Origin of the sequence: Amycolatopsis sp. NPDC059027 (genome assembly GCF_042739735.1) — a bacterium.
Taxonomy (GTDB): Bacteria; Actinomycetota; Actinomycetes; order Mycobacteriales; family Pseudonocardiaceae; genus Amycolatopsis.
In genome coordinates, this window is sequence record NZ_JBHYIK010000036.1 from 1 (window position 1) to 54,304 (window position 54,304).

Annotated in this window: 59 protein-coding genes (1 of these 59 cut by a window edge); 42 read left to right on the forward strand and 17 right to left on the reverse strand. The window is 69.4% G+C overall.

Features of this window, described 5'->3' with window-relative positions; all coding sequences use genetic code 11:
• Window positions 1–167 precede the first annotated feature (167 nt).
• Window positions 168–2,384, reverse strand: coding sequence for a (Fe-S)-binding protein (locus ACFWY9_RS24400; RefSeq protein ID WP_378340009.1), 2,217 nt, complete (start codon window positions 2,382–2,384; stop codon window positions 168–170).
• A 185-nt stretch (window positions 2,385–2,569) separates the two neighbouring features.
• Here ACFWY9_RS24400 and ACFWY9_RS24405 point away from each other — a divergent pair, with 185 nt between their 5' ends.
• From ACFWY9_RS24405 to ACFWY9_RS24415, 3 genes are read left to right on the forward strand one after another with little or no spacing between them, the layout of a single operon-like run.
• Window positions 2,570–2,896, forward strand: a complete 327-nt coding sequence (locus ACFWY9_RS24405) for a DMT family transporter (RefSeq protein ID WP_378326321.1) — start codon at window positions 2,570–2,572, stop codon at window positions 2,894–2,896.
• Window positions 2,893–3,453 (forward strand): TetR/AcrR family transcriptional regulator, encoded by a 561-nt coding sequence (locus ACFWY9_RS24410; RefSeq protein WP_378326320.1) that lies wholly within the window; start codon window positions 2,893–2,895, stop codon window positions 3,451–3,453. Before ACFWY9_RS24405 ends, ACFWY9_RS24410 begins: the two co-directional genes overlap by 4 nt.
• 40 nt (window positions 3,454–3,493) lie before the next feature.
• Complete coding sequence (locus ACFWY9_RS24415; protein WP_378326318.1) at window positions 3,494–3,919, forward strand: GNAT family N-acetyltransferase; 426 nt, start codon at window positions 3,494–3,496, stop codon at window positions 3,917–3,919.
• Between the two features lies 1 nt (window position 3,920).
• On the opposite strand, the gene ACFWY9_RS24420 is transcribed toward ACFWY9_RS24415, so the two are convergent.
• Window positions 3,921–4,166 (reverse strand): hypothetical protein, encoded by a 246-nt coding sequence (locus ACFWY9_RS24420; RefSeq protein WP_378326316.1) that lies wholly within the window; start codon window positions 4,164–4,166, stop codon window positions 3,921–3,923.
• A gap of 146 nt (window positions 4,167–4,312) precedes the next feature.
• Here ACFWY9_RS24420 and ACFWY9_RS24425 point away from each other — a divergent pair, with 146 nt between their 5' ends.
• The 5 genes from ACFWY9_RS24425 to ACFWY9_RS24445 all read left to right on the forward strand — a co-directional run bounded on the left by ACFWY9_RS24425 (window position 4,313) and on the right by ACFWY9_RS24445 (window position 8,606).
• Entirely contained in the window at window positions 4,313–4,705 is a 393-nt protein-coding gene (locus ACFWY9_RS24425; RefSeq protein WP_378326315.1) for a GntR family transcriptional regulator, read from the forward strand.
• Entirely contained in the window at window positions 4,702–5,589 is an 888-nt protein-coding gene (locus tag ACFWY9_RS24430; protein ID WP_378340010.1) for an ABC transporter ATP-binding protein, read from the forward strand. The genes ACFWY9_RS24425 and ACFWY9_RS24430 overlap by 4 nt, the downstream gene beginning before the upstream one ends.
• Window positions 5,586–6,575: a transporter gene (locus tag ACFWY9_RS24435; RefSeq protein WP_378340011.1), complete on the forward strand. Its 990-nt coding sequence runs from the start codon at window positions 5,586–5,588 to the stop codon at window positions 6,573–6,575. Before ACFWY9_RS24430 ends, ACFWY9_RS24435 begins: the two co-directional genes overlap by 4 nt.
• A gap of 16 nt (window positions 6,576–6,591) precedes the next feature.
• Entirely contained in the window at window positions 6,592–7,755 is a 1,164-nt protein-coding gene (locus ACFWY9_RS24440) for an alpha/beta hydrolase family protein (protein ID WP_378340012.1), read from the forward strand.
• Window positions 7,756–7,835: 80 nt separating this feature from the next.
• Window positions 7,836–8,606, forward strand: coding sequence for an SDR family oxidoreductase (locus ACFWY9_RS24445; protein ID WP_378340013.1), 771 nt, complete (start codon window positions 7,836–7,838; stop codon window positions 8,604–8,606).
• Between the two features lie 89 nt (window positions 8,607–8,695).
• Here ACFWY9_RS24445 and ACFWY9_RS24450 read toward each other — a convergent pair whose 3' ends face one another.
• Window positions 8,696–10,072, reverse strand: a complete 1,377-nt coding sequence (locus ACFWY9_RS24450; protein WP_378326308.1) for a purine-cytosine permease family protein — start codon at window positions 10,070–10,072, stop codon at window positions 8,696–8,698.
• A 396-nt stretch (window positions 10,073–10,468) separates the two neighbouring features.
• Here ACFWY9_RS24450 and ACFWY9_RS24455 point away from each other — a divergent pair, with 396 nt between their 5' ends.
• Window positions 10,469–11,668 (forward strand): nitrous oxide reductase family maturation protein NosD, encoded by a 1,200-nt coding sequence (locus ACFWY9_RS24455; protein WP_378326307.1) that lies wholly within the window; start codon window positions 10,469–10,471, stop codon window positions 11,666–11,668.
• A gap of 1 nt (window position 11,669) precedes the next feature.
• Here ACFWY9_RS24455 and ACFWY9_RS24460 read toward each other — a convergent pair whose 3' ends face one another.
• A complete protein-coding gene (locus ACFWY9_RS24460; protein ID WP_378326306.1) occupies window positions 11,670–12,209 on the reverse strand; it encodes a YbhB/YbcL family Raf kinase inhibitor-like protein in 540 nt (179 codons plus the stop codon).
• Between the two features lie 182 nt (window positions 12,210–12,391).
• Between ACFWY9_RS24460 and ACFWY9_RS24465 the strand changes: the two genes are divergently transcribed.
• The 7 genes from ACFWY9_RS24465 to ACFWY9_RS24495 all read left to right on the forward strand — a co-directional run bounded on the left by ACFWY9_RS24465 (window position 12,392) and on the right by ACFWY9_RS24495 (window position 19,631).
• The gene (locus tag ACFWY9_RS24465; protein WP_378326304.1) at window positions 12,392–13,159 is read left to right on the forward strand and encodes a DUF4097 family beta strand repeat-containing protein; all 768 of its coding nucleotides are present in this window, start codon (window positions 12,392–12,394) and stop codon (window positions 13,157–13,159) included.
• Window positions 13,156–13,383 carry a hypothetical protein gene (locus tag ACFWY9_RS24470; protein ID WP_378326303.1) on the forward strand — a complete coding sequence of 76 codons (228 nt, stop codon included), beginning with the start codon at window positions 13,156–13,158 and terminating at the stop codon, window positions 13,381–13,383. Before ACFWY9_RS24465 ends, ACFWY9_RS24470 begins: the two co-directional genes overlap by 4 nt.
• Window positions 13,384–13,695: 312 nt before the next feature.
• Window positions 13,696–15,579, forward strand: a complete 1,884-nt coding sequence (dnaK, locus tag ACFWY9_RS24475) for a molecular chaperone DnaK (RefSeq protein ID WP_378326302.1) — start codon at window positions 13,696–13,698, stop codon at window positions 15,577–15,579.
• Window positions 15,576–16,283: a nucleotide exchange factor GrpE gene (gene grpE, locus ACFWY9_RS24480; protein WP_378326301.1), complete on the forward strand. Its 708-nt coding sequence runs from the start codon at window positions 15,576–15,578 to the stop codon at window positions 16,281–16,283. The genes dnaK and grpE overlap by 4 nt, the downstream gene beginning before the upstream one ends.
• Window positions 16,284–16,313: 30 nt before the next feature.
• Window positions 16,314–17,480 carry a molecular chaperone DnaJ gene (dnaJ, locus tag ACFWY9_RS24485; protein ID WP_378326300.1) on the forward strand — a complete coding sequence of 389 codons (1,167 nt, stop codon included), beginning with the start codon at window positions 16,314–16,316 and terminating at the stop codon, window positions 17,478–17,480.
• Window positions 17,481–17,485: 5 nt separating this feature from the next.
• Entirely contained in the window at window positions 17,486–17,914 is a 429-nt protein-coding gene (locus tag ACFWY9_RS24490) for a heat shock protein transcriptional repressor HspR (RefSeq protein ID WP_378326299.1), read from the forward strand.
• Between the two features lie 229 nt (window positions 17,915–18,143).
• Entirely contained in the window at window positions 18,144–19,631 is a 1,488-nt protein-coding gene (locus ACFWY9_RS24495) for an MFS transporter (protein ID WP_378340014.1), read from the forward strand.
• 313 nt (window positions 19,632–19,944) lie between these two features.
• Here ACFWY9_RS24495 and ACFWY9_RS24500 read toward each other — a convergent pair whose 3' ends face one another.
• From ACFWY9_RS24500 to ACFWY9_RS24520, 5 genes are all read right to left on the reverse strand, one after another.
• Window positions 19,945–20,520 (reverse strand): DUF305 domain-containing protein, encoded by a 576-nt coding sequence (locus ACFWY9_RS24500; protein WP_378326297.1) that lies wholly within the window; start codon window positions 20,518–20,520, stop codon window positions 19,945–19,947.
• A complete protein-coding gene (locus ACFWY9_RS24505; RefSeq protein ID WP_378340015.1) occupies window positions 20,505–21,254 on the reverse strand; it encodes a lytic polysaccharide monooxygenase in 750 nt (249 codons plus the stop codon). The genes ACFWY9_RS24500 and ACFWY9_RS24505 overlap by 16 nt, the downstream gene beginning before the upstream one ends.
• A gap of 141 nt (window positions 21,255–21,395) precedes the next feature.
• Entirely contained in the window at window positions 21,396–22,097 is a 702-nt protein-coding gene (locus tag ACFWY9_RS24510; RefSeq protein ID WP_378340016.1) for a dienelactone hydrolase family protein, read from the reverse strand.
• 65 nt (window positions 22,098–22,162) lie between these two features.
• Window positions 22,163–23,266 (reverse strand): globin domain-containing protein, encoded by a 1,104-nt coding sequence (locus ACFWY9_RS24515; protein WP_378326294.1) that lies wholly within the window; start codon window positions 23,264–23,266, stop codon window positions 22,163–22,165.
• Between the two features lie 328 nt (window positions 23,267–23,594).
• Complete coding sequence (locus ACFWY9_RS24520; RefSeq protein ID WP_378326292.1) at window positions 23,595–24,770, reverse strand: globin domain-containing protein; 1,176 nt, start codon at window positions 24,768–24,770, stop codon at window positions 23,595–23,597.
• A 342-nt stretch (window positions 24,771–25,112) separates the two neighbouring features.
• On the opposite strand from ACFWY9_RS24520, the gene ACFWY9_RS24525 reads away from it, so the two are divergent.
• The 5 genes from ACFWY9_RS24525 (at window position 25,113) to ACFWY9_RS24545 (ending at window position 32,978) form a co-directional block, all read left to right on the forward strand.
• Window positions 25,113–25,619 (forward strand): MarR family winged helix-turn-helix transcriptional regulator, encoded by a 507-nt coding sequence (locus ACFWY9_RS24525; protein WP_378326291.1) that lies wholly within the window; start codon window positions 25,113–25,115, stop codon window positions 25,617–25,619.
• Between the two features lie 32 nt (window positions 25,620–25,651).
• Window positions 25,652–27,739 (forward strand): MFS transporter, encoded by a 2,088-nt coding sequence (locus ACFWY9_RS24530; protein WP_378326381.1) that lies wholly within the window; start codon window positions 25,652–25,654, stop codon window positions 27,737–27,739.
• A 115-nt stretch (window positions 27,740–27,854) separates the two neighbouring features.
• Complete coding sequence (locus ACFWY9_RS24535) at window positions 27,855–29,042, forward strand: MFS transporter (protein ID WP_378326290.1); 1,188 nt, start codon at window positions 27,855–27,857, stop codon at window positions 29,040–29,042.
• 115 nt (window positions 29,043–29,157) lie between these two features.
• Window positions 29,158–31,752, forward strand: coding sequence for an ATP-dependent chaperone ClpB (gene clpB, locus ACFWY9_RS24540; RefSeq protein WP_378326289.1), 2,595 nt, complete (start codon window positions 29,158–29,160; stop codon window positions 31,750–31,752).
• Window positions 31,753–32,171: 419 nt separating this feature from the next.
• The gene (locus tag ACFWY9_RS24545; RefSeq protein WP_378326288.1) at window positions 32,172–32,978 is read left to right on the forward strand and encodes a hypothetical protein; all 807 of its coding nucleotides are present in this window, start codon (window positions 32,172–32,174) and stop codon (window positions 32,976–32,978) included.
• Between the two features lie 40 nt (window positions 32,979–33,018).
• On the opposite strand, the gene ACFWY9_RS24550 is transcribed toward ACFWY9_RS24545, so the two are convergent.
• On the reverse strand, window positions 33,019–34,200 hold the full coding sequence (locus tag ACFWY9_RS24550; protein ID WP_378340017.1) for a hypothetical protein: 1,182 nt from the start codon (window positions 34,198–34,200) through the stop codon (window positions 33,019–33,021).
• Window positions 34,201–34,268: 68 nt separating this feature from the next.
• Here ACFWY9_RS24550 and ACFWY9_RS24555 point away from each other — a divergent pair, with 68 nt between their 5' ends.
• From ACFWY9_RS24555 to pyrE, 4 genes are all read left to right on the forward strand, one after another.
• A complete protein-coding gene (locus tag ACFWY9_RS24555) occupies window positions 34,269–35,033 on the forward strand; it encodes an SDR family NAD(P)-dependent oxidoreductase (RefSeq protein WP_378340018.1) in 765 nt (254 codons plus the stop codon).
• Window positions 35,034–35,109: 76 nt separating this feature from the next.
• On the forward strand, window positions 35,110–35,865 hold the full coding sequence (locus ACFWY9_RS24560; protein WP_378326285.1) for an ABC transporter ATP-binding protein: 756 nt from the start codon (window positions 35,110–35,112) through the stop codon (window positions 35,863–35,865).
• Window positions 35,865–38,522: an ABC transporter permease gene (locus ACFWY9_RS24565; protein ID WP_378340019.1), complete on the forward strand. Its 2,658-nt coding sequence runs from the start codon at window positions 35,865–35,867 to the stop codon at window positions 38,520–38,522. The genes ACFWY9_RS24560 and ACFWY9_RS24565 overlap by 1 nt, the downstream gene beginning before the upstream one ends.
• Window positions 38,523–38,561: 39 nt before the next feature.
• Window positions 38,562–39,125 (forward strand): orotate phosphoribosyltransferase, encoded by a 564-nt coding sequence (pyrE, locus tag ACFWY9_RS24570; RefSeq protein ID WP_378326283.1) that lies wholly within the window; start codon window positions 38,562–38,564, stop codon window positions 39,123–39,125.
• Window positions 39,126–39,221: 96 nt separating this feature from the next.
• Here the strand turns inward: pyrE and ACFWY9_RS24575 are convergent, their stop codons facing one another.
• Window positions 39,222–39,428 (reverse strand): CsbD family protein, encoded by a 207-nt coding sequence (locus ACFWY9_RS24575; protein WP_378326282.1) that lies wholly within the window; start codon window positions 39,426–39,428, stop codon window positions 39,222–39,224.
• Window positions 39,429–39,592: 164 nt separating this feature from the next.
• On the opposite strand from ACFWY9_RS24575, the gene ACFWY9_RS24580 reads away from it, so the two are divergent.
• From ACFWY9_RS24580 to ACFWY9_RS24635, 12 genes are all read left to right on the forward strand, one after another.
• Complete coding sequence (locus ACFWY9_RS24580; protein ID WP_378326281.1) at window positions 39,593–40,159, forward strand: RNA polymerase sigma factor; 567 nt, start codon at window positions 39,593–39,595, stop codon at window positions 40,157–40,159.
• Window positions 40,150–40,743 carry an Asp23/Gls24 family envelope stress response protein gene (locus ACFWY9_RS24585; protein WP_378326280.1) on the forward strand — a complete coding sequence of 198 codons (594 nt, stop codon included), beginning with the start codon at window positions 40,150–40,152 and terminating at the stop codon, window positions 40,741–40,743. The genes ACFWY9_RS24580 and ACFWY9_RS24585 overlap by 10 nt, the downstream gene beginning before the upstream one ends.
• Window positions 40,740–41,138 (forward strand): Asp23/Gls24 family envelope stress response protein, encoded by a 399-nt coding sequence (locus ACFWY9_RS24590; RefSeq protein ID WP_378326279.1) that lies wholly within the window; start codon window positions 40,740–40,742, stop codon window positions 41,136–41,138. The genes ACFWY9_RS24585 and ACFWY9_RS24590 overlap by 4 nt, the downstream gene beginning before the upstream one ends.
• Complete coding sequence (locus ACFWY9_RS24595; protein WP_378340020.1) at window positions 41,138–41,473, forward strand: hypothetical protein; 336 nt, start codon at window positions 41,138–41,140, stop codon at window positions 41,471–41,473. The genes ACFWY9_RS24590 and ACFWY9_RS24595 overlap by 1 nt, the downstream gene beginning before the upstream one ends.
• A gap of 78 nt (window positions 41,474–41,551) precedes the next feature.
• Window positions 41,552–42,031 carry an Asp23/Gls24 family envelope stress response protein gene (locus ACFWY9_RS24600; protein ID WP_378326277.1) on the forward strand — a complete coding sequence of 160 codons (480 nt, stop codon included), beginning with the start codon at window positions 41,552–41,554 and terminating at the stop codon, window positions 42,029–42,031.
• An 81-nt stretch (window positions 42,032–42,112) separates the two neighbouring features.
• On the forward strand, window positions 42,113–42,295 hold the full coding sequence (locus ACFWY9_RS24605; protein WP_378326276.1) for a hypothetical protein: 183 nt from the start codon (window positions 42,113–42,115) through the stop codon (window positions 42,293–42,295).
• 3 nt (window positions 42,296–42,298) lie between these two features.
• A complete protein-coding gene (locus ACFWY9_RS24610; protein ID WP_378326275.1) occupies window positions 42,299–42,637 on the forward strand; it encodes an Asp23/Gls24 family envelope stress response protein in 339 nt (112 codons plus the stop codon).
• Window positions 42,634–43,173, forward strand: a complete 540-nt coding sequence (locus tag ACFWY9_RS24615) for a DUF6286 domain-containing protein (protein ID WP_378340021.1) — start codon at window positions 42,634–42,636, stop codon at window positions 43,171–43,173. The genes ACFWY9_RS24610 and ACFWY9_RS24615 overlap by 4 nt, the downstream gene beginning before the upstream one ends.
• Window positions 43,170–43,745, forward strand: coding sequence for an alkaline shock response membrane anchor protein AmaP (amaP, locus tag ACFWY9_RS24620; RefSeq protein ID WP_378340022.1), 576 nt, complete (start codon window positions 43,170–43,172; stop codon window positions 43,743–43,745). The genes ACFWY9_RS24615 and amaP overlap by 4 nt, the downstream gene beginning before the upstream one ends.
• Window positions 43,746–44,102: 357 nt before the next feature.
• Window positions 44,103–44,492 carry a DUF2784 domain-containing protein gene (locus ACFWY9_RS24625; protein ID WP_378326272.1) on the forward strand — a complete coding sequence of 130 codons (390 nt, stop codon included), beginning with the start codon at window positions 44,103–44,105 and terminating at the stop codon, window positions 44,490–44,492.
• Window positions 44,493–44,517: 25 nt separating this feature from the next.
• A complete protein-coding gene (locus tag ACFWY9_RS24630; RefSeq protein ID WP_378326271.1) occupies window positions 44,518–45,177 on the forward strand; it encodes a TrmH family RNA methyltransferase in 660 nt (219 codons plus the stop codon).
• A 10-nt stretch (window positions 45,178–45,187) separates the two neighbouring features.
• Window positions 45,188–45,673, forward strand: a complete 486-nt coding sequence (locus ACFWY9_RS24635) for a nuclear transport factor 2 family protein (RefSeq protein ID WP_378326270.1) — start codon at window positions 45,188–45,190, stop codon at window positions 45,671–45,673.
• Window positions 45,674–45,807: 134 nt separating this feature from the next.
• Here the strand turns inward: ACFWY9_RS24635 and ACFWY9_RS24640 are convergent, their stop codons facing one another.
• Window positions 45,808–46,056, reverse strand: coding sequence for a hypothetical protein (locus ACFWY9_RS24640; RefSeq protein ID WP_378326269.1), 249 nt, complete (start codon window positions 46,054–46,056; stop codon window positions 45,808–45,810).
• 420 nt (window positions 46,057–46,476) lie between these two features.
• Between ACFWY9_RS24640 and ACFWY9_RS24645 the strand changes: the two genes are divergently transcribed.
• Window positions 46,477–46,728 carry a hypothetical protein gene (locus tag ACFWY9_RS24645; protein WP_378340023.1) on the forward strand — a complete coding sequence of 84 codons (252 nt, stop codon included), beginning with the start codon at window positions 46,477–46,479 and terminating at the stop codon, window positions 46,726–46,728.
• An 11-nt stretch (window positions 46,729–46,739) separates the two neighbouring features.
• On the opposite strand, the gene ACFWY9_RS24650 is transcribed toward ACFWY9_RS24645, so the two are convergent.
• Window positions 46,740–48,881, reverse strand: coding sequence for a molybdopterin-dependent oxidoreductase (locus tag ACFWY9_RS24650; protein ID WP_378340024.1), 2,142 nt, complete (start codon window positions 48,879–48,881; stop codon window positions 46,740–46,742).
• A gap of 74 nt (window positions 48,882–48,955) precedes the next feature.
• Between ACFWY9_RS24650 and ACFWY9_RS24655 the strand changes: the two genes are divergently transcribed.
• The 4 genes from ACFWY9_RS24655 (at window position 48,956) to ACFWY9_RS24670 (ending at window position 51,608) form a co-directional block, all read left to right on the forward strand.
• Window positions 48,956–49,972 carry a glycoside hydrolase family 76 protein gene (locus tag ACFWY9_RS24655; protein WP_378326266.1) on the forward strand — a complete coding sequence of 339 codons (1,017 nt, stop codon included), beginning with the start codon at window positions 48,956–48,958 and terminating at the stop codon, window positions 49,970–49,972.
• Between the two features lie 72 nt (window positions 49,973–50,044).
• A complete protein-coding gene (locus ACFWY9_RS24660) occupies window positions 50,045–50,674 on the forward strand; it encodes an SMI1/KNR4 family protein (protein ID WP_378326265.1) in 630 nt (209 codons plus the stop codon).
• 59 nt (window positions 50,675–50,733) lie between these two features.
• The gene (locus ACFWY9_RS24665) at window positions 50,734–51,132 is read left to right on the forward strand and encodes a helix-turn-helix domain-containing protein (protein ID WP_378340025.1); all 399 of its coding nucleotides are present in this window, start codon (window positions 50,734–50,736) and stop codon (window positions 51,130–51,132) included.
• 62 nt (window positions 51,133–51,194) lie between these two features.
• A complete protein-coding gene (locus ACFWY9_RS24670) occupies window positions 51,195–51,608 on the forward strand; it encodes a VOC family protein (RefSeq protein WP_378326263.1) in 414 nt (137 codons plus the stop codon).
• A 1-nt stretch (window position 51,609) separates the two neighbouring features.
• Here the strand turns inward: ACFWY9_RS24670 and ACFWY9_RS24675 are convergent, their stop codons facing one another.
• From ACFWY9_RS24675 to ACFWY9_RS24690, 4 genes are all read right to left on the reverse strand, one after another.
• Complete coding sequence (locus tag ACFWY9_RS24675; RefSeq protein ID WP_378340026.1) at window positions 51,610–52,137, reverse strand: GNAT family N-acetyltransferase; 528 nt, start codon at window positions 52,135–52,137, stop codon at window positions 51,610–51,612.
• Entirely contained in the window at window positions 52,134–53,012 is an 879-nt protein-coding gene (locus tag ACFWY9_RS24680; protein WP_378340027.1) for an ADP-ribosylglycohydrolase family protein, read from the reverse strand. Before ACFWY9_RS24680 ends, ACFWY9_RS24675 begins: the two co-directional genes overlap by 4 nt.
• A 38-nt stretch (window positions 53,013–53,050) precedes the next feature.
• On the reverse strand, window positions 53,051–53,917 hold the full coding sequence (locus ACFWY9_RS24685; protein ID WP_378326260.1) for a LacI family DNA-binding transcriptional regulator: 867 nt from the start codon (window positions 53,915–53,917) through the stop codon (window positions 53,051–53,053).
• Between the two features lie 118 nt (window positions 53,918–54,035).
• Window positions 54,036–54,304, reverse strand: the end of a protein-coding gene (locus tag ACFWY9_RS24690; RefSeq protein WP_378340028.1) for a LacI family DNA-binding transcriptional regulator. 766 nt of this gene lie beyond the right edge of the window; 269 of the gene's 1,035 nt are visible here — the last part of the coding sequence; its start codon lies off the right edge, out of view; its stop codon occupies window positions 54,036–54,038.

Genomic DNA, 54,304 nt, shown 5'->3' on the forward strand with positions numbered 1-54,304 from the left:
TGGCCCCCCCAATAATAATTCACGCCTCCCCGGGGCGCTCCACGGGGGGGCCGCGCGGCGTTTTTTCCTTTGTTTTAAAAAAAACTCCCGCCCCGGGGCGCCCCCCCCCCCCCGGCCCCGAAGCTCACGGAAGCGCTATGACATCTGTCGTGGTCCGAAAGAGAGCTTCAGCTCTCGTCGTCGAGCGAGGGCGCGCCAGGGGCCACGGGGGCCGGGGCGGGCTGGCGCTTGACCGCGGTCAGCAGCAGCTGCGCGACGTCGAGGATTTCGACCTTGTCGGAGGCCTGCCCGTCGCTCTGCCGCGCGGTGAGGCCGTCGTTGAGCATCACCTTGCAGAACGGGCAGCCGGTCGCGATCTTCGACGGCGCGGTGCCGAGCGCCTCGTCGACGCGTTCGACGTTGATCCGCTTGCCGATCTTCTCTTCCATCCACATCCGCGCGCCACCGGCACCACAGCACATCGACCGGTCGCCGTGCCGCGGCATCTCGCGCAGCGTCGCGCCCGTCGCGCCGACGAGCTCACGCGGCGCTTCGTAGACCTTGTTGTGGCGCCCCAGATAACACGGGTCGTGGTAGGTGACGTCCTCCGCGACCGGCGCGACCGGCACCAGCTGCTTCTCGCGCACCAGGCGGTTCAGCAACTGCGTGTGGTGCACGACGTCGAACTGGCCGCCCAGTTCCGGGTACTCGTTCGCGAGGGTGTTGAAGCAGTGCGCACAGGTCACGACGACCTTGCGGGCCTTGCGTTCGCGGCCTTCGAACACCGAGTTCAGCACCTCGACGTTCTGCTGCGCGAGCATCTGGAACAGGAACTCGTTGCCCGCGCGGCGGGCCGGGTCACCGGTGCAGGTCTCCTCGGAGCCGAGCACGGTGTACTTGACGCCCGCGATGTGCAGCAGCTCCGCGACCGCCCGCGTGGTCTTCTTCGCGCGGTCCTCGAACGCGCCGGCGCAGCCGACCCAGAACAGATACTCGGCGTCGCCGAGGTCGCCGTCGAACACCGGGACCTCGAAGTCGAGATCCTCCGTCCACTGCAGACGGTCCTTGGCGTTCTGGCCCCACGGATTGCCCTTGTTCTCCAGGTTCTTGAACATGCCGTTCAGCTCGCTGGGGAACGCGGACTCGATCATGACCTGGTAGCGGCGCATGTCGACGATGTGGTCGACGTGCTCGATGTCCACCGGGCACTGCTCGACGCAGGCACCGCAGGAGGTGCAGGACCACAGGACGTCGGGGTCGATGACGCCGCCGTCATCGCCGACGAGCGCCTTCTGCGACTCGGCGATCGCGAGAACGTCGATGCCCGCGTACATGTTGTCGCCACTGAGGCCCACTTCGTCGCCGGCCATGTCGCGCTTGCCGCCCGCGAGCAGGTAGGGCGCCTTCGCGTAGGCGTGGTCACGCAGCTGGGTGATGACGAGCTTCGGCGACAGCGGCTTCCCGGTGTTCCACGCGGGACACTGCGACTGGCAGCGGCCGCACTCGGTACAGGTCGAGAAGTCGAGCCAGCCCTTCCAGCTGAAGTCCTCGATCTTGCCGACGCCGAAGGTGTCCTCGTCCGGGTCGGCCTCCTCGAGGTCGAGCACCTTGCCCTTGCTCATCATCGGCTTGAGGGCGCCCAGCGCGACGCCGCCGTCGGCCTCGCGCTTGAAGTAGATGTTGAAGAACGCGCTGAACCGGTGCCAGGCGATCCCCATGGTCATCGTGCGCGAGATGACGATCAGCCAGATCGTGGCGCTCATCAGCTTGACGAACGCGAACACCGACACCAGGTTCGGGCTCGCGGGCAGCAGCTCGCCGATCGGGTTCGAGACGAACGCGGCCCAGGTCGGCGTCTCGTGCGCGCCGAGCGCGGCCTTCGCGGCGCGGACGCCGATGATGCCGACGCCTTCGATGAGCACGACGGCCTCGATGAAGTAGGCCCATTTGAAGTTCGAGCCCTGGAACCGCGACTGGCGATCGGCACGGCGCGGGTGGTTGCGCTGGCGCACCACGATCAGCATCAGGATGCCGACGATGGTCCCGACGCCGAGCAGTTCCATGAGCAGCTGGAACGGCGGGAAGTCGTCGAGGATCGGCCAGCCCCAGTGCGGGACGAAGACCTCGCCGTACGCCTCGAACAGCGCGAGCGAGCCGATCAGGAAGCCCCACATGACCAGCCAGTGCCACGGGCCGACGCTGCGGACCTTGTTCATCCGCGTGTGCGCGGCGAACTCCGTGATCATGGTCTTCATGCGCGGCAGGAACGGCCCGTTCCGGGTGGAGTCGGGCTGGCCGAGCCGGATCACCCGCACGAAGCGGGCGATGGTCGCGAAGAACATTCCCCAGGCGACGATGCCGAGCAGGACCGAGAGTCCGCCCAGCGTCAGCTGTACAGCGCCCATCGTCGGGTGCCTTTCGTCCGGTGTGGTGGTGCAGCGCCGCGGTGTCCGGTGATCGCCGCGGTGCCGATGGTGCAGCAGACTAGTGGTGCTTACTGATGAGTAACCGGTGAGTGGCGCCTAAGTCCCACCGATGTGGTGTACGCCTCGCTAGCTATTGAGACGATCGTTCAGGTAGTTTTTGTGATGTGCTTGCGTACCTCCTCCTCGCCTTGGCCATCGGTGCCGAGGTCACCGCGACGATCTCGCTGAAGCTCTCCGAGGGCTTTTCCAAGGTCGGGCCGTCGATTCTGGTCGTGGCCGGGTACGTCGTGGCGTTCGTCGCGTTGTCACAGGTGCTCAAGGCAGGATTGCCGATCGGCGTCGCCTACGCGATCTGGGCCGCGGCGGGGGTGGCACTGGTGGCGGTCATCGGCGTGGTGTTCTTGAAGGAGCCGATCAACGCCGCGATGATCGCCGGGCTCGCGCTGGTGATCGGCGGTGTCGTACTGATCGAAGTCGGGAGCGCGCAGTGAAACTCCAGGTCGACGGACGGAAGGCGCGCGGGGACAAGCGGCGGACGGAGATCATCGAGGCGACGTTGCGGGTGATCGAGCGCGACGGCGTCGCCGGGGTCACGCACCGGACGGTCGCGGCCGAAGCCGGCATCCCGACCGCCTCGACGACGTATCACTTCTCGACCCTCGACGATCTCCTCATCGCGACGCTCATCTCGTGCGCGCGGGATATGGCGACCGAGGTCTACTGGATGATCGACCGCGCCCGGTCGCGCGGCAGCCGCGGCGCGGAAGAGGTCGCTGGGCTGCTCGCCGAGGCGCTCGGGCCGCAGCGCGGGCGGACCATGGCGGAGTACGAGCTGTACCTGCTCGCAGCGCGCAAGCCGGAGCTGCGCCCGGCCGCGCGACGCTGGCTCGACGTGCTGACCTCGATGGTCCGCCACGACAACGAGGTCGCGTTCCGCGTATTTCTCGCGGGTATCGACGGCCTGCTCATCCAGGGCCTGATCGACGACGAGCCGCCGTCGGCCGAAGAGCTGAGGCCGGTCGTGGACTACTTGCTCAAGCCCGCCTAAATAACTGGGCGCCGCGCGGGTGCTGGGTTACGTTGCCGCCATGCGGACAGTGGGTGCTTACGAACTGGACGACGACCCCGCACGGGTCGACCTCGACGTCGTGTGGAAGTTCCTGTCCACCGAGGCGTACTGGGCCCGGTGGCGGACCCGCGCCCAGGTCGAGGCGCAGGTGCGGAACGCGTGGCGGATCGTCGGCGCGTACGAGACGTCGGGCGGGCGCCAGGTCGGCTTCGGCCGCGCGTTCTCCGACGGTGTCGCGATGGCTTACCTCGCCGACGTGTTCGTCGTGCCGGACGCGCGGGGCACCGGTCTCGGCAAGGAGCTGGTCCGGGAGATGGTCGACAACGGTCCCGGCGCGAACTTCCGCTGGATGCTGCACACCTCCGACGCGCACGAGCTGTACCGGCAGTACGGCTTCGGCGAGCACACCGTCGGCCGCTACATGGAACGCGAAGCCGTCCACTGAATCAGATCTCCGGCAGGAACGCCCGGAGCAGGATGATCTCGCCGTCGTCCTCGTAGTCTCCGCCGTCGGTGGTGAAGCAGGGAGCGGCGCCGCCGGGGCCGTCGTTGAGGATGACGACGTCGTATTCCTCCCCGCAGTACGGCACTTCGTGCGCGGAATCGGCCTGTGCGGGGGTGGCCAGGATCGCCGGGGCGGCGGCCGCGGCGGTGAGTGCCGCGAGCAAGCCGATCAGACGACGTGTGTGCACGGAAACCTCCATGGCCGTGATCCTCGTGGCCGCCCGCGCCCGTGCCCGGCGACACACTGCACACGATCGGTTACCTGACGCCATGGGTTGATCCTCAGCCTCCCATTTACCTATAGTGCTAGGTAGATAGATAAATGGAGGAACCGATGATCGAGTTCCATCTGGACACCAGGTCCCGGCTCTCGCCGTACCAGCAGCTGGTCCAGCAGGTGCGGCACGCGCTGCGCCTCGGCCTGCTGAGCGAGGGCGATCAGCTGCCGAAGGTGAAGGACGTCGTCGCGCAGCTGGCCATCAACCCGAACACCGTGCTCAAGGCCTACCGGGAGCTGGAGCACGACGGGCTCGTCGCGGCCCGACCCGGTGTCGGGACGTTCGTGACGGCGACGCTCGCCGGGCCGCCTCCTGCCGTGCTCGGCGGGTTGCGGCAGGACCTGCTGAAGTGGCTGGCCGCGGCCCGGCTGTCCGGCCTCGACGACGAAGGTATCGAGGCGTTGTTCGCGACCACGTTTCGCGCCTCCGTCAGGAGGGACATAGCGTGACCGCGGTACTGGGGGCCAGGAACCTGGGCAAGGAGTACGGCCGGAAACGGGCGCTGACCGGCTGCACGCTGGACATCCCGGCCGGGCACGTCGTCGGGCTGGTCGGCCCGAACGGCGCGGGAAAGTCGACGCTGCTGAATCTCGCGGCGGGGATGCTGACGCCGACGACCGGCAGCATCGAGGTGTGTGGTGGGGTGCCGGGCAGCGGGCAGGCACAGCTGGCCAAAGTCGGCTTCGTCGCGCAGGAAACGCCCGTCTACAGTGGACTGACCGTCGACGGTCATCTGCGCCTCGGCGCCCGGCTCAACCCGGGCTGGGACGACGCGCTGGCTCGCGGCCGGATCGCCCGGCTCGGTCTTGATCCGCGGCAGCGCGCCGGGAAGCTGTCCGGTGGGCAGCGCGCCCAGCTCGCGCTCACCCTGGGCATCGCCAAACGTCCCGAACTGCTGCTGCTCGACGAGCCGGTCGCCGCGCTCGATCCGCTCGCCCGCCGCGAATTCCTGGCCGACCTCATGGAGATCGTCGCCGAGTACGGGGTCAGCGTCGTGTTGTCCTCGCATCTGGTGGCCGACCTCGAACGCGTCTGCGATCGCCTCGTCGTCCTGGTCGGCGGCGAGGTGCGGCTGGAGGGCGACGTCGAGGAAATCCTGGCGACCCATCGTCGGCTGACCGGCCCGCGCCGCGACGTCACCACGTTGCCCGCCGATCAGCACGTCGTCTCCGCGAGCCACACCGACCGCCAGACGACGCTGCTCGTCCGCACCGAGGCACCGATCCTCGATCCTCAGTGGACAGTCGGCGAGCCCGGCATGGAGGACCTCGTGCTCGCCTACCTGAGCGGCACCGAGACCGGCCGTCGTCCGGCGCTGGAGGTGCTCCGATGATCTGGCTGACCTGGCGCCAGTTCCGCGTCCAAGCCGTTGCGGTGTACGGAATTCTGCTCGTCCTCGCCGCGGTTCTCGTGCTCGCTGGACGGCCGTTGCCCGGTTCCCGCGCTCCGCTCGATCCCGGTCATGGCCTGCTCTACCACGGCGGAATCGTCGTGATGTACGCCCTGCCCGCGCTCATCGGCGTGTTCTGGGGCGCGCCACTGGTCGCTCGTGAACTGGAGGCGGGTACCCATCGCCTGGCGTGGAACCAGACCGTCACGCGGTCCCGGTGGCTGGGTGTGAAACTCGCGCTCATCGGGCTGGCCGCCGTGCTCGCGGCCGGGTTGCTCAGCCTCGCGGTCACCTGGTGGGCGGACGCGGTCGACAATGCGGTCACCACCGGCGACAGGGGCGGTTCTTTCGCGGTGCGCCTCTCGCCGGTGATCTTCGGCGTTCGCGGAATCGCGCCCATCGGTTACGCGGTCTTCGCCTTCGTCCTCGGCGTCGCGGTCGGAATCCTGGTGCGCCGGACGGTGCTCGCCATGGCCGTCACACTCGTGGTCTTCGCGGCCGTCCAGCTCGCCGTGCCCTTCGTCGTCCGGCCGCACCTCCTGCCCGCGACCGAGGAGACCGTGACGATCACGGCGTCGAACATCGCGCGGATGGGGCTCAACGACGCGGGTGAGTTCGAACTGCTGACCGTCTCCGGCCCGCAGGGCGCGTGGATGCTGTCCAACGAGACCCTCGACGGCGGCGGGCAAGTGGTGCGGCCGCCGTCGTGGCTCGCGGAGTGCATCCCACCACCAGGTCGTACGTCCCGTCCCGTGCCTGCGAAGGAGTGCCTCGCCAAGCTCGCCGACGACGGTTACCGGCAACGGATCACCTATCAGCCCGCGGCCCGATTCTGGCCGCTTCAACTGATCGAGACGGCGCTCTACCTCGTGCTCGCTGCCGCGCTGTCGGCGCTGTGCCTCCGCTGGTCTCGTACTCGCCTTTCCTGACAGCGAAAGGAAAACCATGAAGAAAATACTTCGCGGGCTGACGGTCGCCGCCGCCTTGCTGCCCCTCGCGATGGGCGTCGCGCCCGCCGCCGTCGCGGAAACCATTCCCGCCTTGCCCGCGCCCACCGGTCGCGCCCCGGTCGGTATGACGTCGCTGTATCTGAAGGACACGTCCCGTCCCGACCCCTGGGCTCCGGGGGTGAACGCGCGGGAGCTGATGGTTTCCCTGTGGTACCCGGCGAGATCGGCGGACGGCGCGCGGGCCCGGTACATGACGCCCGCCGAGTCGGAACTGCTGCTGAAGGACGGCAAGATCACCACCCTGCCGCCGGACATCCTGAGCCGGACGCGGACCAACGCCGTTACCGACGCGCCGGCGGTGGGACGACGGCACAGCCTGCCGCTGATCGTGCTCTCGCCAGGGTTCACCAAACCGCGCAGCACGATGACCGCGCTGGCCGAGGACCTGGCCAGCCACGGCTACGTCGTCGCCGCGATCGACCACACCTACGAGAACGTCGGACAGTCCTTTCCGGACGGTCGCGTCACCACGTGCCTGGCCTGCGGGAATCCCCGGAACGACGAGTTCTGGCGGAAGGTGGTGCGTGGCCGGGCCGCGGACGTCTCGTTCGTGCTCGACGAGCTGACCGGGCCCCGGCCGCAGTGGCGGAATGCGGGCCTGATCGATCCGGCCAGGATCGCGATGGCGGGGCATTCCGTCGGCGGCGCGAGCACCATCCCCGCGATGCTGGCCGACTCGCGGATCCGCGCCGGGATCGACATCGACGGGACGACGCAGGATCCGATCCCGGACACCACCGCGTTGTCGCGGCCGTTCCTGTTCCTGGGCAAGCCGGTGACGTACACGCCGGGCAGCGGGCGCCCTGAGGCGCTCAGCTGGGAGAACGACTGGAAGCACATGACCGGGTGGAAACGCTGGCTGCTCGTGACCGGCGTCGTCCACCAGTCGTTCACCGACCTCGTGCTGCTGGGCGATCAGCTCGGCGTCGACTTCGGTGCCGAGCAGCCCGGCGCCCGCACGATGGACATCACCCGCGCGTACGCCCGGGCCTTCTTCGACGAGCACCTGCGCGGCCGCCCGCAGCCGCTGCTGGACCGGCCGTCGCCGCGCTATCCGGAGGTGCGCTTCTGCTCGGTGGAGCCCGCCGCCTGCACCTGAGTGTGTCGTGGGGCACGTCGTGTCACATCGGTTCCCGCCGGTCCGTCAGGGCAGCAGAACCGATCCTCGAGGAGGAAGCCATGACGTCGACCATCCTGATCACCGGCGGTACCGGCACGCTCGGCCGCCTGGTCGTCCCGCTGCTGCGGGAGGCCGGTCAGCGGGTCCGGGTACTGAGCCGGACCGGCCGTGCGGCCGAGGACGGCATCGAGTACGTGACCGGTGACCTGGTGAAGGACGAGGGTATCGAGGCCGCGGTGGCCGGGGCCTCGATCGTGCTGCACCTGGCCGGTGGCCCGAAGGGCGACGACGTGGCGACGCGGAACCTGGCGCGTGCCGCGGCGGCGGCCGGGGTGCGGCACCTGGTCTACATCTCGGTGATCGGCGCGGACCGGGTGCCGCTGGCGTGGATGCGGTCCAAGCTCGCCGCCGAGCGCGCGGTGAGCGAGTCGGGGGTGCCGTGGACGACGGTGCGGGCCGCGCAGTTCCACGACCTGGCGCTCAAGATGGTGGCGGGAATGGCGAAACTGCCGGTGGTCCCGAAGCCGGGCGGGCTGCGGCTCCAGCCGGTCGAGGCACGGGACGTCGCGGAGCGCCTGGTGGAGCTGGCCCTCGGCGAACCGGCCGGTCTGGTGCCCGACCTGGCCGGTCCGCGGGTCTACGGCATGGACGAACTGGTCCGCGGTTATCTGGCGGCGCAGGGGAAGCGTCGGCCGATGCTGCCGGTGCGGATCCCCGGGAAGGTCGGCCGGGCGTACCGGGCGGGCGGCAACCTGACCCTGGAAGGCGCCTCACTGGGGCGGGGTACCTGGGAGGACTTCCTGGCCCGCCGCTCTCCCGCCGCCGCATGACCCTCCACAAAGGACAAAAATGCCGTCAAGGCCACCTTACTGGCACCAGACGCCCGTAAGGTGGCCTTAACGGCATGTGGCCCCGTGCGTTACGGGACGGGCACGGCGACGCGGGTGCGGCGGCGCATGATGGTGAGGTACAGGGCGCCGGGGACGATCAGGCCCAGCAGCCACGAGATGTCGGCGCCACCGAGGACGGGCGCCATCGGGCCGACGAAGATGCCTTCGACGTTCGAGAACGGGATCTGCACGGCGATGCCGATGACGTAGGCGATCAGCGCGGGGGCCGACCAGCGACCGTAACGTCCGTTCGGGTCGTAGACGGCTTCGAGGTCGTAGGTTTCCTTGCGCACCAAGTAGAAGTCGACGAGGTTGATCGAGCTCCACGGCGTCAGGAAGTACAGCAGGAAGTCCAGGAACAGCACGAAGTTCCCGAGGAACTCCCCGCGTCCGAGCACCGCGATGACGGCACCGAGCACACCGACGATCGCGATGTAGGCGATGCGTGCGCCCTGGGAAAGGGCGGCGCGGCGGCTGAACGCGGTGAGGGTGGTCGCGACGGTCATGTAGCCGCCGTAGATGTTGAGCACGTTCACGGTGAACTTGCCGAGCGCGATCGCCAGCAGCAGCGGGATCAGCAGCGCCTCGCCGCCGAGGCCGACGACGTACGCGACTTCGTGGCCCTTGAAGGCTTTGCCCGCCACGGCGTAGGCCAGCGCACCGAACGACATCGCCCAGATCGCGCCGAGCACCGTGCCGCCGTAGGTCCACCAGAACGTCGCACGCACGGATGTCGTCGACGGCAGGTAGCGCGAGGTGTCGGCGACGTACGGGCCGAAGGTCAGCTGCCAGGACGCGGTGAGCGAGAGCGCGAGCAGGAACTTCGGGAAGTCGAGTGTCGGCATGGCGAGGACGGCGCCGAGATCGTGACCACTGACGAGCCGGATGCTCAGATACACGAACACGATCACCGAGAGCGCGGACGCGATCCAGCCGAACCGGTGGATGAGCTTGTAGCCGACGATCGCGATCAGCGCGGACAACGCCGCGTACAGACAGATCGAAACGTCGGTGGGCAGATGGGTGATCTGCGCGACGGCCTGTCCGCCGAGGACGTTGCCGCTCGCGAAGTACCCGAGGTACATCACCACGACGAGCACGAGCGGAAGCACGGCGCCGTACACGCCGAACTGCGCCCGCGACTGGATCATCTGCGGGATGCCCAGCTTCGGCCCCTGCGCGGCGTGCAGCGCCATCGGGATACCGCCGAGCGCGTTCCCCGCGACGACCGCGACGATCGCCCACAGCGGATGCACGCCGACCAGCACGGTGAGCGCGCCGGTGACCGCGGACGTGATCTGCATGTTCGCCGCGAACCACAGCGTGAACAGGCTGCGCGGATGGCCGTGCCGCTCGCTCGCGGGGACGGGATCGATCGAGCGTTGTTCCAGCGCCGCTGCCGCCATGGGACCTCCAGCCGTTCGTGCCTGGAGTCATTAAGGACAGCGAAGGCCGCTGGTCCTAGCCCCTTCCGGCGGATTCTGTCTGGCCGGCCAGACGTTCACGACCGGCGCTCGTGAGCGGCCGCCGGTCGCGGCTTCGGGCCTGTCACACCTCGCAAACGGGCGGCTTCGGGACGTCATGATCGAGGAGCACCGGCGGCGGGCGGGGCCGTCTTGGGGTGTCGTGCGGCGTGGGGGTGTCCATGACGAAAAGCATGGCATCGGGGTACGACAATCTCGGCGGGCCGGTTCGCCAAAAAACGTTTCACTTCCGAAACGCAGGCTTCGTCGTCCCCGATAGGATGATTCCCCGCGTTCCCGCTGTTCATTGTGCGCCTTTTTCCCTAAAGTCTCTCCGCTGTGCGGTCCCTGCTCAGCCTCCTCGTCCTGCTCCTCCTCGGCGTGCTCGCCACGTCCTGCTCGGCTTCGGACGTGCCTGTCGTGCGTCCGGCCACCGCCGCGGTCATCCGCGTCCCGCAGGCCGCGCCCACGATCACCAAAGCCCTTGAGACAGCCCACGAAGGCGACCTCGTGCTCGTCTCGCCGGGCGTGTACCACGAGAGCGTGTACGTGCGCGTACGGGGTGTCGTCCTGCGCGGAGTCGACCGCAACGACGTCGTCATCGACGGCGAAACCAAGCGGGACAACGGAATCGTCATCGCGGCGCCGGGGGTGAGCGTGGAAAACCTGACCGTCCGCGATCACCGGGAGAATGGCGTGCTCGTCACCGGGGTCACCGGGTTCCGCGTCTCGTATGTGACGGCGAGCAATAACGGCAACAACGGAATTGCCGCTTCTCAGGCGCAGCACGGCGTGATCGAGCAGAATTACACGTCCGGAAGTGCTGAATCCGGAATCTTCGTCGGGGCGTGCGAGGCTTGCGAGACCGTCGTCCGCGACAACGTCGCGGAGCACGACGCCACCGGTTTCCAGAGTGCCCGGGCATCGCGGCTTCGGGTCACCGGCAACCGCTTCACCGGAAACCGGGTGGGACTTCAGTCCACATCGGACACCAAGATCATGATCGCGGGCAATGTGGTGGGCAACGACGCCGAGCGGGCGGGCCCTGCCCGCTACGACGGGGTCTTCGGGCGGGGCATCGTCCTTGCGGGCGGGCGGCACAACGTGGTCACGAACAACCGGGTCACCGGCAACCCAGCGGCCGGGATCGTGCTCGACTCCACCGAGGATCTCGGGCCGGTGGGCAACCGGATCGTCGGCAACCTCCTGAGTGGTAACCGGGTCGACCTCGCCTACACCGCGTCCGGCGGACAGCCCGGTGGCGCGAACTGCCTCGCGGACAACCAGCTGGCGACCACTGTCCCGCGTGACCTCGTGATGCCGTGCCCGGCGGGCGGCAAGGAAGCCGTGGGTGAGCGACTCGACGCGGTCGACGCGCCGCGAGGTCAGGCCGCGCCCCGGCCACCTCGGCAGCCGGGCCTGCCGGACGCGGCGACCGCACCGCCCCGGCCTGCCTTCGGCCTGCCGGAAGCGGTGCGTGCCGGTTCGATCCGGGTGCCAGGGCCTGAACTGCTGGTCGACCGCGTCGGAACGGCCTAGCTCAGCCCTTGTTCTCGTAGATCGGGGTGATCGTGGCTCGTGCGATGCCGTGGCCGAAGAGGTTGAAGCCGAGGAACGCCGGCGTCGCGTCCTCGCCGACCTCCAGCTTCTCGACGTCGACCGCGTGCACGGCGAAGATGTAGCGGTGCGGCCCGTGGCCCGGCGGCGGCGCGGCGCCGAGGAACTGCTTGACGCCACCGTCGCCCTTGAGCGTGACCGCTCCCTCGGGCAGCCCGGACCCGCTCGCGTCGCCCGCGCCGGAGGCCAGCTCGGTGACCGACGCCGGGATGTTGAAGACGGCCCAGTGCCAGAAGCCGCTCGCGGTCGGCGCGTCCGGGTCGTAGCAGGTCACCGCGAAGCTCTTGGTCTCGGCGGGGAAGCCCTCCCAGGACAGGTGCGGCGAACGGTCCTCGCCACCCGCGCCGAAGATGCCGGACAGGTGCGGCGTCGCGAGCGTCTCGCCCTCCGCGACGTCGTTGCTGCGCAGGGTGAACGACGGAAGCTGGGGCAGGAAGTCGTACGGGTTGGCTGACTGCGGCATGGAACCTCCCGATCACGGAAAACCGACGCTGCCAGGCTAGGACCAGTGGTGCCGGGGCGCGGGGCCAGGCTGCGGTTCTCCTCAGGGATGATTGGGGGGCTTCCCGGATGTCGGAGGGTGCTCGCCGCTCCTACCCTCATCGGGACGCGAGTCGTACTGAGGGGAACTGAGGGGACAAGAGCATGGCGCGCCCGCTTCTGGCACTAGGTGGCATCGTTTTGATCGGCGTGGGGGTGGCCGCCGGATTCGGGTTCCTGTGGCCGTCGAAGGCACGAGCCGACGCCGAGGTCACGACGCCGATCACCAAGGTGCGGCTGGACAACGGCTCGGGGGAGGTCAAGATCCACACCGGCAGCGGCCCGGTGCGGATCCACCAGGAGTTCTCCTACCGGTGGAGCAAGCCGTCCGACAGCTACAAGGTGGACGGCGACACGCTCGTGCTCCAAGGCTGCGGGAGGAACTGCTCGGTGGACTACGACGTGATCGTCCCGGCCGGAGTGCCCGTCACCGGCAGGAACGATTCCGGCGGCGTTCGCATCTCGGGGGTGGCGAGCGTCGACGTCACCGTCGATTCCGGGCGGGCGGAGGTCACCGATGTCGCGGGTCCGGTCAAGCTGGCCGTCGACTCCGGGGCGACCGAGCTGCGCGACATCGGCCAGGACGTCACCGTGCGGTCGGATTCCGGGTCGGTCACCGGCTCCGGGCTGCGCGGCAAGGTCGACGTCAAGGCCGACAGCGGTCGTGTCGAGTTGAAGATGGCCGCGTCGAACGACGTCAAGGTGCACGCGGACAGTGGGAGCATCGAGGTCGACGTGCCCGGCGGTCCCTACCGCGTTCTCGGGAACACCGACAGCGGGCACCGGGACATCGGGGTGGCGAACGACGCGTCGGCCCCGCACACCCTCGACCTGACCACCGACAGCGGCAGCGTCAAGGTGCGTGCCGCGTGAGGCTCTGGCTCGGGGTGGCCGCGGTGGCGGCCGCTCTGGTGCTGCCGTCCGCCGTGGGGCACGCGCGCGCCGAGTCCGAGCCGATCTGGAGGCCGTGCGCGACAGCGCAGGAGCCGGGCGCCGAATGCGCGTCGCTGCGGGTGCCGATCGACAGCGCGGACCCGGGAGCCGGTATGAAGACCGTCACCGTGAAGCGGGTTCCGACGCCTGGTACGGGCGGTTAGTCCCGTTCGCGTCACTGTGCATACCCGGGTGACCTGATCATGCTTTCGAGTGGCTTTCGGGGCACACTGCTGGCGAAAAGCCTGGTCAGCAGGGTTACGTTCAGTTTTTCGGCGATCTCGGGAACAAGAGCCGCGACCTGCCCGTTAGCCTAGTACGAAGGTTGAGCGCATCCGACTCAAGTCTGCTTGACGGGGCGCGCGGAGGCCGGATAGAACTTGACTCGGGGCCGCTCAATGTGGACAGCGGCGGCGCCGAAGCAGCAGGTCACGAACAACAAGCAGTAGAGCTGCGTTACTCAGGAGGATCACACCATGGCGCGAGCGGTCGGCATCGACCTCGGCACGACCAACTCGGTCGTCGCCGTCCTTGAGGGCGGCGAGCCGACGGTCATCGCCAACTCGGAAGGTTCCCGCACCACCCCGTCCATCGTCGCCTTCGCCAAGAACGGTGAAGTGCTGACCGGCCAGCCGGCGAAGAACCAGGCCGTGACGAACGTCGACCGGACCATCCGGTCGGTCAAGCGGCACATCGGTACCGACTGGAAGACCGAGATCGACGGCAAGAACTACACCTCGCAGGAGATCAGCGCGCGCGTGCTGATGAAGCTCAAGCGCGACGCCGAGGCGTACCTGGGCGAGCCCATCACCGACGCGGTCATCACTGTCCCGGCGTACTTCGAGGACGCGCAGCGCCAGGCCACCAAGGAGGCCGGGCAGATCGCGGGCCTGAACGTGCTCCGCATCGTCAACGAGCCGACCGCGGCCGCGCTGGCGTACGGCCTGGACAAGGGCGAGAAGGAACAGACCATCCTGGTCTTCGACCTCGGTGGCGGCACCTTCGACGTCTCGCTGCTGGAGATCGGCGAGGGCGTCGTCGAGGTCCGCGCGACCTCCGGTGACAACCACCTCGGTGGTGACGACTGGGACGAGCGCATCGTCACCTGGCTGGTCGACAAGTTCAAGGCCGCCAACGGCATCGACCTCACCAAGGACAAGATGGCGCTGCAGCGCATCCGTGAGGCTGCGGAGAAGGCGAAGATCGAGCTGTCCAGCTCGAACTCGGCCAGCATCAACCTGCCCTACATCACCGTGGACGCGGACAAGAACCCGCTGTTCCTCGACGAGCAGCTGTCGCGCGCCGAGTTCCAGAAGATCACCTCGGACCTGCTGGAGCGCACCCGTCAGCCGTTCAACAACGTCATCCGTGACGCCGGTATCGCCGTCGGCGACATCGACCACGTCGTGCTCGTCGGTGGTTCCACCCGGATGCCCGCGGTGTCCGACCTGGTCAAGGAGCTGACCGGCGGCCGCGAGCCGAACAAGGGCGTGAACCCGGACGAGGTCGTCGCGGTCGGCGCGGCGCTGCAGGCCGGTGTGCTCAAGGGCGAGGTCAAGGACGTCCTGCTGCTGGACGTGACCCCGCTGTCGCTGGGCATCGAGACCAAGGGCGGCGTGTTCACCAAGCTCATCGAGCGCAACACCACGATCCCGACCAAGCGTTCGGAGATCTTCTCCACCGCGGACGACAACCAGCCGTCGGTGCAGATCCAGGTGTTCCAGGGTGAGCGCGAGATCGCCGCGCACAACAAGAAGCTCGGCATGTTCGAGCTGACCGGGCTGCCCCCGGCCCCGCGTGGCGTGCCGCAGATCGAGGTCACCTTCGACATCGACGCCAACGGCATCGTGCACGTCCTCGCGAAGGACCTCGGCACGAACAAGGAGCAGTCGATGACGATCACCGGCGGCTCCGCGCTGCCGAAGGACGACATCGAGCGCATGGTCAAGGACGCCGAGGCACACGCCGAGGAGGACAAGAAGCGCCGCGAGGAGGCGGAGACCCGCAACCAGGCGGAGACGCTCGTCTACCAGACCGAGAAGTTCGTCAAGGACAACGAGGACAAGCTGCCCGAGGAGCTCAAGGGCAAGGTCAAGACCGCGATCGACGAGGCCAACGAGGCGCTCAAGGGCACGGACTCGACCAAGATCCGCGAGGCCATCGAGAAGCTGAACGCCGCTTCGCAGGAGCTGGGCACCGCGCTCTACGCCAACGCGAACGCCGACGGCGCGGCCGGTGCCGCGGGCGCTGGTGCCGCCGACGGCGCGGCCGGTGCGTCCGACGCGGGCGCCAAGGCCAAGGCCGATGACGTCGTGGACGCCGAGATCGTCGAGGAAGAGCCGAAGGACACCAAGAAGTGACCCACAGCTACGACGAAACCGAGGGCCGGGGCCCGGACGAACCGGTGGTCGTAAGGGATCGGCGGCGGATCGACCCGCAGTCCGGTCAGGTCCGCCAGCCCGCCCCGGAGAGCGAACAGCCGGTGGAGGAGCCCGTGCGCGAACCCAAGCACGCGGCGGGCCCCTCGCTCGGCGAGTCCACAGTGGACGAAGCCGTCGAGGCCGCGTCCGGCGTCGAGAAGGAGCTGGCCGAGCGCACCGCCGACCTGCAGCGCCTGCAGGCCGAGTACGCGAACTACCGCAAGCGGGTCGACCGCGACCGGGAGGCCGTGGCGCAGTCCGCGAAGGCGTCGGTGGTCGGCGACCTGCTGCCGTTGCTCGACGACCTCGAGCGGGCAGAGCAGCACGGTGATCTCACCGGCGCGTTCAAGGCCGTCGCGGACAAGCTGATCGGCTCGTTGCAGCGGTCCGGCCTCGAATCGTTCGGTGCCGAGGGCGAGCCCTTCGACCCGAGCGTGCACGAGGCGGTGCAGCACAACACCTCGCCCGAGGTGGCGGGCCCGACGGTCACCGTGGTCATGCGCCGCGGGTACCGCTTCGGGGAGCGGGTGCTGCGGGCCGCGCTGGTCGCGGTCACCGACCACGAACCGGGCGCCGCGCCGGTGGACCCGCCGGTCGGCGGCGAGCTGCCGCTGGACGGCCTCGATGAGCAGAACCAGCAGTAAGTCGTCACGTGAGGAAGGAGGAGACGTTCGGTGAGTGCGCGAGAATGGATCGGTAAGGACTTCTACCGCGAGCTGGGCGTCTCCTCCGACGCCACGGCCGACGAGATCAAGAAGTCCTATCGCAAGCTCGCCAAGGAGAACCACCCCGACGCCAACGCGGGCAACGCGGAGGCCGAGCAGAAGTTCAAGGCGGTCTCCGAGGCCTACGGCGTGCTGTCGGATCCGGCCAAGCGCAAGGAGTACGACGAGGCACGGCGTCTCTTCGGCTCCGGCGGCGCGGGCGGGTTCAACTTCCCGGGCGGTGGCTCGGGCGGCTTCGACGTCGGCGACATCTTCGGTCAGGCGGGCGGCCAGCAGGGCGGTTTCGGCGGGCTCGGCGACATCCTCGGCGGGCTGTTCGGCCGTCGCGGTTCGGCAGGCGCCACGGCGAACCGGCCGCAGCGCGGCGCGGACGTCGAGACCGACGTCCGGATCGACTTCGTCGAGGCGGTCAAGGGCGCGACCCTGCCGCTGCGGCTGTCGAGCCCGGCGACGTGTTCGACGTGTGGTGGCCAGGGCGCCAAGCCCGGCACCTCGCCGCGGACCTGCCCGACCTGTCAGGGATCCGGGCTGGTCAGCCGCAGTCAGGGCGCGTTCGCGTTCTCCGAGCCGTGCCGTGACTGCCGTGGCCGCGGGACGATCATCGACGACCCGTGCCCCGAATGCGGCGGCGAAGGCGTCAGCACTCGCACGCGGACGCTGACGGTCCGGATCCCGCCGGGTGTCGACGACAACCAGCGGATCCGGCTGGCCGGTCAGGGCGAGCCCGGCCGTGGCGGGGCGCAGGCGGGCGATCTGTACGTCCGCGTGCACGTCGCGCCGCACGAGCTGTTCGGGCGCAAGGAACTCGACCTGACGCTTTCGGTGCCGGTCGACTTCACCGAGCTCGCGCTCGGCACCACGATCACCGTGCCCACGCTGGAGGGCAAGGTGTCGCTGAAGGTGCCACCGGGCACCGCGAGCGGCCGGGTGCTGCGGGTGCGCGGCAAGGGCATCGCGAAACGGGACGGTTCACAGGGCGACCTTCTGGTCACTCTTCAGGCGGCGGTTCCCGCCAAACTGGACGACGAGGCGCGCGCGGCGCTGGAGACGTACGCCGAGGCGATGGCCGGGCACGATCCCCGGCCGGAGATCACCAAACTGCTCGAAGGCAGGTGAGTGCGATGTTCGGCGGACTGCCCCACGGCGCGGACGAGGACACGCCGGTGTTCGTCATCTCGGTGGCGGCACAGCTTTCCGGCATGCACGCGCAGACCCTGCGGTCGTACGACCGCCAGGGTCTCGTCTCCCCCGGCCGGACCTCAGGTGGTGGTCGGCGCTACTCGATGCGGGACATCGCGCTGCTGCGCGAGGTGCAGCGGCTCTCGCAGGAGGACGGCGTCAACCTCGCGGGCATCAAGCGCATCATCGAACTGGAGAACCAGGTCGACGCGCTCCGCTCCCGGCTCGCCGAACTGACCGAAGAACTCGCGGCCGCCTACGCCGCGGCGGAGCGCAGCGTCGCGGCGGTGCACGCTTCGTACCGGAAGGATCTGGTGCCGTTCCAGCCCCAGACCTCGCTGGTCGTGTGGAAGCCAACGAAACGCCGGTAGATTCCGGCTTTCGGCGCGGATGGGGCGTCCGGTCCTCGTGACCGGGCGCCCCATTCTTTTCGTACCCGGTTCACCTCGGCCGAAGTCCGTGATGTCCGCCGCAAGGTCGTGAACGGTCCGCTGAGGATGTTGTAGTATCCGGCTATCGGGGTAGAAACGTGCTCCCCGGGAGCACGCGCATACGCGGTATCGAGCGATCCGTCACTCCTTCACCTCGAAGGAGTGCGCAATGCGTCCCCCTGTTCATCGACAATCCCGCGCGACGCCGAGTACCCCTCGGTCGCTGGTCGAGGTTTGGCCTGCGCTGGCCGGGCTCTCGGCCGTGTTCCTGTTCGAGATGCTCGACAACTCGGTCCTCAATGTCGCGTTGCCGACCATCGGCCGTCAGCTCTCCGCCTCGACGACCACCCTGCAATGGGTGACCGGGGCGTATTCCGTGGTGTTCGGCGGGCTGATGCTGGCGTTCGGAGCGCTGGCCGACCGCGCCGGCCGCCGCAAGGTCATGCTCGTCGGCCTCGTGCTGCTCGGCGTGGCGAGCCTGGCCACGATGTTCGTCACCGTCGCGTGGCAGCTCATCGCCGTCCGGGTGCTCATGGGTGTCGCGGCCGCGATGACGACGCCGGGGTCACTCGCCCTCGCGTTCCGGCTGTTCACCGATGACAAGCTGCGCGTGCGCGCGACCACGCTGATCTCGACGGTGGGCCTGGTCGGTCTCGCTGTCGGCCCCACCGTCGGCGGTTTCGTGCTCACCTTCGCGCCGTGGCAGGTCCTGCTGCTGGCGAACGCGCCGGTCGCCGCGCTCGCGTTCATCGGCATTCGCGTCGGTATCCCCGCCGATGACCCCGCCGACCTGCACCGTGATCCGATCGACGTCGCGGGCGCTGTCCTGGGTACCGCGACGATCGTCCTCGCGCTTCTCGCCCCCACGTTCTTCGTCGAAGCAGGCGCCGCCTCGGCGCTGCCCTGGGTCGCCACCGCGGCGGCCCTCGTCGTCGGGACCTGCTTCGTCATCCGCGAGAAGACCGCCCGGCACCCCTTGCTCGACCTGAAGCTCGTCGCGCGCCCGCTCGTGTCCAGTGGTCTGGCGCTCAAGGCGGCGGCGGGACTGGCCACGGCCGGGCTCAGTTACCTCGTGACACTGCAGCTTCAGCTCGATCTGGGCTGGACACCCGCCCAAGCGGCCATCGGGATGCTGCCCCAGGTCGTCGTCCTGATCGCCGGGGGTGCGCTCATCAGTCCCCTGATCACCCGCGTCGGGCTCACCAAGGCCGCCTGGCTCAGCGCCGTCGCGGTCGTGTGCGGACTCGCCGTCTACACGGCACTCGGCAGGCTCGGCTACGTCTGGATCGCCGCCGCACTCGTCCTCGTCGCGGCGGGTATGCGCGTGGTCGGTGTCGTGGCGGGCAACAACGTGATGCGTGGCCTGCCGGAGAACCGCACCACCATCGGAGCCGCGCTCATCGATACCGCCAGCGAGGTCACCACCGGGATCGGCATCGCCCTCAGCGGCACCATTCTGGCGGCGATCTTCCCCGGCGCGCTGACGAAGGCCGTTTGGAGCGCCCAGCAGACCGTCGACTTCGGGGACGCGATCACCTACGCGGGTCTCGCGCTCACCCTGTTGTCCGCGACTCTCGTGGGATGGGGCATCGTCCGCGGTCCTCGTGCCGAGAGCGACGTGCCCGCATCGTCCACTCCCGACGCGACAGACGCTTAGAGCGGCCCTTGAGGCGGTCCTGATGCCCTCGATGACGCGTACGACCGCGGCGTCTTCGGGCATCGCCTCCGCACGAACGGACCGTTCGTGCGCCTCGAAGTCCGCGAATGCCACATTGAGGGAATCAGAGTCCCTCAATGTGGCCTCCACGGACACGATTCCCGTGCCGCGCCGTTTCCACGGGAACCGTCCGTTGTGGACAACTAGTGCCCTGCGCTGTCGAAGTCGGGGTTTTGTCGGTTCCGGGCGATAGAATGGTGCAGGGACGTCCCCCAGGGCGGGTGGGGGGTGCCTTGGTGGTGGGGCAGGGGCGTCAGGTGGTGTAGCCGAGGAGCTGCTTGATCTCGGCGGTGCGGGATTCGACGATGCGGTGGGCCAGATCGCGGGCGGCGGGGTTCTTGCCGGTCGAGGTTTCGGTCTGGGCCATTTCGACGGCGTTGTGCTGGTGCCCGGCGAGGATGTCGAGGAATCGGCGCTCGAAGTCCTTGCCGGGAGCGGACTTCAGTGCGCCGACCAGATCGGGGTCGGTCATCCGCATGCCACCGTGCGCCGCGTGCGCGCCCGCGTCGGCCGTGGCGGGCTGGCCCCAGTCACGCAACCAGCCCTTCATGCCCTCGGCCTCGGACCGTTGCGTCGTCTCGATCGCCGCGGCGAGTTCGGCGACCGCCGGGCGCACCGGATGGTCACGCGCCAGCCGGACGATCTCCACGCCCTGCTCGTGATGCGGGATCATCATCTGCAGGAACATCACGTCGGCGGCGTTGAACTCCGGCGCGCTCGACGGCGTGCGTACCGGTGGTGGGGCCGCCGCGCCCCCGGAACATCCGGTGAGCACCAGAAGCGCGACAGCCAAACCCAGGAAGAGCCGGAACCTCACAGTTTCTGCCACAGCGCGGGCGTGCTCGACGGTTCCCAGCCGGGCAGCGCGGTGTGGGCCTGGAGGCATTTGTACGTCGCGCCGTTGTAGGTCACTTCGGCGCCCGGCTGATACGCCGTGCCCGCGGTCCACGTGCCACCGGTGGGTGGCGTCGTGGGCGTCGTGCTCGGAGGGGTGGTCGGGGGTGTCGTCGGCGGAGTGGTGGGCGGAGTCGTCGGGCCGCCACCGCCGATCTGCAGGTCGACGCACGCGTAGAAGGCATTGGCCGTGTCGGCGATGTTCCAGATGGCGAGCAGCTTCTGCCTGCCGGTGAACGAGCCCATGCTCACGGTGTGCTGCACGGTCGCGCCCGGCTGCCTGCCGTGGTCGTCGAACACCGCGAGCCGCGTGCCGCCGATGTAGTACTCCCAGGTGCTGGTCGCGTGCCGCGCGGTCAGGACCCAGTTGAACGACACCGAGTTGCCGACCGACGTCGACGGCCACGGCTTGGATTCGTCGTCGAGTTCGGAGAAACGGCCGACACCGCCGCTGCAACTGCGCAGGCCCTTCGGCCCTTCGACGCTTTGGGGCTCGTAGATGATGTCGCCGCAGTTCGGCACCTTGCCCTGTGCGCACATCGCCTGCCTGCTCGGCGGCGAGGAGACGTAGCCGTGCGCGCTGGCGATGGTCGCCGGCAGGGCCACCACGATGAGCGGGGCGAGTGCGGCACCGGCCGCGGCCGCCCCGAGTTTGTGCTTCCACGTCATATCGGCTCCTCGAACAGCTCTGTTCCAGAGGGCGAAGCGTTTCCGTCTCTTGGCGGAAGACGTGGTCTAGACCATAGAAGTAAACGCATACAGTGGTCAACGAAGAGCCACTGAACGGCCGTTCGCGCAGGTCCGAACGGCTCACTCCGTTCGGACGAGGTGCTCGTCGAAGAACGCGGTCACCCGGCGCCACGCGTCTTCACTGGACGCCTCGTGGTAGCCGAACCCGGCCACCTTGATCAAGGCGTTGAGCGGGCCGAGCCGGAACTGGTTCGCGAAGCTGTGCCCGGCTTCGGGATATTCCTTGACGTCGTGGGGAATCCCGGCTTCGGCCAGTTTTACTTCGAGCTTGGCGGCGGCGCCGCGCAGGCTGACGTCCTTCTTGCCGAAACTCGCGACGACCGGGCAGGCGCCGTCCAGGACGGAGAGGTCCTTCGGCAGCATTCCGTAATAGGGTGCCGACGCGTCGAATTCCCGGGTCGCCGCGATCAACGCGAATCCGCCGCCCATGCAGAACCCCACGACACCGACCTTGCCGGTGCAATCCTCCCGCGCGGCGAGCAGTTGACGCGAGGCTTCGATATCGTCGAAAGCGCGTCCTTGCTGCGCGAAAAGATTTTGGAAAACGCCTTTCACGCAGCGGACGAGCCCGCCGCGCGAGTACATGTTCGGGCTCAGCGCGAGATAGCCCTCCGCGGCGAACCGATCGGTGATGTTCCTGGCGTCCTGCGAAAGGCCCGTCACGTCGTGGATGATCACGACGGCCGGATGCGGGTCGTCGCCTTTCGGCTCGGCGAGGTAACCGTCGATGGGGCCGCCCGGTGCGGGGACGCTGATCTCCATGTCGCGACCTTAGGCCGAAACCGCCGGTTTCGCCATACCCACGGTATCCGGAATGCGCGGACACTTCAGTCCAGCGTGAACGGGTCGTAGGAGATCCGCTCCAGCTCGGTGCCCGTCGCCAGCAACTGGGCGATCGTGGCGCGGATCATCGGCGGCGATCCGGACACCAGGATGTCGTGGGTGTTCCACGCACCGCGCTGAGTCACCGCGGTGGCCAGCGATCCCCGATCGCCACCGGGCACCGCGCCCTCTTCGGTCACCGGGGTGATGGTCAGCCACCTTGCCGTCGCGGCCAGCTTGCGCAGATCACCCAGCGCGTAGAGGTCTCCTGGTCTTCGACCGCCGAAGAACAGGTGGACGCGCGGGTTGTGCTTCCAGCAGGACAGATCGTCGAGAATGGACAGCAGCGGCGTGATCCCGGTGCCGCCGCCGATCATCAGCAGCGGTCGCGGCCGGGCGGACGGCTGGACCGACAGCGAGCCCATCGAGGGTCCGATCCGCCACACCTCGCCGGGCCGGGTGTGGTGCACGATCGCGCGGCTCACCCAGCCGCCGGGGACGGCGCGGACGTGGAACGTCAGGATGCCGTCGTTGCGCGGGGCCGTGGCCGGGGAGAGGTAACGCCACAACCGCGGCCGGTGCGGGGTTTCGACGCTCACATAGCCGCCAGGATGGTACGGCAGCGGCTCGGCGGTCCGCAGCCGTACCAGCGCGACGTCGCGGGTGAGCCTGCGGTGTTCGACCACCGTCGCGGACCACCACGACGGTCCGGCTTCGGCCGCCGCGGCCTCCCGCATGGTCTTCGCGATCAGTCCGTACGCCGTGGTCCATGCGGCCTCGATCTCGGCGGTCCAGCGGTCTTTGAGAAAGCGTTTCAACGCCGCGACGAGCGCGGTCCCGACGGCGTCGTAGTGACGTTCCAGCACGTCGAACTTGCGGTGGTCGCGGCCCAGCTGGCGCAGGAAGGTGACCAGCTCGTCCGGCCGGTCGACCATCTGGACGATGTAGACCAAGGCCCGCAGCAGTCTGTCGCGCTGGACGGTCATGGTGATCGGGAACAGCGCCCGGGTTTCCGGCGCGATCGTGAACAGCACGCCGTAGAAGTACCGCGCGACTTCGTCGGCTTTCGGCTCGACCGCGGCGAAACTGTCGCGGACGAGTCTTGCCATCCGCTGGCTTTCGGCTGCCGGAACCGGTGGCAGAGGTGTTCGGGCATACGTCATCGGCTCAATCATCGGGAATGGGTATCTCCAGTTCTGACAGGCATTCCTGCGATCCAACGCATCGCATCCGCGGTGCCCGCCCCCGAGCTTTCCCGACCCTATGCCCATTCCCCGGAAAAGACGCGGAATTGGCGTACTTCCGCTCGAACGGAGCAATTTCGACACGCCTCGTCAACCCCGAATGTCGCTGAGTGAAAACGATCTTTCGAGGTTTTTTGTTGGCACGACAGGGTTTTCACCGGGTAAGAACCGGCGAATTGCGTGCGGTGCCGGCTCAGTCGATGGTGAACGGGTCGTACTGGATCTGGTCCAGCGCGCTCCCGGCGACGAGCATCCGCGACACGGTCGCGCGGATCATCGCCGGTGACCCCGCGACCAGGATGTCGTGGCCCTCCCACGCGCCGTAGCGGGTGACGGCCTCGGCGAGCGTGCCCTGCTCGCAGCCCGGCGCGTCGTCACCGCGTTCGACCACCGGCGTGATGGTCAGCCACGGATTGGTCGAGGAGAGCGCGCGAAGCTCGTCGAGGTCGTAGAGGGAGTCGCGGGTCGGGCCGCCGTAGAACAGCCGCACCTTCGGGTTCTCGCCCCACAGCGCGAGGTGGTCGAGAATGGACCGCAGCGGCGCGACGCCGGTACCGCCCGCGACCATCACGACGGGGCGCCCGCTTTCCCTGTCGATCGCGAGCCTGCCCAGCGGCGGCCCGAGCCGCCAGACGTCCCCGGGCTGCGTGTGGCTGACGATCGTGCGGGAGACCCAGCCGCCGTCGACGGCGCGGACGTGGAACTCGATGCCGCCGTCCTCACGCGGCGCGTTCGCCGGGGACAGGTAGCGCCACAGCCGCGGCCGCTGCGGCACCTCGACGCTCATGTACTGCCCTGGCAGATACGGCACCGGGTGCTCGGGCATGACCCGCACCAGTGCGAGGTCCCAGGTGAGCCGCCGGTGTTCGAGCACGGTGGCCTGCCACGACGCCGGGTTCGCGTCGGCCGCGGCCGCCTCCTGCATCGCGCGCGCGACGATGGTGAACGCCTCGGCCCAGGCGCGCTCGACCTCCGGGGTCCACTCCGGACCGAGATGGTTCTTGAGCGAAGCGAGCAGCGCGGTGCCGACCGCTTCGTAGTGGCGCGGCACGACGCCGAACTTGCGATGGTCCCGGCCGAGCTGCCGCAGGAACGGCACGAGGTCGTCCGGCCGGTCCACCATCTGCACGATGTGCACCAGCGCGCGCACCAGCCTGCCGCGCTGTACCTCCATGTTGATCGGGAAGAAGTCGCGGGTGGCGGGCGCCAGCGTGAAGAGCATCCCGTAGAAGAACTGCGAGATCTCCGGGATGAACGGTTCGGACTTCTCCCAGGTGACCCGGATGAGCCGCACCATGGCGGTGACGGCGGGCGGGGCCTCCCGGGGGGTGGAGGAGCGTGGGAGCGGGCTGACCGAATCGGCTGTCATGGGCAGGTATTCGCTGGTCGGGAGTGCGGGCGAGCAGGGTGGCGACTATTCACGAACTGCCCGAGGGTGAAGACGGCAATTCTCGCCGTACTGGAACGCCAGGGGGCCTCCGGAGGAATCGACCACTACTCCACCTCTTCGATTGAACCGGGCCACACCGATCGCGGTTCGTGGCTCGTCCGCAGAGTAGCCGCCAAGCGGCTCTTTGCCTGCATCGTTGCTCCGGACGGGTGTATCGCCGGGACACGGACGTGGGGCAGCTCACCGGGTCGATAGTTGTGCTACGCAACCTTCTGGAGATATAGTTGTATGGCGCAACCAAGTGAGGGTAGGGAGACTCCGATGGGCAGCACGACCGAGGGTGAGGACGTCCGGCTGGAGCTGGTGCGCGAGCTCAGGGCCGCCGCCCTGATCCAGCACGCCTGGATCATCCAGGCCTGGAAGACTCAGCCCGACCTGCACCCCGCCGCCGTCATGCTCCTCTCGGACCTCGCGAAGTCCGGCGAGGCGCGGCCGTCCGAACTGGCGAAGCGCCGGTTCGTCGACCTCTCGGTGATCAGCAGGCAGGTCGCGCAGCTGCGCGAGGCCGGGCTGATCGACCGGCGTCCCGCCCCCGACGACGGCCGCGCGACGCTCATCAGCGTCTCCGAACGCGGTCACGCGGAGCTGGGGCGCTGGCGGGCCACCTATCTCGAATTCATGAAGAACGCGCTGGACGAGTGGGACGAGGAGCGGATCACCACCCTCACCACCGGCCTGGCGGAGCTGAACGACGCCCTGCGGACGACGCTCGGTGCTCCCGGAGGCTGTTTCGCCGCGGCGGACAAGGAGAAAGTGAGCAAGGAGTGAGCACGATCGATTCGCAGGCCGGTGGGCAGGAGATGTCCCACCGGCAGATCATGAAGGCTTTTTCCGGACTGCTGCTGGCTTTGCTGGTGGCGATGTTGTCGTCGACGATCGTGTCCAACGCGCTGCCGACGATCCTCGCCGACCTGCACGGCACGCAGGGCGAGTACACGTGGGTCGTCACCGCGATGCTGCTCACCTCGACCGCGACGACGCCGATCTGGGGCAAACTCGCCGACCTCTTCAGCAAGAAGCTGCTCTACCAGCTGGCGATCGCGATCTTCACGATCGGTTCGGTCCTCGGCGGCATCGCGCAGTCGATGCCGGAGCTGATCGCCTACCGGGCACTGCAGGGCATCGGGCTCGGCGGCCTCCAGGCGCTGGTCCAGATCGTCATCGCCGCGATGATCCCGCCGCGGGAACGCGGCCGCTACTCCGGTTACATCGGCGCGGTGATCGCCGTCGCGACCGTCGCCGGCCCGCTGGTCGGCGGCCTGATCGTCGACTCGCCGCTCGGCTGGCGCTGGTGTTTCTGGGTCTGCGTGCCGATCGCGGTGATCGCGTTCGTCGTGCTCGGCAGGACGCTGCGGCTGCCGGTGGTCAAGCGCGAGGTCAAGATCGACTGGTTCGGTGCGACCCTGCTCGTCGGCGGCGTCGCCCTGCTGCTGGTGTGGATCTCCTTGGCGGGCAAGAACTTCGCCTGGGTTTCGTGGTCGACGCTGGCCTATGTCGGCGGCGCGGTGCTCGCGCTGGGGCTGGCGGTGTTCGCCGAGACGCGGGCCGCCGAGCCGGTGGTACCGCTGCGGCTCTTCCGGAACCGGACGTTCACCCTCGCCGTGCTGGGTTCGCTCGCGGTCGGCACCGGGATGTTCGGCGCCTCGGTGTTCCTCGGCCAGTACTACCAGCTCGCGCGCGGTTTCACGCCGACGCACGCCGGCCTGATGACCATGCCGATGCTGCTCGGGCTCGCGGTGTCCTCGACGGTCGCGGGCCAGATCATCTCCCGCACCGGCCGGACGAAGCAGTTCATGGTGCCGGGCGCGGTCCTGCTCGTCGCCGGGCTGTTCCTGCTCTCCACGATCGACCACGCCACGAACCTGACGCTCATGGGCGGCTACCTCGCGCTGGTCGGCGTCGGTGTCGGGCTGCTCATGCAGAACCTGGTGCTGGTCGTGCAGAACGGCGTCGGGATGAAGGACATGGGCTCGGCCTCGTCGGTGGTCACGTTCTTCCGCTCGCTCGGCGGGGCGGCCGGGGTGTCCGCGCTCGGTGCGGTGCTCACCTCGCACGTCTCCACGAGCATCGCGGAGTCGCTGGCGAAACTCGGTGTCCCGGCGGGGGCGGCCAAGGGCGGGGGCACGCTCGACATCAAGTCGCTGTCCGGGCCGATGCAGACGATCGTGCACACCGCGTACGGCGACGCGATCGGCAAGGTCTTCCTCATCGCCGGCTGTATCGCGGTGGTCACGCTCGTCGCCGTGCTGCTGATGAAGGAGGTCCCGCTGCGCCGGTCGCTGGACGTCGAGACGGTGGTCGTCGACGAGGTTGTCGAGCGGACACCGCTGGGGACGTCCGTCTCGATTTCGGTTTCGCACCTGCACGGCAGGGTGTTCGGGACGAACGGACGGCCGGTGGAGGGCGTCGTCCTCACTCTCACCGACGCGTCCGGACGGCAGGTCGACCTCGGGCACACCGGTCCCGGCGGCGAGTACCGGCTGACCGCGCCGGGCCCCGGTGATCACGTGCTGCTCGCGACCTCGGACGCGATCCGGCCGCAGGTTTCGACCGTGCGGCTCGACGAGATCCCGCTGCGGCACGACTTCCTGCTGGAACGCACCGGCGGTCTCGGCGGCAGGGTCCGCACCGCGGGCAGGCACGCGGCGGTCGCGGGCGCGGTGGTGACCGTGACGGATGGTCAGGGCACGGTCGTCGACTCCACGCACGCGGGCGGCGACGGCTGGTACGGGATTTCGGGTCTCACGCCGGGGGCGTACACGCTCACGGTGGCCGCGCCGGGGCACCAGCCGCTCGCCGGGGCGTTCACCGTCGGGGCCGGAAGCCGGACCCGATACGACGTCGAACTGGCACCGGTCCCGCGTGTCGGAGCACGCCGCGCGGGCTGAACACGAAAGGGATTCCCGGTAGCACGCGAAGTGCTACCGGGAGTGTCATTTACGCTGGAAAAAGGCGGCTTTCGGACCTGCCTCCGCACCGTTTTCCGGCAGTAGCGTTTGGCGCGTGACAGGTGTCCGGGCGGCGCTGCTGTGCGCGCTGGGTATCGACAATTTCGGCTCGGGACTATTCCTTCCCCTGGCGCTCGTCTACGTGACGCGGGTGGTCGAACTGCCGCTCGCGGTGGCCGGGACGGCCGTCACGGCGGGCACCCTCGCCGGCCTTCTCGTACCGCCGGTCGCCGGGCGGCTCGTCGATCGGATCGGGCCACGCTCGGTGGTCGTCGGCGCTCAGCTCGTCCAGGCCGCGGGGCTGCTGTGCTACCTGCTGGCCGGCGGCTTCGGCATGGTCGTGCTCGCCGCGGTGCTCCTCACGACAGGTCAGCAGCTGTTCTACAGCTCGCTGTACGCGCTGATCGCGCAGGTCGCCGGGGACGTGCCGAAGGACCGGCCGTTCGCAGAGGCCGGGATGGTGCGGGCGGGCGCGTTCGGCCTTGGCGGGGTGGCCGCCGCCGTCCTGCTCACCGGCATCGAGCAGGACGGCTACCGGATCGTGGTCGCCGCCGACGCCGTCAGTTTCGGTGTCGCGGCGCTGATCCTGGCGGTGTTCGTGCGCACGGTGCCGCCGCGGCGCACCCGGCGGCGGATGTCCGCGCGGGTCTGCCGGAACCGGCCCTACCTGGCGTTGATCGTGTTCAGCGGACTGTTCGGGCTGTCGCTGGACTTCTTCCTCGTGGGCACCCCGGTGTTCGTGCTCGAGCAGCTGCGCGGACCGGTCTGGCTGCCCGGCGCCATCCTGGCCCTGCTGACCGTGTTGACCAGCGTCGGCGGGACGTACGCGCTGCGCCTGACCCGCTGCCTGAGCCGGATCGCCGCGATGCGGCTCGGTTCGGCGTTGTTCGCTGCGTGGTGCGTTGTCAGTCTCGGCGTGCTGCTCCTGCCCTCAGGCTGGGAGGTGCCGTACCTGCTGGCGGCGACGCTGGTGTTCGCGGCGGGCGATCTCGTGTTCGGCCCGCGCTCCGGGGCACTGGCCGAGGCCGCGGCGCCACCCGAGGCCAAGGGCCGCTACCTGGCCGCTTTCCAATACGCGTTCACCGTCGCCCAGGTGCTGGCCCCGGCCATCGTCGCGCTCTTCGCCGTCGCCGTGTGGTTACCCTGGGTGCTGGTCGGGATCTGCGCCTGCCTCGCCGTCGCCGGGCTCGGCAGGCTCGGCCCCCGGTTGCCCGCGCACGCCGTACAACCAATTCAGAGTTGAGCGGAACAGACTCAAGTTTCCTGACGTTATACCTGTCGAGAGGCATCGCGATCTGCGGTGACCAGGACTTTTGACCAGACTACGCACGAAGCAGTACCCGAGCACGAGGTGAGGGATGGACGCTTTCAACCCGACCACGAAGACCCAGCAGGCGATTTCCTCCGCGGCGCAGGCGGCCACGATGGCAGGCAACCCGCACGTTGCGGCGGCACACCTGCTCGGCGCCCTGCTGGCGCAGGGTGAGGGGCTCACCGCGCCGCTGCTGACCGCGGTCGGGGCCGACCCGGAGCAGGTGCACAAGGAGCTCGAACCGATCATCGGCGCGTTGCCCTCGGCGACCGGGGCGACGGTGTCGACCCCGCAGTTCGACGCGCCCGCCGTCAAGTCGCTTTCCCGCGCGCAGCAGCTCGCGACCGAACTCGGCGACGAGTACGTCTCGACCGAGCACCTGCTCGTCGGGCTGGCCACCGAGGGTGCGCAGGTCGCCGACCTGCTGCGCCGCCACGGCGCGACGCCGGACGCGCTGCGCGAGGCGTTCGCCAAGGTCCGCGGTTCCGCGCGGATCACCAGCCCGGACCCGGAAGGCACGTTCAAGGCGCTGGAGAAGTACGGCGTCGACCTGACCGCTCGGGCCCGTGCGGGCGAACTCGACCCGGTGATCGGCCGGGACACCGAGATCCGCCGCGTCGTGCAGGTGCTTTCGCGGCGTACCAAGAACAACCCGGTGCTGATCGGCGAGCCGGGCGTCGGCAAGACGGCCATCGTCGAAGGGCTCGCGCAGCGCATCGTCGCCGGTGACGTGCCGGAGTCGTTGCGTGGCAAGCGGGTCGTGGCGCTGGACCTCGGTTCGATGGTCGCCGGCGCGAAGTACCGCGGGGAGTTCGAGGAGCGGCTCAAGGCCGTGCTCAAGGAGATCACCGACTCCGCGGGCGAGGTCATCACGTTCATCGACGAGCTGCACACCATCGTCGGCGCCGGGGCGACCGGCGAGGGTGCGATGGACGCCGGGAACATGATCAAGCCGATGCTCGCACGCGGCGAGCTGCGGATGGTCGGCGCGACCACACTGGACGAATACCGCGAGCACATCGAGAAGGACCCCGCGCTGGAGCGGCGGTTCCAGCAGGTGCTCGTCGGCGAGCCGTCGGTCGAGGACACCATCGGCATCCTGCGTGGCCTCAAGGAGCGGTACGAGGTGCACCACGGTGTCCGGATCACCGACGCCGCGCTGGTGTCGGCCGCGGCGCTGTCCGACCGCTACATCACCGCGCGGTTCCTGCCGGACAAGGCGATCGACCTCGTGGACGAGGCGGCGTCGAAGCTGCGCATGGAGATCGACTCGCGGCCGGTGGAGATCGACGAGGTCGAGCGCGCCGTGCGGCGGATGGAGATCGAGGAGATGGCACTGTCCAAAGAGGACGATGCCGCCTCCCGTGAGCGGCTCGCCGCATTGCGTGCCGAACTGGCCGAGAAGCGCGAAACGCTGACGGCGCTGACCGCGCGCTGGCAGAACGAGAAGGGCTCGATCGAGAAGGTCCGCGAGCTGAAGGAGCAGCTGGAGCAGCTGCGCGGCGAGTCGGAACGGGCCGAGCGCGACGGTGACCTCGGCAAGGCCGCCGAGCTGCGGTACGGCCGGATTCCCGTGCTGGAGAAGGAGTTCGAGGCCGCGACGGCCGCGAGCGAGGTCAGTCAGCAGAACGTCATGCTTAAAGAGGAGGTCGGCGCGGACGACGTCGCCGATGTCGTCAGCGCGTGGACCGGCATCCCGGCCGGACGGCTGCTGGAGGGCGAGACGGGCAAGCTCCTGCGCATGGAAGAGGAGCTGGGCCACCGCGTGATCGGGCAGGAGGAGGCCGTGAAGGCGGTGTCGGACGCGGTACGCCGCGCCCGCGCCGGGGTCGCCGACCCCGACCGGCCGACCGGTTCGTTCCTGTTCCTCGGCCCGACCGGCGTCGGCAAGACCGAGCTGGCGAAGGCGCTGGCGGAGTTCCTGTTCGACGACGAGCGCGCGATGCTGCGGATCGACATGAGCGAGTACGCCGAGAAGCACTCGGTGGCCCGGCTCGTCGGCGCGCCGCCCGGGTACGTCGGCTACGACCAGGGCGGGCAGCTGACCGAGTCCGTCCGCCGCCGCCCGTACTCGGTGGTGCTGCTCGACGAGGTCGAGAAGGCGCACCCGGACGTGTTCGACGTGCTGCTGCAGGTACTCGACGACGGCAGGCTGACCGACGGCCAGGGCCGCACGGTGGACTTCCGCAACACGATCCTCGTGCTGACCTCGAACCTCGGCTCGCAGGCGATCGCCGACGCGTCGCTCGACGAGCGGCAGCGGCGGGATGCCGTGCTTTCGGTGGTGCAGCGGCAGTTCAAGCCGGAGTTCCTGAACCGGCTGGACGACATCGTCGTGTTCCACGCGCTCGGCACCGAGCAGCTGACGTCCATTGTGGACATCCAGATCGCTCGGCTGGCGTCGCGGCTGGCGCAGCGCCGGTTGCACCTGGAAGTCACCGACGGTGCCCGCGAATGGCTGGCGCTCAACGGTTTCGACCCGATCTACGGTGCCCGTCCGCTGCGGCGGCTGGTGCAGTCGGCGATCGGTGACCAGCTGGCCAGGAAGCTGCTCTCGGGCGAGATCCGGGACGGCGACACCGTGCGTGTCGACCTGCCGGACATGGAAGCCTCCGACGCGCTGACCGTCAGCAAGGTCTGACGCGCTCCGTCCGATTGGGCTGTGAAGGACTCCTTACCGGCGTCCAGCGCCGGTAAGGAGTCCTTCACGGATCCCGGCGCGGGTGCTGCACCGGAGGCATGTCGCGAAGGGGCCATTGTGGACGTTGAACGTCCTGAACGGGCCATTCGCGACCTCGGCACAAGCCGGACCGGGCCCAGCGGCGGCAGCGCATGTCCCCAACGGCGCGTTCGGGACGTTCACCCTCCCCTGCGCGTCGTTCTGGACACCAGGCGCTGACAGCGTTGTCACCGCCTCCCGCGAACGTCGCGTTTTCATCCGGATGGAGCAGTGCGTCTGGCGCTCCGGAACGGCGGCGGCGGGCGATTGGCTCGAAAGGGGCGGCGCGACACGGCGCGGGCGATCATCTCTCGCGGGTCGAGGGCGATACCCTGACCTTCGTGGGTATTCCTACGTGGATCTGGTTCGTCATCGCCGCCGTCGCGCTGGTGGCGGGTCTAGGGCTGCTCGCCGCCGACCGGGCGAAGGAGGGCTCCCGCAACCGGGAGCGGATGCGCTGGGCCCAGCTGCGCGGCTGGCAGTTCGTCGAGGAGGACGAGCGGTTGCCGCGGCAGTGGTCCGGCGGTGCGATCGGCTACTTCGGCGCGGACGCCGCGGTCAACGTCGTGGCAGGCTCGACCTTCACCTCCGACGGCCGCCGCCCGGTGTTCATCTTCGACATCGAGTCGGAGGGGCAGATCCCGGCGGTCGTGGTGGCGGTGCGCTGCAACAAGGTCCACCGGATCCCGATCGAGATGTGGCTGTCCAGCGTGCCGTTCCAGCGCGCCGACATGCCCGAGATGCTCGGCCCGATCGGCCAGCGCTACGCGTTCGCCGACGACGCCGAGGGCGCCCGCCAGGTCATCACCCAGGATCTCGTCGACGCCGCGGACCAGCTCGGCGGCGACGTCGGCGTGGCGTGGCTGGAGAACGAGTGGGTGCTCGCCAGCGTCGTGCCGAACGCGGGCCCGTCGCGGCTGGAGCGGCTGCTGCGTGACCTCGGGGAGATCGCCGACATCGTCGACCCGTTCGACGAGGAGGCCTACGACAGCTCCGGCGGCCGTCACTGGCAGCCCGGCGACACCGGCCAGCAGCCTGCCGTGCCCGCGCAGCCGCAGCAGCAGACCCCGGCGCCGGTCCCCCCGGCGGCGACCCGGCAGTTCCAGACCCCCGAACCGCGCTCGCCGGAGGACCGCCCCGGCTCCTGACGGGGCCCGACGATCGGGGCGCTTGCCTCAGCGGAGCGGGCTACAGCGTCAGTGCGGGTGGCGAGAGGTCGACAGGCGGCTGATCGGCGACGCCGGCGCTCAGCGACTGGACCCGTGTCGCGTGCGGCTGGTCCGGCAGGACGCCGCGCACCGACGTCGTCGTCCCGCCCTGCACCCGCATGACGTGTTCGATGCCGAGGTCGCCGCTGATCGAGTCGGTCAGGTCACCGTCGACGCGAGGCGGGGTCTCGTCGGTCGAGGCCCGGTTGGCGAGATTCGCCGCCTGGGTGGTGCCGACGTTGCCCGACACCGACCCGGCGTGACCGCCGAGCACGTGTGCCTGCTCATAGGTGCCGTTGGTGATCCCGGCGAGGCGCTGCGACAGCGTGCCGGACTTCGCGGCGGTGAGCGTGCCGCTGAACTGGCCGCGTCCATGTTGCGCCGACGTCGTGCCGAACGCCGCGACCTCGCCGAAATCGACGGCCTGCCCGGAGGAACGGGCGCCGTCGAGACTGCCGCCGAGGTCGCCGGCGAACCGGCCTTCACCGGAAGGGCCCGTGTCGAGCGTGGCCGAACGGGCGAGGCCGGAGTCGAGCCGCTCGGCGTTTTCTGTCAGCAGATCGGTTCTTTCCGGGAACCAGACGCCATGGCGGCTGGATTCCCCGGCGCCCAACAGACGCCGTTCCTCTTCGTGCGTGCGCGCGGCACCGGCGGTGGAGTCGACCGAAAGGGCGCGCGTTTCCGTCCGGCGCAGCCATTGGTCGTTTCCCGCCGACGCCACCAGTTTCCCGAGCCGCGCCATGTGGACCTGGCTCTGCCGGGCGCCTTGGCTGTCGTCGGTCGTCCGCGACGTGCCGGGCGCGCCGCGGGGGTCGGTGACGGTCGTGTCGCGGTCTTCGTGACTGCCGCCCGCGGCGTGCCGGAGGTCCGAGACGACGCTCGCGGCGCCGACCTGCTTGCGGTACACGTCATGGCGGACGACGTCGACCGAGCCGTGGGACGCCGAAGTCCCGGCGTCGGAGTTCGACGTCAGGTCGCGGGTGATGCTGCTGTCGTGCTGGTGATCCAGCGGGAGCGGCAGGAGATCGAGGGGAAGGGTGGCGGCTTCGGCGGGGGCGATGAGCGCGGTGGTGGCAGGGGCTGCGAACAGGAGAGCGAGTGGTGCGGCACCGGCAGCGACCTTGGGCAGATAGGGCGCTTTCCGCTTGGTGTGCTTACCCATGCGCGGACCATACGACGCCACGCCGATGACCGCACCTTATGGCCTGACCTGGGGGTATGTTCACCCACATGACCACCACCGCCGTGATCACCGGAGCCACCGCGGGCATCGGCGCGCAGTTCGCGCGCACGCTCGCCGCCGAGAAGTACGACCTGGTGCTCGTCGCCCGCGACGCCGAGCGCCTCGCCGCGTTCGCCGGAGAAATCACCGAGCGCCACGGCGTCAACGTCGAGGTCCTGCCCGCTGATCTGTCCGAAGTGGACGGACGAGCGAAGGTCGAGGAGCGGCTGACGAGGCCGGTCGACCTGCTCGTCAACAATGCGGGATTCGGGCTCAACGGGGATTTCTGGACCATTCCGCCGGACGCGCTGCAACGCCAGCTCGACGTCAACGTCACCGCCGTGCTCAGGCTGACCAGGGCCGTGCTGCCCGGGATGATCGAGCGCGGTCGCGGAGATGTGATCAACGTCAGCAGTGTCGCGGGGTTCTTCAGTGGCCGCGGCTCGACGTACACCGCGAGCAAGAACTGGGTCACGTCCTTCACCGAGGGCATCGCGGCGTCGTTGCCGCCCGGGGTACGGATGATCGCGTTGTGCCCCGGCTTCACGAACACCGAGTTCCACGAGCGTGCCGGGATCGACAAGCCGGGGCCGAAAGCCTTCTGGCTCGACGTCGAGCAGGTCGTCACGGAGGCACTCGCCGATCTGCGCCGTGGCAAGGTGATTTCGGTGCCGAGCCTGCAGTACAAGGCCCTCGTCGCGATCGGCGGGCTGCTCCCGCGCGCGGTGCTGCGCCGGGTCAGCGGCGGCTTCGGCGGCAAGGGACGCACCTGAGGTAGGGCCGTCCCTACCTCGCGAAGGCGCGCTGGCACCAGGGTCAAACCCCACCGCGCTGTCTAGCGTTTCCGCCATGAGAACTGGGTGGAACGGGACGGGCGACGCGGTGCGGCTGGAGGCCGTCCGCAAGGACTACGGAAACGGCGTCGTCGCGCTCGGCGGGGTCAGCCTCGCCTTCCCGCGTGGTGAATTCACCGCGGTCATGGGGCCGTCGGGATCGGGCAAGAGCACGTTCCTGCACTGCGCCGCCGGGCTCGACCGGCCGACCTCCGGCACGGTCACGCTCGACGGCCAGGACCTCGGCGGGCTCGGCGAGACGCGGCTGACGAAGCTGCGCCGCGACCGCGTCGGGTTCATCTTCCAGGCGTTCAACCTGCTCCCGGCGCTCACGGTCGAGCAGAATGTCGTGCTGCCGCAACAACTCGCGGGCCGCCGCCCGGATCGCAGGCTGGTGAGCCACATTCTGGAGCGCGTCGGCCTCGCCGGACGGCGCCGCCATCTGCCCGGCCAGCTTTCCGGTGGTCAGCAGCAGCGGGTCGCGATCGCCCGCGCGCTCGTCACCGATCCGGCGGTGGTGTTCGCCGACGAGCCGACCGGCGCGCTCGACACCCGCACGGCCGCGGAAGTCCTCGCGCTGCTGAGGGAATCCGTTCGGGCCAGCGGCCAGACGGTGATCATGGTGACGCACGACCCGGTCGCCGCGTCCTATGCCGATCGCGTGATTTTCCTTGCGGACGGCCGGATCGCCGGTGAACTGCCGAGGCCGACCGCGGACGCCGTCGCCGAGCGCATGACGCACCTGGGTGCCTGGGCGGCGGTGGGTGCCTGATGCTGCGGCTCGCACTTCGCACGCTCCGCCTGCGCAAGGGTGGTTTCCTCGCGACGTTCGTCGCGGTGTTCTTCGGCGCGGTGCTGGTTTCCGCGTGTGCCGGGCTGATGGAGACCGGGATCCGCTCGGAGGCGCAGCCGCAACGTCTCGCGGGCGCGCCGATCGTCATCGGCGGGCAGCAGAGCATCGACATCGCCCGTGAGGACCCCGCCGAATACGACGCCACCAAAGGCAAGGACCTGAAGACCCGGACGGGCACGCTGCCCGAGCGCGTCCGGCTCGATGCCGGGCTCGTCGACCGCGTCCGATCCGTGCCCGGCGTGACCGACGCGGTCGCCGAGGTTTCCTTTCCTGTCACAGTCGCCAAGGCGGCCGATGTCCTTGGCCACGCTTGGAATTCCGCCACGCTCACGCCGTACGCGCTGACTTCCGGCACCGCGCCCGCACCCGGCGAGGTCGTCCTCGACGCCGGTCTGGCGCGCAACGCGGGACTGTCCATTGGGGACCGTATCGACGTCGCCGCGCACGGCAGTGCGAGCGGATACCGGGTCGCCGGGATAGCCGCGGCGCCGCGTGCGATGACGCAGTCCGCGTTGTTCTTCGCGTCTTCCGACGCCGAACGGCTTTCCGGACATCCCGGCCGTGTCGACGCGATCGGCGTGTTCGCGACCCGGGACGTCGATGCCGTGGCAGCGCGCGTCAACAACGTCGTCCGGAACGCGAACGCGGTGGTGCTGACCGGCGTCGACCGCGGGCAGATCGAGTTCCCCGAGGCGAACGCGAGCGGCGAGAAGCTGATCGTGCTCTCCGCGGTTACCGGCGGATTGTCGGTGACGGTCGCTATCTTCGTCGTCGCGAGCACGTTGGCGCTGTCCACCCAGCAGCGGCAGCGTGAACTCGCCCTGCTGCGTGCCATCGGTACGACACCGCGTCAGCTGCGGCGGATGGTGCTCGGCGAGGCGCTGGTCGTCGGGCTGCTGGCCACCGCGCTCGCCGCGGTGCTCGGCCCGCTCGTCGGCGGGCAGTTGTTCGAGCAGCTCGTGGCAAACGACGTCGTGCCGTCGGTGGTGGCGTTCCACCAGGGCTGGCTGCCCGCCGTCGTCGCGTCGGGCGCGGCGCTGCTGTCCGTGGTGCTCGCGTCGGTCGTCGCCGGGTATCGGGCGGGCCGGATCCGCCCGACCGAGGCGCTCGCCGAGTCCGCCGTGACTGTGCCGATCGTTACTAATCCGACCACAGTCACGGCCGAACGGCTTCGTAAGAACGGTTACGTGCGGCGCGGGGGGCGGCCTACTTTTGGCCGGATTAGTAACGCCCGCTGGGTCACGCCGACGCGCGTCATCCTCGGTGCGTTGTGCTTCGCGGGTGGCACCGCGCTGGCGATCGTCACCGTGGCCGTGATGAGCGGTCCGGTCGCGGCGAGCACGGCCGGTCCGGCGGTGATGTTGTGGGCGATCGGGGTCGCGACGATCAGCCCCGGCGTCACGAAGGTGACGGCCGCGCTGCTGCACGCGCCGGTGAAGCTGCTCAGCGGTATCAACGGCTGGATGGCGCTGCGCAACACCCGCGTCGGCGCGCTGCGCGTGTCCGGCGCGGTCACCCCGATCATGCTCGCGGTCGGCATCGCCACCGGGAACATCTACCTGCAGACCACGCAGGAAGCGGTGTCGAACCAGGCGTTCACCGAGGATCTGCGTGCCGACGCCGTCGTCAGCGGTCCCGGCGGCGTCGCGCCGGAGCTGGTGCGGCGCGTCCAGGATGTCCCTGGTGTGGCGGGCGCTTCGGAGTACGTGACGAGTTCGGTGTACGTCGAGAAGCCGTACGAATCCGGGCAGAACGACGAGGGCTGGCCGGTCGTTGGTCTGACCGCGAAGGGCGCCGTGCAGACCACCGCGACGCAGGTGACCGCGGGCGGTCTCGACGCGTTGTCGGGCAACACCGTCGCGGTGCCCGCGAAGCTCGCCGCGGACCTCGGCCGGGGCGTCGGCGACAGCATGACGTTGCGGCTGGGCGACGGCGCCCGCGCCGACGTCCGGATCGTGGCCCTGCTGACGCAGCGGCCGGGCTTCGAGAACTTCGTGCTGCCCGCGGAACTGGTCGCCCCGCACACGACCGCGGGCCTCGCGCCGCAGCTGCTCGTCCGCGCCGCCCCCGGTGTCGACACGGCCACACTGACCACGCGGGTGCGAGAGGCGACCACGGGTTTTCCGGTGCGGGTCGGCGACCGCGACGCGCTGATCGCCGCGCACACGAAGGGCAACGAGGTCGGCGCGTGGGTCAACTACCTGCTCGTCGGGATGATCATGGCCTACACCGTGATCTCCGTCGTGAACACGCTCGTGATGGCGACCATGCGGCGGCGCCGGGAGTTCGGCCTGCAGCGGCTGTCCGGGTTCACCCGGGCGCAGGTGCTGCGCATGGCGGGCATCGAGGGCGGGCTGACCGCGCTCATCGGGATCGTGCTCGGGACCGTCGTCGCGGCCGGGTCGATCGTGCCGTTCTGCCTGGTGGCGAGTGATTCGCTGCTGCCGTCCGGTCCGGTGTCGATCTACCTCGTGGTGATCGGGCTGGCCGCCGCGCTGGCGCTCGCCGCGACGTTCGTCCCGGCCTGGTTCGCCACGCGCGGCCGGCCGGCCGAGGCCACGGCCATCGGTGAGTGACGGCGGGGCCACGCTCCGGCGTGTGTAAGACTCTCGGCCGTGGCGATTCCCGCGTTGGACAAGGCAGCGAAACTCGAACTGGCCAGACTGGTCACCGAACTGGCCGTAGTGCACGGAAAGGTGACCCTCGCGTCCGGCAAGGAAGCCGACTACTACGTCGATCTGCGGCGGGCGACCCTGCACCACGCCGCCGCCCCGCTGATCGGCAAGCTGCTGCGGCAGCTCACCGCCGACTGGGACTTCGTCGCGGCGGGCGGGCTGACGCTGGGCGCCGACCCGGTCGCGCTGGCGATGCTGCATTCGGCCGCGAACGACGACGTCGTGCTCGACGCGTTCGTCGTCCGCAAGGCCGTCAAGGAGCACGGCATGCAGCGCCGCGTCGAGGGCGTCGAGGTGCGCGGCCAGCGCGTGCTGGCCGTCGAGGACACCTCCACGACCGGCGGCAGCGTGCTCACCGCCGTCGAGGCGCTGCGCGAGGCGGGCGCGACGGTCGTCGGCGTGGCGACCGTCGTCGACCGGGACACCGGCGCGCGGGAGGCCGTCGAGAAGGAAGGCCTCGAATACCGCTACGTCCTCGGCAAGGACGACCTCGGCCTGAACTGAGCGAGCTGAAGGACGCCTTCGGTGCACTCAATGCACCGAAGGCGTCCTTCACTGCGCGGGATGCACTGAAGGCGTCCTTCAGCACACCCGGCCCGCCTACTTGCGGAAGGTGTCCTTCACCTTCTCCGCCGCGTCGCCGACGGCGTCCTTGACCTTCTCGGCGGCGTCCTTCAGCCCGGCCTTCGCCTGGTCCGTCTTGCCCTCGGCCTGCAACTGCTCGTCCCCGGTGACGTTCCCCGCGGCCTCCTTGGCCTTCCCGCCGAGGTCGTCCGCCTTGTTGCTGATCTTGTCGCCCCACGACATCAGGCACCTCCGGTGTTCCTCGGTCGCATCCCTCGCGGACGCGCTCACCGGTACGACACCGTCACCCAGTGGAACGGCACGGATTCGCCGGGGTGGCGATGATCACCCACAATCCACCCGTGACGTTCTCCGCTCCCGGGTGTCCTCCTTCCCGAGGAGGTGCCGTGACCACGACCAGTGCGGAGCCCGGCACGCCGCTCGACGACGCGACCCTGGTCGGCCGCGCCCGTGACGGCGACGTCCGGGCGTACGAGCAGCTCGTGCTGCGTTATCAGGGTCCGATGTTCAAGCTCGCGTCGCGGATGCTCGCGGATCGCGCCGACGCCGAGGACGTCGTCCAGGACGTCTTCCTCACGGCGTGGCGCAGGCTCGCGCAGCTCAACGACGACGCGGCGTTCGTCGGCTGGCTCTACCGGACCACGACCAACCGCTGTCTCAACGTGATCAGGGCGCGTCGTCCGCGCGCCGACGTCGACCTGGACACGGCCGAGTCGCCGCGGGCGGAGACCCGGCCCGAGCACGCCGCCCAGGTGTCGAGCCAGCTGGCGGCGCTCAACGAGGCCCTGCAGCGGCTCACTCCGCCCCAGCGGGCGTGCTGGCTGCTGCGCGAGGTGCACGGCCGGTCGTACGACGAGATCGCCGAGATCGTCGGCGCGAACGCGGTGGCGGTCCGCGGTCGGATAGCGCGGGCGCGAGCCCAGTTGGCCGAGGTGATGAAGCCATGGCGGTGAACAACACGACCGAGGAGTACGAACTGCCGTGCGGCCGGGAGCTGGAGCGGGTCTGGGAGCGCATGGACGTCGTCGGCGCCGGTCTCGCCGACGAGCACGAGCTGTCCTGCCCGCACTGCCGCGTCGCCCGCGAAAGCCTGCTGGCGCTGCGCGAGGCGACGCAGGAGCTGGTGGCCGAGCCGGAAGCCACACCGCCCGACCTGGTCGGCCGGATCATGTCCGCCGTCCGCGCCGAGGTCCGGCGCGGCCAGATGCTGAGCCTGCCGTCGACGGAGCTGGGCCCGGTCGAGGTGAGTGAACAGGCCGTCGCGGTCGTGCTGCGGTACGCCGCGGACTCCGTCGGCGGCGTCCGGGCCCGCCGGTGCCGGGTCCGCGCTGTCGGTGAAGGGCCGCACGGCGAAAGCGTCGTGGAGGTCGAACTCACCCTCGCGGTGAGCCTGCGGAACGCGGCGGGTGGCGAGGCGTTGTCGCAAGTGCGGGACCGGGTCACCGCCGCGGCGGCGGCGAGGGTCGGCCTGGTACTGGCGAAACTCGATCTGGTGATGGTCGACGTGTACGAGGAAACCGCGGGGGACGATCGATGACCGTGTCCGACCTGACCGACCTGCCCCGGCCGGGAGCGGAGTTCGTGATCGCCGATCCGGTGATCGCGAGCGTCGCCGCGCGGGCCGCGGTCGAGACGCCCGGCGTGGTGCGGCTCGAACCCGGACTGCGTGGGCTGGTCACCGCGTGGACGCGGGCCGCTCGGCAACGCTGGAAGGGCCTCGATCCGGCCCCTTCCGACGGCGTTCGCGTGCGCCGCGCCGACGACGGGACGCTGAGCGTGTCCGTCGACCTCGTCACCTCGGCGGTCGACCAGGCCGCCGCGGTCGCACAGGCCGTGCAGCGCGGCGTCGTCCGGGTGGTGGCCGAGCAGACCGGCCTGACGGTCGGCGAAGTGTCCGTGTCCATTTTGGACATCGAGCCGGAGCAGTGGTGATGTCGGCGGACGAAGTCACCGAGAAACTCGTCGGCGCGGTCAAGGCGATTCCCGGTCTTCGCCCGGCGACGCCCATCGCGGAGGAAGCCACCACGTGGCTGCCGTGGGACTGGGACGGGTTCGCCGGCGAGCTGAGCGCCGAACTCGTGGAGATCCGGCTGATCGCCACCCGGCTGCCGCTGCCGCCGTTGCTGGCCAGGGCGACCGAGGCGGTGCGTCCGCTGCTCGCGGGAACGGAATGGGAGAAGGCGACGCTGCGGCTCGTCGTGACCGACATCGACGGCGCCGCGTTTTCCGGAGGACAAAGCGATCCAGGTCACACGATCGGGCAGTGACGAACACTCCGCGATCGTGTCGATACAGGTGAAGGGGACACAAACCCTTGTGCCCCACCAGAACGCAGGGAGGACGGCATGACCAACACGGCTACCGGCAAGACCGCTGAGGGCACCTCCGCCAGGAACTCGACCGGCACCCTGGTCACCACCAAGGAAGACGGGCTGGTCACCAAGCAGGGCACCACGTCGATCGCCGACGTCGTCGTGCAGAAGATCGCCGGCCTCGCCACGCGTGAGGTGTCCGGCGTGCACGACGTCGGTGGCGGCGCCGCCCGCGCGTTCGGCGCGATCCGCGACCGGATCCCCGGCGCGTCGGCCAGCGTCGGACAGGGCGTCTCGGTCGAGGTCGGCGAGAAGCAGGCCGCGGTCGATCTGCAGATCGTCGTCGAGTACGGCGTGAGCATCGCGGATCTCGCGCGTTCGGTGCGGCGCAACGTGATCACCGCGATCGAGCAGATGACCGGGCTGGAGGTCGTCGAGGTCAACATCAACGTCAACGACGTCTACATCCCGGGCGACGACGACGAAGAACCCGTCAGCGATCGGGTGAAGTGACATGAGCGACGCTTGCGAGCGAATCATGGATGTCATGCGCCAAAAAGAATTCAACACTGTCTCGCGGAGCGAGGCGATCGCATGAGTGCGACGTCGATCGGCTTGTTCACCGGGCTGGCGCTCGGTTTCGCCGCCGCGTTCGGCGGATTCGGCGCCTTCGTCATCGTGCTGGTGCTCGGCGCATTGGGTCTGCTGGTCGGGCGCTGGCTCGACGGCAAGCTCGATCTGTCCTCGCTCGTCGGGTCCGTCCGGGATCGGAGGTAGGCCATGACCGCCGCCGCTGTGCCCGCGGACGTCGCTCCGGAGGACCGCGGACGCACCACACTGGCCGACCGCGCCGTCCGCCGCATCGCCGCGCGGGCGGCGGGCGAGGTCGACGGTGTCGGCGAGGACGTTCAGGTCAGTGCCAGGATCGACGCGGAATCGGCCACTTTGGACGTTCGGCTGCCGGTGCGCTATCCGGCGCCGATCGCCAGGACCACCGAAGAGGCCCGTGCGCACGTGTCGGCCCGGACCGCCGAACTGACCGGACTGACCGTGCGCCGCGTCGACATCACGGTGCCCGCGTTGCCGAACGAACCCGTGACGAGGAGGAGGGTGCAGTGATCCGCCGTCCGCGGCGCGGGCTGCCCGCGTCACTGCTCGCACTGGTACTGCTCGCCGCGTGCGTGCTGATCGTCGTCGCGCTGGTGCAGCGGCTGATCGGCGAGCGGCCGTTCCTGTCCTACGACGCGATCGCCGACCGCGTGCACGCCACGACCTGGAACACACTGCCCGTGCTCGTCGGGGGCGGGGCAGCCGTGCTGATCGGGCTCGTGCTGCTGGTGCTGGCCGTGGTGCCGGGCCGGCCGACCGTCGTGCCGCTGACCGAGGAGGCCGGCTTCGACTCCGGCATCACCCGCCGGGGCGTGTTCGTCGCCTTGCGGAACGCCGCGAACTCGGTGGACGGCGTCGCCGCTGCCCGGATCCGCTTGGGGCGTAAGAAGGTCGTGGCCCACGTGCGGACCAATCGCGACAACACCGACGGGCTCGCCGACGCCGTCCGCGTGACGCTCGCCCGCCGGATCGAGGAGATCGGGCCCGAAAAACCGCCCGAGGTCCGGGTGCGGGTCCGGGCCGTGACCACGCGAGGTGTCCGATGAGCCGTGTCAATCGCCCTGCCGGGCTGAACCGGACGTTGCTCGCGCTGACCGGGCTCGTGCTGCTCGCGGGCGGCGGGTTCGCCGTCGCGACGTACTTCGGCTGGCTGCGGGTGCTCGATCCCGCGTCGCCGCTGGTCCCGGGCACCGCGGCGCCGCCGGCCTGGGTGTTCTGGGTGACGGTCGCCGTCGCGGTCGTCGTCGGGCTGCTGTGCCTGCGCTGGCTGGCCGCGCAGGCGTTCCGGACGCCGAAGTCCGTCGGCTGGCGGCTGGCGGAAAACCCCGAGGACGGGACCACCACGATGGACTCGTCGGCCGCCAACGCTCCGGTCGCCACCGACATCGAGGGGTACGACGGCGTGAAGTCGGCGTCGGCGTGGGTGTCCGGGTCGCGGGACGAGCCCGAGCTGTACCTGCTGGTCACCGCCGAACAGGACGCCGACATCGCCGCGCTGCGGCACCGGATCGCGTCGCACGCCGTCGCCCGGCTGCGGCAGGCACTGGAGGTGGAGACGCTCCCGGTGCGCCTCGAACTCCGCTTCACCACGAAGACCACCAGCGCCAGGGCGCTCTGAACCGTTCGCCCGTGGCGGACGAGGCTTGTCCCGGCGTGCCCCGGGCGTACCGTCGAACGCGTGGAAATCCCGGAACCAGGCAAGCCGCCCGAGCCGCCCGAGCGTCCCGGCCACCAGCCGTCGCATCCGCGCCGGAAGCCACCGCCCGGCTATCCGCACGAGGAGCCGACGCCCTATCCGGGTCTGCGCCCCGAAGGGTTCCCGGAGTTCCCACCCGGAGTGACGCCGCCATCACCCGGAGAGTGAACAGGTTGCGTCAGTAGGTCGAATATCACAGCTCCGAGATCCTTTTGTCGGCTTTCTCCTGTGAGGTGAGAGTAAAGTCGCTGGTAGAGGGATATGGGGAAGGGGGCGGTGATGGCGCGAGTTCTGGCCGACTTGACCGTGTTCGTGCATATTCTGGCCCTGCTGTTCATCGGCCTGGGCGGCTTTCTCGCCTGGCGCTGGCCCAAGGTCGTCTTCGTCCACGTCTTCTTCGCCATCTGGGGTGTCCTGGTCAACGTGACACCGATTCCCTGCCCGCTCACCGCGCTGGAGAACTACTTCCGGCACGAGCAGGGCCTCGGTGACCTGCCCGGCGGCTTCAACGCCTACTACCTGTACGACACGGTGATCCCGCGCGCGGCGCTGCCGGTGGTCGTCGTCCTCGCGCTCGCGCTGGTGATCTTCTCCTACGCCGTCGCCTACCAGCGGTGGCGTCATCGCGACCACCACGGGGCACCGGCGCATTCGGTCGTCCACCACTGAGCGACAATCGTCGCGTGAAGGCGCGATGACAGGGCAGGTACCCGAGGCCGGTCCCACCGAATGGGTGAGCCGGGAGGAGGTCGGTGTCGGACCGTGGCCGGGTGAGTGGCCCGCCGGCGACCGGTACGACCCCGAGCTGCTCGCGAACGGCGACCGCCGCAACGTCGTCGACGCCTACCGCTACTGGCGGCGCGAGGCCATCGTGTCCGATGTGGACAGCCGACGGCATCCGTTCCACGTCGCCATCGAGAACTTCCAGCACGATCACAACATCGGCACCGTGGTCCGGACGGCGAACGCCTTCGCCGCGGCCGAGGTACACATCGTCGGCCGCCGCCGCTGGAACCGGCGCGGCGCCATGGTGACCGACCGCTACCAGCACCTGCGTCACCACGAGGACGTCGAGGGCCTGGTGACCTTCGCCGCGGAGTCCGGCCTCGAGATCGTCGCCGTCGACAACACCCCGGGCGCGCAGCAGCTCGAAACCGCGAAGCTGCCGCGCGCCTGCGTGCTGTTGTTCGGTCAGGAAGGGCCGGGGCTGTCCTCCGAGGCTCAGTCCGCGGCGTCGTTGGTGGTGTCGATCGCCCAGTTCGGGACCACTCGCTCGATCAACGCCGGGGTCGCCGCCGGGATTGTGATGCACGCCTGGGTCCGGGAGCACGCCGATCTGTCGGCTTCCTGGTGATAATGCGGAGATGGATCATACTGCGCCACTCGTTACTAATCCGACCACAGTCACGGCGGAAACAGGTATCTCCGAGCAGGTCGGTTGCGGCCCGTGTCCGCCTACTTTTGGCCGGATTAGTAACTGGGCACGGAAGTTCGTCGACGGCTGGGTGACCGCGTGGAACGCCCACGACCTCGACGCCCTGATGACGCACTTCGCGGATGACGTGACGTTCCGCTCGCCGGTGGCGGCCCAGCTGCTCGGCGGCGATGGCGTCATCCGCGGCAAGGAAGCCCTGCGCGCCTACTGGGCGGAGGGCCTGCGGCGCATCCCCGACCTGCGGTTCGAGGTCCTGGGCAGCTACGTCGGCGTGGACAGCCTGGTCATCAACTACCGCAACCAGAAGGGCGGCCTCGTCAACGAGGTGCTGCTCTTCGACGGCCCGCTCGTGGCCGAGGGATACGGCACCTACCTCGGCACCGACACGAATCCGGCGGGCGCGACCCAGTCCTGAAGCGGAAAGCGTCCGGTGCTCCCCCGGAATTGAACGCCGGGGGGAGCAACCGGGAAGGCCGCCGCGATGAGATCGTTCGCGGAGAATACGTCAGCAGATTTCCGACCGCCTCAGCGCGAAACCAGCGATGGAACTTACTTCGTCTTGATGTCCGAGACCACGTACCACTTGCCGTCCTTGCCGGTGTCGCAATTCCGGCCCTGCTCACCCTTGATCGGCGGCAGTGCCCGCAAGGCATGGACGCACGCGTCGAAGTCGGGGTACGGCCCCGCAACCGGCACCTCCACGGCGGACGCACTACCCGCACCCAGCAGCGAAATGCCGATGGCGGCCGCACCAATCACCAACGCGGCCCTGAACTTGCTCGTCTTCACCGTTTTCATCGTGGCTCTCCCTTGTCTGGAATCCTGCTGACAACTGTCTGGATGAGCACCTCCCGGCCCGTCCACGCAAGATCATTACCCGCGTCGGTTCGCACCGAATCGCCGTTGCCTGTTCGACTAACGGGAGTTGACCGAATAGGCCACCCCATCGAGTGAGTCGAGCTTCTTGACCAGCGAAAGGAATGCGGCGGTGACAGGTCAGGGTGGGAGCTTCGACCGTCGGCCAGTGAGAAAAGGCCCAACTCTCCGAGTACAAGGGGCAATGCTGACACATCGAACGCGCACAACGATGGCGGCCAGTAGCTCGGTGGCGCTTTGCTGGTCCTCGTCAGGCCCAGAGCGTGGAGATTTCGGTTCACCCGAGCGGGAATCCCGCCACTGGTTCCCACCGGAAGTGTCAGCAAAACCTATGGAGGAACTATGAAGTCGCTGCGTGCTCGTGTCGGCGCCGGTCTCGCAGTCGGGGCCGCCGTTGCCGTCCTTCCGCTGACCGCGGGCGCCGCCTTCGCCGACGATGGCCCGTTGGTGGTCGCCGCCGGCGGATACAAAGCCGAGGCAGCCTGCAACCACGACGGAGACCTCGATATCGCCAACGGCACGGCCACCTACCGGGTGTGCGTCTACAGCACGACAACGAAGACCTTTACGCTTTTCGAGAAGCTCAAGCGCTGACTCAGGCGGGATCAGGCCGGGGCGACTTCGACCGGGATTCCGTTCAGCACGGCCGTTCCCGAGAGCGCGTCGATCAGCTGCTCATCGGCGACAAGGTTCGAGTTGACGCCGGGATGTGCCCGCGCGACCCGCGTCCGCACGCCGTCGACGTCGTGTCCCCAACCGTGCGGGATGCTCACGACGCCCTGGCGCACCTCGTCGGTCACTTCGACCGGTGCCTCGAGCTTCCCCGCCCGTGACGTCACCGACGCGAGGCCGCCGTCGGTCAGTCCGAGCCGGGTCGCGTCGGCCGGGTGCACCTGCACGGTGCACCGGTTGGTTCCGCGGACCAGCGGCGCGAGGTTGTGCATCCACGAGTTGTTCGAGCTGAGCTGCCGCCGCCCGATCAGCACCAGACCCTCCGCCGGAGAGCCGGTGAGCGACGCTCGCAACCGCGCGACGTCCGCGGTGATCACCGGCGGCGCCAGTTCGATCCGGCCGCTTTCGGTGCTCAGGACGGCCGGGATCCGCGGCTTGAGCGGGCCGAGGTCGACGCCGTGCGGTGCCGCTTCGAGGTCCGCCAGCGTCAGGTCGTACGGTCCGGCGCGCAGCATCAGGTCGACCAGCCGCTCCGGCCCGACCCGGTTCGCCGCGAGGCCCACATCGACGCCGTTGCGCCGCGCGGCCTCGGCGGCCACGAAGTCGTCCAGCGCCGCGATGTCGGCGTTCGGGCCCTGACCGGTGACGATCCCGGTCAGCCGGAGCGCGGTCTGCCACTCCTGGGGCACGTCCGTGGGCAGCGTCGCCGGGGTCCAGTTCGCCACGTTGCGCACAGCGAGCTGGTAGAGCGCGAGATCGTAGTGCGGACGCTCCAAAGGGGACGGTCCCGGCAGGATGACGTCGGCCTGGCGCGAGGTCTCGTTGAGGTAGATGTCCAGCGACACCATGAAGTCCAGCTGCCCCAGTGCCTGGGACAGGCGTCCCGCGTTCGGCGTGCTGACGCACGGGTTCCCGCTGATCGTGATCAGCGCGCGGACCTGGCCCTCGCCCGGCGTCTCGATCTCGTCCGCGAGCGTGGCCACCGGTAGCTCGCCGAACACCTCGGGGTAGCCGCGCACCCGGCTCGTCCAGCGGCCGGTGGTGAACGCCCGTGACCGGCCGCTCGGCCCGGCCGCGGCCAGCGGGAACATCGCGCCGCCCGCGCGGTCGAGGTTGCCGGTGAGCACGTTCAGCACGTCCACCAGCCAGCTCGCGACCGTCCCGAACGCCTGTGTCGTGGTCCCGATCCGGCCGTACACGGCGGCGCTCTCGGCGTCCGCGAGGTCGAGTGCCATCCGCCGGATCGCGTCGGCGGCAATGCCGGTGTGTGGCGCGACGGCCTCAGGGGTGAACGGACGGGCCAGCTCGCGTACATCGTCGAGGCCGTTGACGTGCTCTTCGAGTCGGCCGAGTGTGCCGCGATTTTCCGCGAACAGGACGTTGACCAGCGCGAACAGCAGCAGCGCGTCGGTCCCGGGCACGATCGGGTGATGGTCGTCGGCGAGCGTCGCGGTCCGCGTCCGGCGCGGGTCGACGACGACGATCCTGCCGCCGCGTCGCTGGATCGCCCGGAGTTTGCCGCGCGTGTCCGGCGCGGTCATCAGGCTGCCGTTCGACACCAGCGGGTTCGCACCGAGCATCAGCAGGTGCCGGGTGCGGTCGAGGTCGGGCACCGGGATGGCGAGCGGATCGCCGAAGAGGTAGCCGGACGAGAAGTGCTTCGGGAGCTGGTCGACCGAGGTCGCGCTGTAGAAGTTCTTGGTACCCAACGCCTTGTAGAGCACCCGGCCGTAGAGGATCAGCGCGAGGTTGTGGGCGCCGGGGTTGCCCGCGTACACCGCGACGGCGTCGCGGCCGTACTGCTCGATCAGCGGTGGCAGCCGCCGGCCGATCTCCTCGAACGCCTCGTCCCAGCTGACCTCGACGAACTCGCCGTCGCGCTTGACCAGCGGTTTCGTCAACCGATCGGGATCGTGGTGCAGTGCGCCGAGCGAGGCACCCTTCGGACAGATGTAGCCCTTCGAGAAGACGTCCGCGGCGTCGCCCTGGACACGGGTGACCTGCCCGGAGCCGAGCGTCACCTCCAGGCCGCAGGTCGCTTCGCACAGTGGGCAGGTCACATAGGCCGTGGTCATGGGCACCTCGCGGTCCGATGGCTGGACACCGAACATACCGAGCGGTATGTCGCACGGCAAGGAAGGATGCCCTCATGTATGCGGAGCGGGCCGCCGCGGCCGAACGGGCGGTACACGAGCGACACCTCCGCCGGGTGTGGGCCCTGCCGGGCACCGTGCTCGGCCGCAGCGGCTGGCCGCCGGATCCGGGGCAGCGCCTGCACTGGCACTGGAACTACTGGTGGCAGGCGCATCTGCTGGACTCGCTCGTCGACGCGCAGTTGCGTGCGCCGTCGGCCGAGCGCGCGAAACGGATCGAGCGGTTCGCGAAGTCGGTGCTAGTGCGTAACTTCGGCCGCTGGATCAACGACTACTACGACGACATCGCCTGGCTCGGCCTTGCACTGCAACGGGTTCGCGCACTGGGGATCGACGGCTTCGATGGCGCGATCGACGCCATCGGTACGCGGCTGCACGAGGGGTGGACCGACGAGGCGGGCGGTGGGATCTGGTGGCGCCGCGGTGACCGCTTCAAGAACGCCCCCGCGAACGGCCCCGCCGCGATCTTCCACGCCCGTGGTGGCGAAACCGAGTACGCCGCATCGCTGACGAACTGGATGACCAGCACTCTCGTCGACCCGGAGACCGGTCTGGTCTGGGACGGTCTCCGGCTCGACACCGGCGAGCTGGAGAAGAACATTTACACGTACTGCCAAGGGGTCTACCTCGGCGCCTGTGTTGAATTGTCCGAAGTGGACAAGGCGGCGCGGACGGTGCGTGCCGTTGCCGGGCACTGTGCGCCCGGCGGTGTGCTGCGTGGCCAGAACGGCGGCGACGGCGGCTTGTTCGGCGCGATCCTCGCGCGCTACCTCGCGCTCGCGGCGCGGCGTTTGCCGGACACCGAGATCGCCGCGACCGCTCGTGAACTCGTCCTCATCTCGGCGGAGGCGTGCTGGTCCGGCGCCGTCGAAGCGCCCGGCGGTCCGCTGTTCAGTGCCGATTGGTCCCGCTCCGCGCCTTCGCTTCCCCTTCCGCCCGAGGCTCCCGAACGAGATCTTTCGGTGCAGGTCGGCGCCTGGATGCTGCTGGAAGCCGCTGCTTCCCTGGAGTGAGAGAACCTGGGCCAGGAATGTTGTCCAAAGGGGTCAAGAAGCTTGACGCGTGGAATGCCTCCTGTGAGCGTCGTGACCATCTACGCATCGCAGAAGGAGTTTCGCGTGAACGTTCCGCCGCCACCCTTGGCGCCCGCCGAATGGCGTGAATTTCTGCGGAGTTACAGCTCCGAGTTCCTGGAATCCCCGTTTCTGCGCGAGATGGCGGAGGAGGGGCGAGACGACCTTTTCGCCAGCGAAACCGAGCGGGCCAACCGGTGGCTGGGCTACGAACCGGCGACCGAAGACGCGATCGCCGCCGCCGAGCGGAGGCTGGGAATCCGGCTTCCGCCGAGCTACCGGAATTTTCTCCTGGTCAGCAACGGCTGGCATACGATCTCCTACGCGGTGGACCTGCTTGATCTCACTGAGATCGGGTGGTTCGCGGACCTGGAACCCAGGCTTATGGAAGCCTGGTCGGACTCCGGAGCCTACGACGACTGGATCGAAGTACTCAAGCGCTCTGTCTTGATTTCGAACGACGACGGGGGCAGTGGTCACTACCTGTTCCTGCACGCCGACAGCGTCGCGGACAATGGTGAGTGGACCGCGTACGAATGGTGGCCCGGCGACGGGGATGATCCTGAACCCCATGCCGACTTCGCGACAATGGTGACAAGCCTGTGGGAAGACGAGAAGCGGTATCGCGCCGCCGACAGGTAATGGCAGCGCTCCGGAATGGGGTAACCAGGACGGAGAGCCGCCGCTACACTGTATGAAGGATGAGTAAGGTCGTCGAGGAAATGAACCGGCGCATGCTGCGCGCCCGCGACGCGATGGACCGCGCGTTCGCCGAGCCGCTGGACGTCGCCGCGCTGGCCCGGCTCACCCACCTCTCGCCTTCACACTTCACCCGAACCTTCCGCGCGACGTTCGGCGAAACCCCGCACCGCTACCTGCAACGCCGTCGCGTCGAGCGCGCGATGGCGTTGCTGCGCCGGACCGATCGCAGTGTCACCGAGATCTGCGTCGACGTCGGATTCGGCAGCCTCGGCACGTTCAGCCGCACGTTCCACGACATCGTCGGCGAATCCCCGACGGCCCACCGGGCCCGCGGCGCTGCCCCGGCGGCGCCGGTGCCGACGTGCTTCGCGATGGCCTGGACGCGGCCGCGCGGCTGACTCGCCGGGCACAGTCGTTTTGGATAAGCCATCGGCGGCGAGGGCTGATTAACCTTCGCGGCATGATGAACGCGATCACGCTCTCCTCGCTCTTCGTGCTCGACCAGGACGAGGCGCTCGACTTCTACGTCGGCAAACTCGGCTTCGAGGTGCACACCGACGTCGACCTCGGCTTCATGCGCTGGCTCACCATCTGCGTGCCGGGGACACCGGCCCGCGAGATCCTGCTGGAGCGGCCGGGGCCGCCCGCGCACGACGAGGCGACCGCCGAACGCATCCGGGAGCTGGTCACCAAGGGCGCGACCGGTGGCTGGCTCGGCTTCACCACCGACGACATCCACAAGACGCACGCCGAACTCGTCGAGAAGGGCGTGGAGATCACGCAGGAGCCGGCGGTGCAGTCCTATGGCACGGACATGGCCATCCGTGACCCGTTCGGCAACGCGCTCCGCATCCGCGAAGCACCGGCGGCCTGAGTCACCAGACGTCGCCGTCCCGCCAGTCGCAGGCCAGCGGCGCGTCCGGATCGAGGTCGGCGCTCACCGGCAGCACGAACACGCCGCCGTCGTCCTCCTCGGTCCGGACAAGGCCCGCCGGGCCGAACACCGAGGTCGGCCCACGCCACAGTTCCCAGCCACGCGCTCCGTAGAAGTCCAGCGCGTCCGACGACGAAGACAGCGCGCCGACCTCGTAGCCGCCCCGGATCAGACGCTCCACAGTGGACATCAGCGCCGCGCCGTGACCCCGCCCGCGCCGATCCGCCCGGACCGCGACGGCCTCGACGTACCCGGTACGCAACGCGCGTCCTTGGTGCAGCAACCGGCGCTGCACCACCGAGGCGTGCCCGATCAGCTCGCCGCCCTCCCAGAGTAGGGCGTGCATGCCGCCGAGCCCGTGTTCCCAGTCCTCGTCGGTGAAATCGCCGTCGAACGAGGCATCGAGCAAGGTGCGTGCGGCGATCTGGGTGGCGGCGTCGAGGTCGGCGGTGTGGGCGAGACTGATCATGCTCCCAGTCTGCCGGAATTTCCGGGAAGCCAGGCGGGCAAGGGTTCGCACGCGGCGAGCCACTCGCCCGGAATCGGGGCGCTCCCGGCGCCGAGTACCCCGCCGACGATCGCGCCGACCGTGTCGACGTCCTCCGCGAGCCGCGCGACTGTCCACAGTGCATCGACGTAACTCGGGGCGGTACAAGCGATCCACAGCGCCAGTGGCACGGTGTCGTGGGCGGCGACCTCGCGCCCGATGCCGAGTTCGTCCGCCGCGTCCCGTGGATCGGCGTGGACGAGCTTCAGCGCCTTGCCCAGCCGTGTGCGGACTTCGCCGGGGGGTACCAGTGGGACGACCTGCTCCAGGACAGCGGGACCTCGGAGTCCCGAGGCGGTCAGCGCCGCGGCGGCCGCGACGGCGACGGCGCCCGCGACACCGTCGAGATGCGAGTGGGTGACCACCGCCGAAAGCTCGGCCTGACGCAGCACCTGCGGCAGGTCGTGGCAGAACCACGCACCCAGCGGGGCGACCCGCATCGCCGCGCCGTTGCCCCAGGAGCCCTTGCCGCCGAACGCCGCGGCGGTCAGCTGCTGCCACGGCTGACCGCCGCGGATCTGGTTGAGCAGGCGCGAAACGCCCGAGCCGTAACCGCGGTCGGCGTCGTAGCGGGCGGCGAAGTCCGCGGCGAGTGCGTTCTGGTCGACGTGGCCGTGGCGGGCCAGGACGCTGACCAGCGAACACGCCATCAAGGTGTCGTCGGTCCACTGCCACGGCGCGGCAGGCAGCCGGCGTTCCAGGATGCTCGGGTGGTCGCCGGGCATCAGGATCTGCGCACCGAAGGCATCCCCCACCGCGAGCCCGGTCAGACTGGCGTACGCCAGGTCGGCACTCATGCCGACCACCCTAGCGGCCCAGTGGGGCGCAAACGCTTTCAGCAGCCGCAGGACGCGCGATGCTCGAACCGCGGCGCCAGCCGGACCGCCTCGGGACGGCGTTCCGGATCGGTGAGCCGCGACAGCAGCAGCTGCACGGCCTTGCGGCCGATTTCCGCGATCGGCTGCGCCATGGTCGTCACGCCGGGGGTCACCTGCCGTGCCCAGTCCATGTCGCCGTAGCCGACGACGGCGAGTTCCGAGCCGATGTGGATGCCGCGCCGATGTGCCTCGTACTGCACCCCGATCAACATCGATTCGCTCGCCACGACCAGCGCCGTCGGCGACGGCCACGCGTCGAGCAGTTTCGCGGTGGCCCGCGCGGCGCCGCCGGGCGTCGACTGTCCACATGCGACCAGCGACGAGGTCCAGCGCAGCCCCGATCGGCCGAGCCCGAGCCGGTAGCCGAGCGCGCGTTCCTCGCTCGTTGTCAGGCCTTCGTCCCCGGAGATCAGGCCGATCTTGCGGTGCCGCCGCTGCGCGAGATGCCGGACCAGCGCGGACACCGCCTGGATGTTCTCCGAGCCCACCTGGTCGACGTCGTTGCGGCCGGCGATCCGGTCCACCAGCACGGTGGGCACGCCCATCCGCACGAGTCCGTTGATCACCGCGTCGTCCCCGGCCGCCGGGACCAGCAGGACACCGTCGACCCGGTCGGCGCGCAGCGCGCGGATGACCGCGGCCTCCTCGCTGACGCTGTCGCCGGTGTCCGCGAGCATGACCTCGCACCCCGCCTGCGCGGCGGCGACCCTGATCGAGCGCAGCAACTCACCCGAGTAGGGGCTCGCGTGCATCCCCATCGCGACACCGAAACGGTGGGTTACCGGAGGCTCCCAGAGCGGGAGTTCCGGCGAAAGTGCGGTCATGTCCTCTGGCCCTCACATGTGTTCAGGTGAAGGTAGTCGCCAGGGGCCGCGACACGCGTGACACCGCTCGTAAACGTCTCAGAGAATCACCGGTGTGAGTGACCCGGCGGTGTGCTCGTCACGGAGCGGATATGCCCGGGCAGCCGCAGGACTCGCGGTGCCGCAGCGTCGGCGGGAGCCGCACGGTCTGCGCCTTCCGCGTCGGGTCGTTGATCCTGCCGAGCAGCAGCCGCACCGCCTGCCGCCCGATGTCTTCGATCGGCTGCGCCATCGTCGTCAGCGGCGGATCGACCAGATCGGCCCATTCGACGTCGTCGTAGCCGACCACCGGAAGATCGCGCCCGATCCGCAGCCCGCGTCGGCGTGCTTCGTGCAGTACGCCGACCA

Excerpts from the sequence above, each read along its gene's own strand:
- ACFWY9_RS24445 (WP_378340013.1), top strand. The coding sequence starts at position 7,836 with ATGACGTCGACCATCCTGATCACCGGCGGTACCGGCACGCTCGGCCGC.
- ACFWY9_RS24550 (WP_378340017.1), bottom strand. The coding sequence starts at position 34,200 with ATGGGTAAGCACACCAAGCGGAAAGCGCCCTATCTGCCCAAGGTCGCT.
- ACFWY9_RS24425 (WP_378326315.1), top strand. The coding sequence starts at position 4,313 with ATGATCGAGTTCCATCTGGACACCAGGTCCCGGCTCTCGCCGTACCAG.
- ACFWY9_RS24530 (WP_378326381.1), top strand. The coding sequence starts at position 25,652 with ATGTCCCACCGGCAGATCATGAAGGCTTTTTCCGGACTGCTGCTGGCT.
- ACFWY9_RS24630 (WP_378326271.1), top strand. The coding sequence starts at position 44,518 with ATGACAGGGCAGGTACCCGAGGCCGGTCCCACCGAATGGGTGAGCCGG.
- ACFWY9_RS24450 (WP_378326308.1), bottom strand. The coding sequence starts at position 10,072 with ATGGCGGCAGCGGCGCTGGAACAACGCTCGATCGATCCCGTCCCCGCG.
- ACFWY9_RS24685 (WP_378326260.1), bottom strand. The coding sequence starts at position 53,917 with ATGACCGCACTTTCGCCGGAACTCCCGCTCTGGGAGCCTCCGGTAACC.
- ACFWY9_RS24575 (WP_378326282.1), bottom strand. The coding sequence starts at position 39,428 with ATGTCGTGGGGCGACAAGATCAGCAACAAGGCGGACGACCTCGGCGGG.
- ACFWY9_RS24555 (WP_378340018.1), top strand. The coding sequence starts at position 34,269 with ATGACCACCACCGCCGTGATCACCGGAGCCACCGCGGGCATCGGCGCG.
- ACFWY9_RS24465 (WP_378326304.1), top strand. The coding sequence starts at position 12,392 with ATGGCGCGCCCGCTTCTGGCACTAGGTGGCATCGTTTTGATCGGCGTG.
- ACFWY9_RS24605 (WP_378326276.1), top strand. The coding sequence starts at position 42,113 with ATGAGTGCGACGTCGATCGGCTTGTTCACCGGGCTGGCGCTCGGTTTC.
- ACFWY9_RS24515 (WP_378326294.1), bottom strand. The coding sequence starts at position 23,266 with ATGGCAAGACTCGTCCGCGACAGTTTCGCCGCGGTCGAGCCGAAAGCC.
- ACFWY9_RS24585 (WP_378326280.1), top strand. The coding sequence starts at position 40,150 with ATGGCGGTGAACAACACGACCGAGGAGTACGAACTGCCGTGCGGCCGG.
- clpB (WP_378326289.1), top strand. The coding sequence starts at position 29,158 with ATGGACGCTTTCAACCCGACCACGAAGACCCAGCAGGCGATTTCCTCC.
- ACFWY9_RS24655 (WP_378326266.1), top strand. The coding sequence starts at position 48,956 with ATGTATGCGGAGCGGGCCGCCGCGGCCGAACGGGCGGTACACGAGCGA.
- ACFWY9_RS24415 (WP_378326318.1), top strand. The coding sequence starts at position 3,494 with ATGCGGACAGTGGGTGCTTACGAACTGGACGACGACCCCGCACGGGTC.
- ACFWY9_RS24435 (WP_378340011.1), top strand. The coding sequence starts at position 5,586 with ATGATCTGGCTGACCTGGCGCCAGTTCCGCGTCCAAGCCGTTGCGGTG.
- ACFWY9_RS24440 (WP_378340012.1), top strand. The coding sequence starts at position 6,592 with ATGAAGAAAATACTTCGCGGGCTGACGGTCGCCGCCGCCTTGCTGCCC.
- ACFWY9_RS24675 (WP_378340026.1), bottom strand. The coding sequence starts at position 52,137 with ATGATCAGTCTCGCCCACACCGCCGACCTCGACGCCGCCACCCAGATC.
- ACFWY9_RS24490 (WP_378326299.1), top strand. The coding sequence starts at position 17,486 with ATGTTCGGCGGACTGCCCCACGGCGCGGACGAGGACACGCCGGTGTTC.
- ACFWY9_RS24625 (WP_378326272.1), top strand. The coding sequence starts at position 44,103 with ATGGCGCGAGTTCTGGCCGACTTGACCGTGTTCGTGCATATTCTGGCC.
- ACFWY9_RS24505 (WP_378340015.1), bottom strand. The coding sequence starts at position 21,254 with ATGACGTGGAAGCACAAACTCGGGGCGGCCGCGGCCGGTGCCGCACTC.
- ACFWY9_RS24670 (WP_378326263.1), top strand. The coding sequence starts at position 51,195 with ATGATGAACGCGATCACGCTCTCCTCGCTCTTCGTGCTCGACCAGGAC.
- ACFWY9_RS24495 (WP_378340014.1), top strand. The coding sequence starts at position 18,144 with ATGCGTCCCCCTGTTCATCGACAATCCCGCGCGACGCCGAGTACCCCT.
- ACFWY9_RS24635 (WP_378326270.1), top strand. The coding sequence starts at position 45,188 with ATGGATCATACTGCGCCACTCGTTACTAATCCGACCACAGTCACGGCG.
- ACFWY9_RS24680 (WP_378340027.1), bottom strand. The coding sequence starts at position 53,012 with ATGAGTGCCGACCTGGCGTACGCCAGTCTGACCGGGCTCGCGGTGGGG.
- ACFWY9_RS24595 (WP_378340020.1), top strand. The coding sequence starts at position 41,138 with ATGTCGGCGGACGAAGTCACCGAGAAACTCGTCGGCGCGGTCAAGGCG.
- ACFWY9_RS24560 (WP_378326285.1), top strand. The coding sequence starts at position 35,110 with ATGAGAACTGGGTGGAACGGGACGGGCGACGCGGTGCGGCTGGAGGCC.
- ACFWY9_RS24400 (WP_378340009.1), bottom strand. The coding sequence starts at position 2,384 with ATGGGCGCTGTACAGCTGACGCTGGGCGGACTCTCGGTCCTGCTCGGC.
- ACFWY9_RS24650 (WP_378340024.1), bottom strand. The coding sequence starts at position 48,881 with ATGACCACGGCCTATGTGACCTGCCCACTGTGCGAAGCGACCTGCGGC.
- ACFWY9_RS24600 (WP_378326277.1), top strand. The coding sequence starts at position 41,552 with ATGACCAACACGGCTACCGGCAAGACCGCTGAGGGCACCTCCGCCAGG.
- ACFWY9_RS24525 (WP_378326291.1), top strand. The coding sequence starts at position 25,113 with ATGGGCAGCACGACCGAGGGTGAGGACGTCCGGCTGGAGCTGGTGCGC.
- dnaK (WP_378326302.1), top strand. The coding sequence starts at position 13,696 with ATGGCGCGAGCGGTCGGCATCGACCTCGGCACGACCAACTCGGTCGTC.
- ACFWY9_RS24520 (WP_378326292.1), bottom strand. The coding sequence starts at position 24,770 with ATGACAGCCGATTCGGTCAGCCCGCTCCCACGCTCCTCCACCCCCCGG.
- ACFWY9_RS24565 (WP_378340019.1), top strand. The coding sequence starts at position 35,865 with ATGCTGCGGCTCGCACTTCGCACGCTCCGCCTGCGCAAGGGTGGTTTC.
- ACFWY9_RS24610 (WP_378326275.1), top strand. The coding sequence starts at position 42,299 with ATGACCGCCGCCGCTGTGCCCGCGGACGTCGCTCCGGAGGACCGCGGA.
- amaP (WP_378340022.1), top strand. The coding sequence starts at position 43,170 with ATGAGCCGTGTCAATCGCCCTGCCGGGCTGAACCGGACGTTGCTCGCG.
- ACFWY9_RS24510 (WP_378340016.1), bottom strand. The coding sequence starts at position 22,097 with ATGGAGATCAGCGTCCCCGCACCGGGCGGCCCCATCGACGGTTACCTC.
- ACFWY9_RS24665 (WP_378340025.1), top strand. The coding sequence starts at position 50,734 with ATGAGTAAGGTCGTCGAGGAAATGAACCGGCGCATGCTGCGCGCCCGC.
- ACFWY9_RS24640 (WP_378326269.1), bottom strand. The coding sequence starts at position 46,056 with ATGAAAACGGTGAAGACGAGCAAGTTCAGGGCCGCGTTGGTGATTGGT.
- ACFWY9_RS24645 (WP_378340023.1), top strand. The coding sequence starts at position 46,477 with ATGAAGTCGCTGCGTGCTCGTGTCGGCGCCGGTCTCGCAGTCGGGGCC.
- ACFWY9_RS24590 (WP_378326279.1), top strand. The coding sequence starts at position 40,740 with ATGACCGTGTCCGACCTGACCGACCTGCCCCGGCCGGGAGCGGAGTTC.
- ACFWY9_RS24460 (WP_378326306.1), bottom strand. The coding sequence starts at position 12,209 with ATGCCGCAGTCAGCCAACCCGTACGACTTCCTGCCCCAGCTTCCGTCG.